The sequence below is a fragment of the Pseudomonas sp. MMS21 TM103 genome (assembly GCF_022132145.1).
Taxonomy (GTDB): domain Bacteria; phylum Pseudomonadota; class Gammaproteobacteria; order Pseudomonadales; family Pseudomonadaceae; genus Aquipseudomonas.
Window position 1 is genome coordinate 1 of record NZ_JAJISP010000001.1, and the last position, 56643, is coordinate 56643.

Consider the following 56643-nt stretch of genomic DNA (forward strand, 5'->3'; position numbering starts at 1 on the left):
CACCTACAGCGTGAATGACGAAGAAGATGCCGACGCTGCTCTGGTCGTGACCTTCACCGGCACCTCGAACAGTGCCGGTTACTACGCCCTGGTCGGTGGCCAGGTTGTGCTCACCGCCGATGGTGCCGCCTTCGTCAATGCCGGCGGCACCCTGCCGGCCGTGAACCTGACCGTCACTGACACCGGCGCCCTCACCGGCACCGGCAGCGATACCCCGGCAGTCACTACCATCAACGACGCACCGACCATCGTCGTCACCGCCAATGATTTCACCGAGAACAGCGCCGCCGAAAATGACGTCGCCGCCACCTACAGCGTGAATGACGAAGAAGATGCCGACGCTGCTCTGGTCGTGACCTTCACCGGCACCTCGAACAGTGCCGGTTACTACGCCCTGGTCGGTGGCCAGGTTGTGCTCACCGCCGATGGCGCCGCCTTCGTCAATGCCGGCGGCACCCTGCCGGCCGTGAACCTGACCGTCACTGACACCGGCGCCCTCACCGGCACCGGCAGCGACACCCCGGCTGTTACGTTGGTCAATGACGCACCGACCGGCACCGATGATGTAATCACCCTCAACGAGGACACCAGCTACAGCTTCAGCGCGGATGACTTCGGTTTTTCCGATGCCGACATCGGTGACAGCCTGCAAGCCGTACGTATCGACAGCCTGCCTAATGCAGGCTCGCTGCAACTGAACGGCACCGCAGTGATCGCTGGCCAAGTCATTAACCTGGCCGACCTTAATACACTGGCGTTCACGCCTGCCCAAGATGCCAGTGGTGACAGTTACACCAACCTCAGTTTCTCGGTGAGCGACCAGGCCGGTCAGTTTGCTGCCACACCCAATACGCTTACCTTTGATGTGACACCTGTTGCCGATGCGCCCATCGTCACCATCGACATAGGCGCGGTAAGCATAATCACCACAACCATCAGTAGTGCTAACGTCACGGCTAGCGGTCAGGGCTTCACCGTCAGCGCCTTTAAGCTCGATGGCACAGCGGGAGTGATCTCCATCAACGGTAGCCCTGTTGGCTTCGGGGTCGCGGGAGATGCTTCAGGTGCCAACAACGAACTGGGTCAATCTGGCGGTCAGTCGGAACGGCTCGTGGTGGAGTTCGATTCACCGGTGGCGAGCGCGACCGTTAGTTTCGCCTGGCTGCATACTGGTGAAAGAGCGACCTACAACCTGTTCGACAGCGCCGGCAACATGATCGGTAGCAACACGATTGCCGGGATCACCGACTCCATCGATCCGGCCATCACCCTGACCAGCAGCACCGGTGCAGCGATCAGCCGCATCGAGTTCAGCGCGCCGGGGGCTGGGGATGACTACCTGATCAACTCGATCGAGTTCGCGACTAGCACCAGCTATCCGCTTACCATTACGGCTACACCGACAGACATCGACTACTCCGAGTCGATTGCCAGCATTACGGTCGCGGTGCCATCCGGCGCCACCCTATCGGCCGGCTCAGCCAACGTTGACGGTACCTGGACGCTGCCGCTGACCAGCGCGGGTGGCTATACCGTAACGGTGGATTCGGCCACCCAAGCGGTGAGCATCAGCGGTCTGAGCATGACGCTCCCAGGCAACCCGGTTGGCAGCCTGAGCGTGACCGTGACGGCTACGGCACAGGACGGTGCAGATACCGAATCAAATGCCGCCACTATCACCATTGGCGACGCTACCGCGCCCGAAACCGGCGATGTATCGGTGGTCGCCAACGAGGACTCCGGCCCCATTACCATCACGCTGAACGCGACCGATACCGCCAGCAGCATTGCCAACTTCACCATCACCAGCCTGCCGACGGACGGCACGCTGATGTACAACAGCCAGGCGGTTCAGATTGGCCAGGCCATTCCCGCAGTCGGCAATCAGGCCAACCTGAGCTTCATACCGGGAGCCAACTGGAACGGCAGCACCGACTTCCAGTACCGCGCCAGCGATGTCGCCGGCAACGTGGATCAAACGCCTGCGACAGTTTCCATCCTGATCAACCCGGTTAACGATGCGCCGGTCAATCTGCTGCCGACCAGCTACACCACCAACGAAGACACTGCGCTCAAGCTCAGCGGCCTGTCGGTAAGCGATGTGGACGTCGCTTCCGGCCTTGTCTCAGTCACCCTGGCGGTTGCCAGCGGCACTATCAGTGCAGCCAGTGGCAGCGGGGTCACGGTAAGCGGTACGGGTACTGGCAGCGTGATGTTGAGCGGCACGCTTGACGACATCAACGCCTACCTGGCGGATCAGGCAACCCAGCCGAGCTATCTGCCGGCGGCCAATGCCAGCGGCGATGTGACCCTGACAATGACCAGCAATGATGGCGGCAATACCGGCGCGGGCGGGGTACTGATCGATACTGACATCAGCACCATCACCATCAATCCGGTAGCCGACGCGGTTCCGGGCAGCGATGTATCGGTGGTAATTGGCGCGCCGCAGGTCAATACGATCACCTTCGGCAGTAGCATCGGCGGCATCAATGGCACCTCGAGCTATACATTCGGCAACGGTATTAACATCTCCACCGGCGGCAATGGCACTTTCAACCTGTCGAATGGCAATGACCTGGGCATAAACGGGCCAGGTGACAATGGTGGGGATGCGCAGCGGATCGAAGGTAACGAAGCGATCAATTTCAGCTTCCCTTATGGCGTGCAGTACATGGCGCTGAAGCTCAAGAACGCAGGCGACGACACCGTGCTGATCAAGTCCGCCCTTGAGGTCGCCGACCTCACGAGCGGCAGCCTCTCCGGGACTATCAACTCTACGGGCGGTACCGTCTCGTCCTCCAACCTCAAGGTCAGCCTGGTTCTGGAGGTACTCAATGGCGCCACCACCAGCACTGTAACGCTGGCTGCCTCAGTGAACTCAGGCGGCACCTGGACGGTGGCCTACAACGGCGTCAGTGGAACCATCACCAAGGCAACCGTAGTCTCGACCATCGACGGCAGCCTGTTTAACCAGGGCGGCAATACCTCGGCGAACTTTACCTATTCGATCAGCTCGGACATGCAGAGCCTGTCGATAGCCCAGGACCCCCTGAACAGCTTCTCCAGCGGGAGAACCAACAACGGCTTCCAGATTGAATACATAGATGTAAATGCCAGCCCAACAGGCTTGACCAGCTACAGCTACCCGGTGGACCTCTATGCCGCCATTCAGGATACGATTGGAACGCCCGAGACGTTCACCAGCCTCAAGCTCAGTGAGCTTCCGGCAGGGGCAACCATCAGCGTGGTCCTCGCCGATGGCAGCTATCAGGAAATAACGCCCAACGCTCAGGGCGAATATGACCTGAGTGCCTACACCTCACTGCTCAACACCTCGACGACCCTATCGGGCACCGACAAGCTCTATCTGGTGACCGAATCGGAACTGCCCAGCGGTTTCGCTCCGACCCTGACATTCGAAGTCAGTGACGGCGCCTCAAGCACCGCCAAGACAATTATCGGCGGGCCCGGCGACTCGACCTTCAGCGGCGGTGTAGGCAACGACTACATCAGCGGCGGCGCCGGCAACGACACCCTCGACGGAGGCACCGGCAACGACATCCTCATCGGCGGCGCCGGTGATGACATCCTGCTCGGCGGCACTGGCGCCGACTCCTTCGTCTGGCAAGCGGGCGACACCGGCAAGGACAAGATCCTCGACTTCAATATCGGCGAAGGCGACCGCATCGACCTGCGCGACCTGCTGCAGGGCGAGACCGATGCCACCATCGACAACTACCTGCAACTGGTGACCGATGCCGGTGGCACCTCGAGCCTGCTGATCAGCTCGACCGGCCACCTGAACGATGCCGGCGGCGCGGCGGCCAATGCCGACACCAGCATCGAGCTCAGCGGCGTGAACCTGTCGAGCAGCAGTATCGGCTCGTTGATCGCCGGTGCCGACCCGACCATCAAGATCGATCACACCTGATGGGCAAAACCCCGCTACCATCGGCTAGCGGGGTTTTTCATCAGGGCAGTCGAAAGAGCAAGGAGTGATCGATGTTGTATGTGAAACGCGATACGTGGGGCAACCTGCAACAGGTTGAGGCATCACCGTTCGCCGGCATGGATGGTGAGCTTGCCGCAGATGATCAGGAAGCGCTGGCCTGGTATGCCAATCAGACTGTCGAAAGCAGTCTGCTGCAGCTCAAGCAGAGCGACCTGGACATGATCCGGGTGCTGGAAGACTTGATCACCGTACTGATCCAGAAAGGTGTTGTGCGCATCACCGACTTGCCCGAGGCGGCGCAAACCAAACTGGTGGGGCGCAGCAAGGCACGGGATGCCCTTGGCGGGTTGAATCGACTGATCAATGACGATGAATCCGGGTTGATCTGAGCAGCGGTGACTCCAAGGCTGCGCGGCTAAAGCCACTCCCACAGGTTCCATTATCAGTTAGTAGGCTGAATCGGGACGCCATCCGCTCATGAGCGCAGCGTGCAGCCCAGCACTTCCAGCAACGGCGTACTGCTTCGCGAGTGCGCCCTACCGTGTGGGCCATGCCCATGACCACGTGCTCCAGGCTAGGGTCTTGCCGAGCACTCCCTGACGCAAATCACCTCAACCCCAGCGACCCGGTTCGCCAAACAAGCGCCCCTGTACGCCCTCGATACCCATGTCGCGCAAGGCCTGCCACTCGCCATCGGTTTCGACCCGCTCGGCAATCAGGGGCAGATCGATGCTGTTGGCAGCCCGCTGCATGGCCTCGATGAACAGGCGCTTGTCGTTCTCGGCGTCGATGGCGCGGATATAGCTGCCATCCACCTTGAGGTAGCTGAGACCGAGCTTGGCCAGGTTGCCGATCATGCTGAAGCGTCCGCCGAAGTGCTGCAGCCCCAGGCTGAAGCCAAGGCTGCGCAGACGCACGGTCAACGCCTCCAGGGCCGCGGCATCGGGCAACTGGTCTTCGTCCAGTTCCAGGGTCAGGCGCGCGCCCAGATGCGCATGCTGACGCAGCCGCTCATAGAGTTGCTGTAGCGCCTGCGGATCGCGAACGGTGCTGCCGGAGAGGCTCAGCGCAACACAACTGCTGTTGCTCTGCAGCTGCGCCAAGACCCAGTCGAGCATGGCCAGATCGAGACGGGTGGCCCAGCCGAAACGCTCCAGCCAGGGCAGAAAACGCCCCGCCGGTACCGGGTTGTTCTGCTCATCGAGCAAGCGCGCCAGCACCTTGAGGTGCAACACCCGCGCCGGATCAGCCGCACTCACCACCGGCTGCACGTAAAGCTGGAAACGCCCCTGATTCAGCGCCTGATCCAGCAGTCCATGCCAACTCTGCCGTTCATCGGCGGCAGGCCGCTGGGCGTCGTGTTCGCTGCAGGCCCAGCTCTGCAGGTTCTGACTGCTGGCCTGGGCCAGCGCCGCATCCAGCGCCGCATAAATGGCCGCGAGCTGATCGCCAGGCGCAAAGGCCGTCATGCCGATATGCGCGACCGGCAAGCAGTCGCTGGCACCGGTCTGCTGCAGGCTGGCCAGGGCACCGTCCAGGCTCTCTGCCAACTGCTCCGCCTCACTGCGATCGAGGCCGGCAGCCAGCACGGCAAACTCGCCGCCACGGTTGCGCGCCAACAAGTAGCGGCCCTGGCTGATCTGCTGCAACTGCACGGCGATGGCCTTGAGCAACTGGTCGGTGCGTTGGCCGCCCAGGCGCTGGTTGAGGCCGGCCAGATCATTGACCCGCAGCAGCAGCATGTAACCGCTACCGGCATGCTCATCGACACCCACGCGCGCCTGCAGCTGCAGATCGAAGTAACGCCGATTGGCCAGCCCGGTGAGGCTGTCCTGATAGGCCTCGGCACGCAATTTCTCGCTGCGCGCGGCCTCCTCGGCAAATAGCGCCTTGAGCTTCTCGACCATCTGGTTCATGGCATTGACCACCCGCCGAAACTCGGGAGTCTTGGGCAACTCGGGCAGGCTGAGAAACTCACGCCGGGCGATGGCATTGGACTGCTCAACCATATAATCCAGCGGCCGTAACTGGCGCTTGAGCAGCAGTACGCCCAAACCGATGCAGACCACCCCACTGACTGCCAACCAGAGCAGCACACCAAGCGCGCTTTGCCAAAGCTTGCCGATGGCGAACAGCGGATGGCTGGTGACCTCGACCCGCGCCGCCTGGCGCCAGCCGTCGCTGACGATGGCATCGCCACTGGCCGGCGCCAAGTCGACCAGATCGGCGAACCACTGCGGCGCTTCGGCGCTGACCGGCACCCCCGTGCGCGCGACCATCACCTGCCCAGTCTCCGAGTCGAGCACCCTGATGCTCTCGAAGTAACCGCTGTCGAAAATCGAGCTGACCATCAGTTCGATCATCGCCATATCGTTGATATGCGTACTCAACGACAGACCCAAAGCGGTCGCCGCATCCTGGGCATGCGCCCGCAACTGGTTGACCTGCTGCTCGCGCGAACTCTCCACGCTAACCAGAAAACTGCCGGTGAAGCTCACTAGCATCAGCACGCAGATGGCAATAAACAACTGCTTGAACAGTGACATCAACCACTCCTTCGGGTCGCTCTCAAGGGAAGCCTTCGGCCCGCATTTTTTTCAACAGATCCTGCCAGCGCGAAAGGCGCTTGCTGTCTCCGACTTGTTTGCCGCCGCCAGCGCCGGGCAGCCACAGCCCCTCGGCGTTGAAGGCATAAACGGGCACCAGATCGCGACGCTGGCTGGCCGGTTCGATGGCATCGATCAGGTTATCCAGCACCAGCGGCATGGCCAGGGGACGTTCGTAATAGGTGAGCACCATGTGCGCCTGATTCAAACGCACCGCCTTGACGTAGGTGATGCGCAGCTTCTCACTCGGCACCCCCAGTTGGCGCAGGCTGAAATACTTGGCGAGGGCGTAATCCTCGCAGTCGCCGGCACCGCGAAACAGCGCCTCGACGGGAGTCGCCCAGTAATCAGCGACCTTCCAGATCTGGATGTCGTCACGAAAGCGCAAACGCAGGTTGAAGAAGCGGTTGACCGCTTGCAGCTGTTGCATTTCGCTGGCGCCGGCCTGCTCCTGCAGCAGTCTTTGCCAGTCATCGATGCGGCCACGGCCCTGCCCAAGCGGCCCGTACAACTGCTCGGCACGCTTGCTGATCAGGTTGAAATCCCAGTCGGCCGCCAGCGTACCGCAGACCAGTAAAACGGCCAGCAGCAGTGCTGCCACCCATGGCCAGCGACGATACGCGCGCGCAATTTCGATACGACCGGTCTGCAAACTGAGGATTCCACACATCAGGCCCGCGCCATGGTGCGGGCGACGTCGGCAAAACACAATTGCCAACTGCCATCATGCCGGCAAAGCACAGAACACAAGCGCTCTTAACCCGCCGCTGGCGCAGTTGGCATGCGCCAGCCAAGGGTCAGATCAAGGGTATGGAGCTAGACGAAGGGCCAGGACTGGCCCTGCCAATGGCTATCGAAACAGCAATGCGATAGCAGGGGTTGCGACTCTCACGAACGGCGTCGCGAGGAGTTGTTAGCGCCGGCGAAGTCAGCCGAGCCGGCGCCCCCTGCTCGCAGAGCGCACGCTATCGCTCTAGCGGTAGCATGCGACACGGCGGTCTCAACTAGTCGTGCTGACTTTCCCAACCGCGTCGATCACCAGTGCGCGAGCCATGGTCACGCTGTTGCTGGTTCGACGAGCGCTGTTGCTGCTTATGCTGATTGCTCCGCCGGCCGTCCCAACCCTGGCGCGATTGCGCTGCGTGCTGGTCCTGACCGCGCTGATCGCGACGCACTTCATGACGCCGATCACGGCGCCCGTCGTGGCGCTGCTCTGCACGACGGGCGTCGTTGTAGTAACGCGGCTGCGGTGCCGGCAGGTAGCGGCGCTGGTCATGTCGGCGATCATCGTAACGGCGCTGCTGGTAACGGTGGTCACCGTCATAATGCCGCGGGGCGACGTACACCGGGTAGCGCTGCACTCGGTAATCGACCCCAGAATAAGAGTGGCGGTCATAGCCAGAGTAACGGTGGCCATCGCCATACACTGCACAACCGGTTAGAAACAGCCCCATCAGGGCAACAAGCATGGCTTTATGGAGCATGGAGACCTCCGTGAGTACGATAAGAGGAAGGCCAGCGACTGCTGGCCTTCCGGGTACTCTTGAATGATTGAACAACTGGCCGGGGGAGAAAGTGCTGGACTAGCAGCGGCCTTTCTTGGCCTGCCCTGGCGGGCAATGTGGCGGGCCGCCACTGTCACCGATATCGATGCCGATACCCGGCAAGCGCAGGCTGCAGCCCTGCAAGCTGACGGCCATGATTGCGATGAGGGCCAAGCTCAAGCAGGCCCTCATTAGCAACGCCCCTGCATACGCAGGCCCGGCGGGCAGAAACCGCCACCGTGGCCGCTCTCGTAGCCATCCAGGTCGATTCGTAGCGGCTCGCCAATGCGTGCATCCACGCCCGGTGCCCTGATACTGCAACCGCCAAGCAGCAGCACTAAAGCCATAATCGTTAATACACGCATCTGCAATACTCCCTAATTTGCCGCAGGCCTGAGGCACTCCGGTTGACACAGTCTTGCTACATTTCAATTACCGCAATTAACAGATCTGACACTGTATTCAGCCAGACGTTCCCGCCCCGCAACACTGCACTCCAGCGCAATCGCGCCCCATTACGGCGCACGACAGCGCAGTTTCGATAACGAGCTGACCCGCGCAGGCCGCCTGGCAGGGCGACGGGCACAAGTGGCACGATGTTCGCTTAGGCTCAGGTGTGCAGGAATATCCCGTGGTGCATTAGGTGTTACGGGATCGCGGCACCACAATTTGCAATAGCCGACTAGGGTTCCGGCTCGCCGATCAGATGATCGACGAGTGGCTGGTCCGAGAGTTGGCGACCTCCTTCGAGGTTACACGGCGGGATAAAAGCCCGGGAGAACGCGTCCTCAGTATTGAGGCAACCGCCGCGCACTCCTGCCGCCCTACTCGAACTGGAGGTTCCCTATGCGTACGCCCCGCCTGATCGCAGTACTCGCCGCCGGCCTTGCCGCCACCATCAGCCTCACTAGCCACGCCGCGCCTAAAACCGACTTCAGCGTCTGCTGGACCATCTATGCCGGCTGGATGCCCTGGGAATACGCTGCCGCCGAAGGCATCGTCGACAAATGGGCGAAGAAGTACGACATCAGTATCGATGTGGTGCAGATCAACGACTATGTCGAGTCGATCAACCAGTACAGCGCCGGCCAGTTCGATGGCTGCAGCATGACCAACATGGACGCCCTGACCATCCCGGCGGCCGGCGGCATCGACTCCACCGCGCTGATCATCGGCGACTTCTCCAACGGCAACGACGGCATCGTACTCAAGGGTGAGAAGAAGACCCTGGGCGACCTCAAGGGCCAGCCGGTCAACCTGGTCGAACTGTCCGTCTCCCACTACCTGCTGGCTCGCGGCCTGGAAAAAGCCGGCCTCAGCGAGAAGGATCTGAGCGTGGTCAACACCTCGGACGCCGATCTGGTGGCGGCCTTCGCGACCGACGACGTCAAGGCCGTGGTCACCTGGAACCCCCTGCTGGCCGAAATCGAAGCCACCCCTGGCGTGACCACGGTGTTCGACTCCAGCCAGATCCCCGGCGAAATCATCGACCTGATGGTGGTCAACAGTGACACCCTCAACGACAACCCGGGCTTCGGCAAAGCCCTGACCGGTGCCTGGTACGAAATCATGGCGACCATGAGCGCCGACTCGCCTGCCGGTAAAGCCGCCCGCGAGCACATGGCCAAGGCCTCCGGCACCGACCTGGCCGGTTACGAAGCGCAACTGGCGGTGACCAAGATGTTCTATTCGGCCAAGGATGCCGTGGCCTTCGCCAACAGCCCGAAACTGCCGGCGACCATGAGCAAGGTGGCCAGTTTCTCCTTCAGCCACGGCCTGCTCGGCGAGGGCGCACAGAGCAGCGATGCCATCGGCATGAGCTTCGCCCGCGAAGTGGTGACCGGCGACCAGGGCAACCTCAAGCTGCGCTTCGACCCGAGCTACATGCAGATGGCGGCCGACGGCGCCTTGTAGCGGAACGCAGGCGTAGGGCGGGTGCAACCCGCGGGTTTCACCCGCCCTACATCACCGCTCCCACGCAGAGTATGGGAACCCGCGGAAACAACTAGAGGCATTCCATGCGCCTGATCAACCGCCAACCCGAACGCACCGGCCGTTTTATCCTGGTGCTGCTGCCCTTCGCCCTGCTGCTGTTCGCCTACTTCATGAGTTCGGCCCAGCGCCTGGCGGACAACCCCAACGACAAGCTGCTGCCCAGCGCCACGCAGATGGTCGCGGCGGTCGATCGCCTGGCCTTCAGCGAAGACAAGCGCAGCGGCAAGTACCTGTTCTGGGAGGACACGGCCGCCAGCCTCAAACGCCTCGGCATGGGCCTGGGCATCGCTGCCGTGGCCGGCCTGTGCCTGGGCATCGCCGCCGGTACCCTGCCGTTGCTGGGGGCGCCGCTGTCACCGCTGCTCACGGTATTGTCGATGGTGCCGCCCCTGGCCATCCTGCCGATCCTGTTTATCAGCTTCGGCCTCGGCGAGCTGTCCAAGGTGATGCTGATCGTGATCGGCATCACCCCGGTGCTGGCCCGGGACCTGGAACAGCGCGCCCGGGAGATTCCGCCAGAGCTGCTGATCAAGGCGCAAACCCTGGGGGCCAGCACCTGGACCCTGATCCTGCGCGTGGTCCTGCCGCAAATCCTGCCGCGCCTGCTGATCGCCCTGCGCCTGGTGCTCGGCTCGGCCTGGCTGTTCCTGATCGCCGCCGAAGCCATCGCCAGCACCGACGGCCTGGGTTACCGGATCTTCCTGGTGCGCCGCTACATGGCGATGGACGTGATCCTGCCCTACGTGGTCTGGGTCACCCTGCTCGCCTGGCTGATGGACCTGAGCCTGCGCCAGCTGACCCGCCTGGTCTTCCCCTGGTATGAAGGAGCCAAGGCATGAGCTTTATCCAGATCAACAACCTGTGGCAGGAGTACGGCGACCAGGTGGTGCTGGAACGCCTGAACCTGAGCATCAGCGAAGGCGAGTTCTGCACCCTGGTCGGCGCCTCCGGCTGCGGCAAATCGACCTTTCTACGCCTGCTACTGGGCCAGGAACGCGCCAGCCGCGGGCAGATCCTGCTGGCCGGCCAACCACTGGCCGCCGAACCCGATAGCAGCCGTGGCGTGGTGTTCCAGCGTTACTCGGTGTTCCCGCATTTGAGCGTGCTGGACAACGTCGCCATCGGCCTGGAGTTGCCCCGCTCGCCCCTGCTGGGCCGCCTGTTCGGCAAAGCCAAACGCGAGGCCCGCGAACAGGCGGCGCAGATGCTCAGCAAGGTTGGCCTCGGCCACGCGCTGGACAAATACCCGACCCAGCTGTCCGGCGGCATGCAGCAGCGCCTGGCCATTGCCCAGGCGCTGATCATGCAGCCACGGGTGTTGCTCCTCGACGAGCCGTTCGGCGCCCTCGACCCGGGTATTCGCAAGGACATGCATGCACTGCTGCTGGACCTCTGGCGCGAAACCCGGCTGACCGTGTTCATGGTCACCCACGACCTGAGCGAAGGCTTCAGCCTCGGCACCCGCCTGCTGGTGTTCGACAAGGTCCGCGTCGACCCGCACGCGCCGAACGCCTTCGGCGCGCGCATCACCTACGACATTCCATTGAACAGCGACCGCCGCGCCAACCGCGCGGCGGTCGAGGCGTTGCCGGCGCACATCACCGGCAACCTGCAACCTGCTGCGTAAGGAGCATCCGATGACTGCCTCACTAACCCTGCGCTCCACGCTCTATGAAGAGCGGCTCCCCGGTGGCGGCCACACCTCGTTCGTGCTCAAGCGCGGCCAACTGCTGCGCCTCACCGACCTCGAAGGCGACGCCAACGTCAGCCTGCTGCTGCTCAATGCCGCCGAGAAGAGCGAGCGCCTCAACCTGCCCGACTCACTCAAGTGCCAGCACACCGCCAAGCTCACCGCCGGCCACTGCCTGTACTCGGACATGGGCCGCGTGCTCGCTGCCATCACCGCCGACACCTGTGGCTGGCACGACAGCTTCGGCGGCGTGCTCAACGCCGAGGAAGTCGCCGAAAAGTACGGCCAGGGCAGCTATCAGCAGCTGCGCAACGGTTTCTTCCGCAACGGCGTGGACAACCTGCTGGTGGAAATGGGCAAGTGGAACCTGAACATCCAGGACCTGCTGATGTGCCTCAACCTGTTCAGCAAGGTCACGGTGGACAGTGGCGGCCGCCTGCACTTCCAGCCTGGCAAGTCCAAGGCCGGCGACTATGTGGAGCTGTATGCGCCGATGGACACCCTGGTGGTGCTCACCGCCCTGCAACACCCGCTGGACCCGAATCCCGAGTACGCGCCCAAGCCGCTGCAACTGTCCTGGCACAAGGTCGACAGCGATGGCATCAGCGTGCTGTGCCGCAACTCGCGCCCGGAAAACGCGCGCGGCTTCCACAACACCGAACGTCTGTATATCTAAGGGCGGCCACCATGACTCTTATCCATAGCGACAAGCACCCCGAAACCGCCAGCTACCGCGCCACCATCGGTGCCGGCGAGCCCTTTCTCTGCGAAGTCAAAGCCGGGCAGACCCTGCGCCTGCTCGACCTGGAAGGCAATCAGGCGGTCGATACCCTGTTCTACAGCGCCGCCAACCCGCGCGAGCGCTACGACGTGCAGCGCACCCTGCGCAAACAGCACAGCGTCTACCTGACCACCGGCACGGTGCTCTACTCCAACCTCGGCAACCCGCTGCTGAGCATCGTCGCCGACACCTGCGGCCGCCACGACACCCTCGGCGGCGCCTGCGCCCAGGAAAGCAACAGCGTCAGGTACGCGCTGGACAAACGCTACATGCACAGTTGCCGCGACAACTTCCTGCGCGCCAGCCTGCACGACGGCCGCCTGAACAAGGCCGACATCAGCGCCAACATCAACTTCTTCATGAACGTGCCGGTGACGCCCGAGGGCGGCCTGACCTTCGAGGACGGCATCTCCGCGCCCGGCAAGTACGTCGAGCTGAAGGCGCACATGGACGTGATCGTGCTGATCTCCAACTGCCCGCAACTGAACAACCCGTGCAACGGCTACAACCCGACCCCGGCCGAGGTGCTGGTGTGGGATTGAGGCCTGCGTTCGCTGGAAATCCCGCACTGCGGTGCTCCACCAAGCCGAATGCAGACCAGTAGCGCTTACACGCAGCAGGCTGTAGGCCGCGACGATTCGGCGGACTGTTCGCTCCGCTCCTGAGTCCCCCCTACGGGTTGTAGCTAACCAGATTTCAGCCGCGGACGACCGTGGCGCTGACCGAATACCGCGGGACGGCCCGCCTCCTTCGAGGACACCTCGAATGTTCGACAAACTGCTGATCGCCAATCGCGGCGCCATCGCCTGCCGCATCCTGCGTACTCTCCGTGAACTGCGCGTAGGCGGCGTGGCCGTCTACTCCGAAGCCGACGCCGCCAGCCTGCATATCCAGCAGGCGGACGAGGCCCATAGCCTGGGCGAAGGTCCGGCGGCGGGCACCTACCTGCAAGTCGAGAAGATTCTCGCCGTGGCCCAGCAATCCGGTGCCCAAGCCATCCACCCCGGCTATGGCTTTCTCTCCGAGAACGCCGCCTTCGCCGAAGCCTGCGAAGCCGCGGGCATCGCCTTCGTCGGCCCGACCCCGGAGCAACTGCGGCTATTCGGCCTCAAGCACACCGCCCGCGCCCTGGCCAAGCAGCACGGCGTGCCGCTGCTGGAAGGCACCGAGCTGCTGGACAGCCTCGACTCCGCGCTGATTGCAGGCGATGAAATCGGCTACCCGGTGATGCTGAAAAGCACCGCCGGCGGTGGCGGCATCGGCATGCGCGTCTGCCACAGCGCCGCCGAGCTGAGCGACGCCTTCGACGCGGTCAAACGCCTGGGGCAGAACAACTTCAGCGACAGCGGCGTGTTTATCGAGAAATACATCCAGCGCGCCCGCCACCTGGAAGTGCAGGTGTTCGGCGACGGCCAAGGCGAGGTAGTGGCCCTCGGCGTGCGCGACTGTTCGGTACAACGGCGCAACCAGAAGGTGCTGGAGGAAACCCCGGCACCGAACCTGCCGGCCGGCATGGCCGAGGAACTCTGCGCGGCGGCGATCCAGCTGGCCAAGGCGGTCAACTACCGCAGCGCCGGCACCGTCGAGTTCGTCTACGACAGCGAGGCGGCGCGCTTCTACTTTCTGGAGGTGAACACCCGCCTGCAGGTCGAACACGGCGTCACCGAACAGGTGTGGGGCGTCGATCTGGTGCGCTGGATGATCGAACTGGCCGCCGGCGAGCTGCCGCCCCTGGCCGAGTTGGCAAAAACCCTCGCGCCCAGCGGCCATGCGATCCAGGCGCGGCTGTATGCCGAAGACCCGGGCCGCGACTTCCAGCCGAGCCCCGGCCTGCTGACTGCCGTGCAGTTCCCGGCCGCCGACGGCAAGGCCCTGCGCATCGACACCTGGGTCGAGGCCGGCTGCGAGATCCCGCCCTACTTCGACCCGATGATCGCCAAGCTGATCGCCTGGGCACCCAGCCGCGACGCCGCCAGCGCCGCACTCGGCCAGGCCCTGGCCGACACCCTGCTCTATGGCGTGGAAAGCAACCGCGATTACCTGCGGCAGATCCTGGTCGCTGCGCCCTTCGCCAGCGGCGAGCCCTGGACCCGCTGCCTGGAAGGCTTGAGCTACCAGGCCGACACTTTCGAGGTGCTCAGCGCCGGCACCCAGACCAGCGTGCAGGACTTCCCTGGTCGTCTCGGCTACTGGGCGGTCGGTGTGCCGCCCTCCGGGCCGATGGACGACCGCGCCCTGCGCCTGGGCAACCGCCTGCTGGGCAACCAGCAAGGCGCCGCAGCGCTGGAAATCACCATGAGCGGCCCGAGCCTGCGCTTCAACACCGACGCGGTGGTGGCGGTGACCGGCGCGGAGATTCCGCTGAGCGTCGACGGGGTTGAACAACCGCTGAATACCGCCCTGCTGATCGAGGCCGGCAGCACCCTGAGCCTGGGCACCATCGCAGGCAGCGGCGCACGCAGTTACCTGTGCCTGCGCGGCGGCCTGCAGGTGCCGGATTATCTCGGCAGCAAGAGCACCTTCACCCTCGGCCAGTTCGGCGGCCACGGCGGCCGCGCCTTGCGTGCCGGCGATGTGCTGCATATCCCGGCACTGACTGAGCGGGACAGCGGCGTGCAACTGCCCGCCGAGCTGTGCAGCGCGCTACCCGCCGTGCGCGAGATCCGGGTGATCTACGGCCCCCATGGCGCCCCGGAATACTTCACCCCGGCCTATATCGACAGCTTCTTCGCCACCGCCTGGGAAGTGCACTTCAACTCCAGCCGCACCGGCGTGCGCCTGATCGGGCCCAAGCCCGAGTGGGTACGCGACAGCGGTGGCGAGGCCGGCCTGCACCCCTCCAATATCCACGACAACCCCTACGCCATCGGCGCGGTGGACTTTACCGGCGACATGCCGGTGATCCTCGGCCCCGACGGCCCCAGCCTCGGCGGCTTCGTCTGCCCGGTGACCATCATCGAGGCCGACCTGTGGCAGCTGGGGCAGCTCAAGGCCGGCGATAAGGTCAGGTTTGCGCCGGTGGATATCGCCACGGCGCGGCAGCTGGCCAGCGCCCGCAACGAGGAAAGCCACACGCTCATAGCCCGGATGCAGCCGGCCAGCCCCCGGAATGCATCCGGACTGCAGAGCCCCATCGTCCTCGATATCGGCGAGGCCGATAAACGCCTGGTCGCGCGCCTGTCCGGCGACACCCACCTGCTGCTGGAGATAGGCGCGCCTGAGCTGGATCTGGTGCTGCGCTTTCGCGGCCACGCGCTGATGCAGGCCCTGGAGGCCAAGCAACTCGATGGCGTGATCGACCTGACCCCGGGCATCCGCTCGCTGCAGGTGCATTACCAGCCGGAAACCCTGGCCCTGAGCGACTTGCTCGGCATCGTCGCCGGCGAGTGGGACGCGGTGTGCGCCGCGCAGGACCTCAAGGTGCCGTCGCGCATCGTCCACCTGCCGCTGTCCTGGGACGATCCGGCCTGCCAACTGGCCATCGACAAGTACATGACCACGGTGCGCAAGGATGCGCCCTGGTGCCCGAGCAACCTGGAGTTCATCCGCCGGATCAACGACCTGCCCAACCTCGATGAGGTCTACCGCACGGTGTTCGAGGCCAGCTATCTGGTCATGGGCCTGGGCGACGTCTACCTGGGTGCGCCGGTGGCCACGCCGCTGGACCCGCGCCATCGCCTGGTCACCACCAAGTACAACCCGGCGCGCACCTGGACCGCGGAAAACTCGGTCGGCATCGGCGGCGCCTATATGTGCGTGTATGGCATGGAAGGCCCCGGCGGCTATCAGTTCGTCGGCCGTACCCTGCAGATGTGGAACCGCTACCGCGAAGTGGCGGCCTTCGACGGCAAGCCCTGGTTGCTGCGCTTCTTCGATCAGATCCGCTTCTATCCGGTGGCGGCAGACGAACTGCTGCAGATCCGCCGTGATTTCCCCCTGGGCCGCTATGACCTGCGCATCGAGCACAGCGAACTGCACCTGGCCGACTACCAGGCCTTTCTCGCCGAGCAGGCCGAAGGCATCGCGGCCTTCCGCACCCAGCAGCGCGGCGCCTTCGACGCCGAACGCCAGCGCTGGATCGCCTCCGGCCAGGCCCATTTCGACAGCGAGGAAGTCGTGCCCGACCTGGGCGAGGACGCGCCGCTGGGCAACGGCCAGCACGGCATCGACAGCCATATCGCCGGCAACCTCTGGCAGGTGCAGGTGGCCGTCGGCGACCGGGTCAAGGCCGGCGATGTGCTGGTGATCCTCGAGTCGATGAAGATGGAAATCCCCCTGCTCGCCCCCCGCGACGGCCTGGTCAGCGAGGTGCGCGTGCAACCCGGCTCGCCGGTGCGCGCCGGCCAGCGGGTGGTGGTCCTGGAGGAAGCCTGAGCGCAAACGCCAACCCCAGGGTGGAGCGCGCTTCACCGATCCACCCACGGGTCACATGGCCGGCGGATCGCCGGCCGCCGGATCGCCGGCCGACCCAATTGCGATACCGAAACATTGATGGTGGATGGACAACGCGCCATCCACCCGACGAACTCTCACCGTAGGGTGGGTCACGCTTCATCGACCCACCAAGCGGACTCGCACTAAACGAGGAAGCCTGACATGACCCACGAATTCGACCTGCGCCTCGGCGCGCTAAAAGCCGCCTACCAGAACGGCAGCACCACCCCGCGCCAGCTGATCGCCGCCCTGCGCGAACAGGCCGCGACGCTCAACCCCGAGTTTCACCTGTTCATCCACCTGCTCACGGCGGAAGAACTGGAACCCTACCTCGCCGCCCTCGACGGCAAGACGCCCGCCGAGCTGCCGCTGTACGGCGTGCCCTTCGCCATCAAGGACAACATCGACCTGGCCGGCATCCCCACCACCGCCGCCTGCCCGGCCTTCGCCTACACGCCTGAACGCAGCGCGACCCTGGTCGAGCAACTGCTTGCCCTCGGCGCCGTGCCGCTGGGCAAGACCAACCTCGACCAGTTCGCCACCGGCCTCAACGGCACCCGCTCGCCCTACGGCGAATGCCGCAACAGCGTGCACCCGGCCTACCCCTCCGGCGGCTCCAGCGCCGGTTCCTCGCTGGCCGTGGCGTTGGGGCTGGCCAGCTTCGCCCTGGGCACCGACACCGCCGGCAGCGGCCGGGTGCCGGCGGCACTGAACAACCTGATCGGCCTCAAAGCCACCAAAGGACTGCTTTCCACCGCCGGGGTGGTGCCGGCCTGCCGCACCCTGGATTGCGTGACCTATTTCACCGCCAGCGCCGCCGAGGCCAGCCAGCTGCTGGCGCTGACCGCCAGCCTCGACCCGCGCGATGCCTACAGCCGCAGCAACCCGCAATGGAACGATGGCTCAGCCTTCGGCAGCCCACGCCCGGGTTTCCGCTTCGGGGTGCCCAACCAGCTGGAATTCCTTGGCTGCGCCGAGAGCCCGGCGCTGTTCGCCGCCACTGTCGAACAGCTCAAGGCCCTGGGCGGCGAGGCCATCGAGATCGACTTCGCCCCCTTCCTCGAAGCCGCCCGCCTGCTCTATGAAGGGCCCTGGGTCGCCGAGCGCTACAGCGTCGCCGGTGAGCTGATCGAAGCCCAACCCGATGCGGTGCTGCCTGTGATCAAGGCGGTATTGGAAAAAGCGCCCGGCACCACCGCCGTGCAACTGTTCCGCGCCCAGTACCGCCTGCAGGCACTGAAAGCCATCTGCGACCGCATCATGGGTGATCTCGACTGCGTACTGACCCCGGCCTACCCGCGCCCGGTGACCCTCGCCGAACTGCACGCCGAGCCGGTCAAGCGCAATTCCGACCTGGGCTACTACACCAACTTCATGAACATGCTCGACTATGCCGCCGTCGCGGTGCCGGCCGGGTTCATGGCCAACGGCCTGCCCTGGGGCGTAACCCTGTTCGGCCGCGCCTTTACCGACCAGTACCTGCTCAGCCTGGCCGATGGCCTGCAGCGCCAGCACCAACTGCCGCTGGCCAGCGAGCGTGCCCTGGCCCCGAACGCGCCGAGCAGCGCCGCGCGCAACGACCGCGCGCGCCTGGTGGTCTGCGGCGCCCACCTGGATGGCTTGCCGCTCAATTGGCAACTCAGGCAGCGCGGCGCCACCCTGGTCCAGGCCACCCAGAGTTCGCCGGACTACCAGCTGTACGCCCTGGCCGGCGGCCCGCCGTTTCGCCCCGGCATGCTGCGCGTGGCCGAGGGCGGCGTGGCCATCGCAGTGGAGGTCTGGGAGCTGCCGAGCAGCGAGCTGGGCTCCTTCCTCACCGGCATCCCGGCGCCCCTGGGCCTGGGCAAGGTGCAGCTGGCAGACGGCCAATGGCTGAGCGGGTTCATCTGCGAACCCTACGGCCTGCAAGGCGCCGAGGACATCAGCCACTTCGGCGGCTGGCGCGCCTATATGCAGAGCAAGCGATAACCCCGCTGCAGGAACCAACCGATGACGCCATGCCAATTGCGCGCTAGCATGGCGCCATCATTTCGCGAGCAGAACCTTGCATGCCGTCCGTCCCCTCGACTACCAGTCAACGTCCGCTGCTCCTACTTCTCCTCGTATTGCTCGGCTGCGGCTTCCTCGCCACCTCGCTGGCCAGCTACTACGCCGCGCTCGACTCGGTCCGCGACAATATCGTCAACACCGAACTGCCGCTGACCTCGGATAACGTCTACTCCGAGATCCAGAAGGACCTGATCACGCCGGTGCTGATCTCCTCGATGATGGCCCGCGACACCTTCGTCCGCGACTGGGTGATGAGCGGCGAACAGGACGTCGCCCAGATGACCCGCTACCTGCGCGAGGTGCAGGAGCATTACGGCGCCGTCACCAGCTTCTTCGTCTCCGACCAGACCCTCACCTACTACCAGGCCAAGGGCGTGCTCAAGCACGTGGCCGCACAAGAGCCGCGTGACAGTTGGTACTTCCGCGTGCGCGACTTGTTGCAGGCACCCTACGAAATCAATGTCGATGTCGACATGGCCAATGAGGATCGCCTGACCGTCTTCATCAACTACAAGGTCTTCGACTACGACAAGCGCTTTATCGGCGCCACCGGCGTCGGCCTGAACGTGGATGCGGTGGTCCAGCTGATCGATGATTACCAGGCGCGCTACGACCGCAGCGTGTACTTCGTCGACACCGACGGCCGCATCGTGTTGACCGGCGCCACGGGCGGGCCACTGGGCGCCAAGGTCGGCCAGGCGCTCAGTGAAGTGCCAGGGCTGGAAGAGCTCCAGGCGAAGCTGCCACAGCCGCAAACCGGCGACTTCGAGTACCAGGAACAGGGCCGCGCGCACTTTCTCAACGTGCGCTTCATTCCCGAGCTGGACTGGTACCTGTTCGTCGACAAGCACGAAACCGGCGCCTTGGCCGGCATTCGCCAATCGTTGTACCTCAACCTGCTGATCTGCCTGGTGGTCACCGTCATCGTCCTGACCCTGGTCAGCCTTGCCATGCGGCGCTACCAGAAACGCATCGCCGCCCTGGCTACCACCGACCAACTCACCGAGTTGCTCAATCGCCGCGGCTTCGACCTGCTGGCCAACCAGGCGATCCAGGAAGCACGGCGCAATCCCAGCCCACTCTGCGCCCTGTTGCTCGACCTGGATAACTTCAAGAGCCTCAACGATAGCCACGGCCATCTGGCCGGTGACCAGGTGCTGCGCGGATTCGCCAACAATCTGCGCGACAACCTGCGCCAGTCCGACATCATCGGCCGCTGGGGCGGTGAGGAATTCATCCTCCTGCTCAAGGACACCTCGCTCGAGCAGGCGCGCCTGCTGGCCGAGAAAGTCCGCCGGCAGACCGAGCAAAGCGGCTTCGACTACCAAGGCGCCAGCCTGCAGATCACCACCAGCATTGGCCTGGCCGAACTGCATGCCGATGACTCGCTGAACGAACTGCTCGCCCGGGCCGACCGCGCCTTGTACCGCGCCAAACAAGCCGGGCGTAACCGCACCTGCGAAGCCAGCACATGAATACCAGCCAGTGTCCGTGCTGCGGTCAGCGCAACCAGTGCGCCCAGGCCGAGTCCGCCACGCCCGTGAGCGAGTGCTGGTGTTTCGGCGCCGCTATCGACCCCGCGGTGCTCGACAGCCTGTCGCCCGAACAGCGCAACCGCGCCTGCCTGTGCCCGCGCTGCGCCCAGGGCTTGCCGCCGAGCACAACACCACCCGCCGCCGACTAGCCATGCGCCTCGACCGTTTCCTCAGCAACCTGCCGCGCTTCAACCGCCAGGAGGTACGCCAACTGCTCGCCAGTGGTCGAGTGCGCGTGGACGGCCAGGTCAGGCGCGACAGCTGCGACGAAGTGCGCGTCTTCAGCCGCGTCGAACTGGATGACGAGGTGCTGCAGGCCGGCAAAGCCGCACGCTACTTCATGCTGCACAAACCGCCTGGCGTGGTCAGCGCCACCGAACATCCCGAGCACCGTACCGTACTCGACCTGCTCGACGAGCCGGACAAGCATGAGCTGCACCTGGCCGGCCGCCTCGATCTCAACACCAGTGGCCTGCTGCTGCTCACCAACGACGGCCAATGGTCGCGCCGGGTAACCGCGCCGACCGGCAAACAACCCAAGGTCTATCTGGTCGATACCGAAGACCCGATCGACCCGGCCTGCATCGAGGTCTTTGCCCGCGGCCTGTACTTTAGCTTCGAGGATCTGCTCACCCAGCCCGCCGAATTGCAGATCCTCGCCCCGCGCCAGGCCCGCCTGACCCTCTACGAAGGTCGCTACCATCAGGTCAAGCGCATGTTCGGCCACTTCCAGAACAAGGTCGTCGCCTTGCACCGCCTGAGCGTGGGCACGATCCTGCTCGATGAACGCCTCAGCCCCGGTCAGTACCGCGCCCTGACGGCCGAAGAAATCGCCAGTTTCGCCAGCCACTGACGCCAATTTCGCCATTAGTCACACCCTTAGCAAGCTAACCGATAAACGGTAGTCCGCTAACCAAATAAAGCCTTGCCAGCATCAGGGGCCACTGCTTAAATCCCCCCATAAGGTCTTGATGTGACCAGCCAGTCACGGACAGCCATCTAAGCGTTCCATCGGTTACTTGCGCTCTGCGCGAAAGGGTTCCTGCCTGGTAACACGACATCTCTCCAGCCCCGTGCTAAGGCTGGTGCGGATGCTCTATTTCAGCCCTTACCGATTGAAAAATAATTCTTATAAAAACCTCCAGCCTGACATTCGCTTGTCATGTCCAGGCGCTTTGCTATCTGTCCTACTTGCCCGGTAATCGGCCCCGCCCCGCCGCTTGCCAAGTACATTTTTGCGCCTGGAGAAACAACATGCAGCCAACCATCGCTGTCGTCGACATACACGGAACTTACAAGGTTCACACCGAGTTTTACTCCAGCCCCAGCGCCCGCAAGACCATCATCCTGGTCAACGGGTCACTGTCGACCACTGCCGCATTCGCGCAGACGGTCAAATACCTCAACACCCAATTCAATGTGGTGCTCTACGATCAGCCCTACTCCGGCCAATCGAAGCCGCACAACATCCACAACCAGCCGCTGACCAAGGAAGATGAAGCGCACATCCTCCTGGAGCTGATCGAGCACTTCAAAGCCGACTACCTGCAGTCGTTCTCCTGGGGTGGCGTCGCCGCCATGCTGGCCCTGGCGCAACGTCCGCCGCGCATCGAAAAAGCCGTGATCGCCTCGTTCTCGCCGCTGATCAATGCGCCGATGCTCGACTACCTGCAAAAAGGCATGGCCACACTGCAGGCCGTGGATGGCGTAGGTCTTGGCCACCTGGTCAACAACACCATCGGCAAGCACCTGCCGTCGCTGTTCAAGCGCTTCAACCATCGCCACATCAGCAGCCTGGACGATCACGAATACCGCCAGATGCACGCCCATATCGACCAGGTCGTGCACCTGGAAACCCATTGCGAGATGGAATGCCTGGCCGGCATCGACATTCCCGTGCTGTTCGTCAATGGCGAGCACGACGAATACACCTCGGCACAAGACGTGCGCGTATTCGCCGAGCACCTCAATGATTGCAAATTCGCCATCATCGACAATGCCGGGCACTTCCTCGACATGGAACACAAGGCCGCCTGGCAGCAAAGCAGCGAAGTACTGCTGAGCTTCCTGCAGAGTCAACCGCAGCGCCAAACCGGCTACCGCGCGCCGCTCGACATGCAGCATGCGCTGGCCGTATGAACCACACCCAGGCCCGTCCGCATCGAGCCGCAGTAAAAATGACTCGATGCGGACTTCATTTCAGCCGCGACTTCCGGTATAAAGGCTCCCCCAAGCGGGCGTCGTATAATGGCATTACTCCAGCTTCCCAAGCTGATAACGAGGGTTCGATTCCCTTCGCCCGCTCCAGATTGTTCAAGCTAAAGCCCTGTACTGACGGGGCTTTTTCGTTTCTGCGATGTGCTGCTGGCGAAACGCGCTAACCCAACGCCTAGCCACCCGACTTCGAAGGGGCTGCATTACCCCGACTTCCCCGTTGTACCCGGCCAGTTCCCACCCGGCCCAGGGTGACTCGATGGGCCTCGCCCACCTGAACGCTTGCCCTTAGCGCCACCACCCCCATCTTTTGCACCGCTGCTACCTTTAGCCATGACTGCGTCCTTCACTTTCTGTGGTGCCACTACGCACACACTCAACCTTCTATATAGAGTCCAGGCGGAAACGGCCTTGAACTCCGACTGTCAGGACGAAATCTGGAGCCAGCCAGCGGCCCTAACCTGATCGCAGCATTCAGATGCTCGGGGGCGAGGTGCGCATAGCGCAGCGTCATACTCAGCGAGGCATGACCCAGGGAAAGGGGGCTTTTTCGTTTCTGCGATTTGCTGCTGGCGAATAAGTGTCGAAACGGGAGGTTCAAAAGCCCGCCCGACGGGAGGCTAGATGCCAGTTGAAGCATGAAGACAGAGATAAATTGTTGTAACAATGCCGGTAATCCCCCTGCTAGAGCCGCAGGGCTACATCTCGGCAATCGCCCACTTCATAATATTCCGCTCAAACGGGGACAGCGGCATCCTATCCAGACGGCTCGCCAAGTGCCGCAACTTGTTCAGTAGCTCATTCAGGTTATCAGATGGAAAAATAGAATTTTTAATCCGCATCGAGACCTGCGTGGGAATCCCATATTCGTCCAGCGCCGTCAGTAAGGGGTCGTGGAAAAGGTTCTCCATCTGCTCAGAAAAGAAACTGAAGTCTCCTGGCTCAATGTTGCGTTGGGTGAAAACATCCGCCTGGATCTTGCTGATAGCCATGAAATCGCGAGGAAGTCGGTAGCACAAAACATTACGGATAAACTTGAGCCGGAGGTTGATGGCTTCGCTCGCAGTGGTGCCCGCTCGGTTAGTGTCGATCGCGTTCTGCAGATACGCCGAGAAATTTTTCTCCATTCGGACGGAATTGATATGAAAGGCGAGCTGAGGGCCTGAGATGATTCCATAATCCATTAGCTTGGTTTGAAGGTGATCACAGACCAGGGTACACACGTATTCGAGCTGGTTTTGTTCGGGGTTTCCTTTCCAGGTGAGCATCCGCCAACTCACTGCCAGGTTTCTGATGATTGATTCGGCGATCTCTATCTGCCGGTCAACCGGGATATGCCGATTTTCGATGAGGGTGGCTGTTGACAGCAACGGTGTGGCGTACGCTCTGTCCAGCCGTTGGCGGGAGATCTCCGTGAGGTACTCCGGCTCTAGCTTCATCAAAAGCCCCATAGGCGAGTCTTCGTTCTGTAGTCCGATCGGGTAGTCCACGGTGAGATCTTTTTCTGCCGGCGGCGCCTCAAGCATATAAACCTTGCCGATAAAGTAGCGATTCATTCGACCTGCGCGGCCAGATATATTCTTGAAGGTGAAGAAATCGAACGGAGTATTACTAACCCTACGGTCATATATGATGACGGTTTCTGCCGAGGTATTGACCCCTTCTATCATCGTAGATGTGCAAATGATGTGCTTGATCGTGCCCTCGTTGAAGAGCTTCACAAAATACTGCTGCAGAGCCCTAGGTACGCCGCCATGGTGAATGGCGATTCCGAGCGATATGGCCTTGGCGACGTTCCATTGTGGGTGGTACTCCTTCGCGATCCACTCAGCAATATCTTGGGTCTGCGCGAGCGGCGAAAACCCGCCTCTCTCGATAAGTATCTGTGCGATTTTGTTCGCGCTTGCCGGCGACTGAGAATAGATGAGGGTAGGGGTAGTAATTTTTCGGCAGAGCTCTAAAAGCTTGTCCTTGCGCGCATCTCCGTTGGTTGGCAGATTGAAATGCTCAACATCAACAGCCACTGTCGAAAAATTCGAGGGGATGAAATTGTACTCGTAAGCGTCGAGACCGTGAATGTTTTGGATATGAGGGCCGAGTAAGTAGAACTGCGCCCCTTGTCTCGCCAGCTTGTGGAAAGCCAGACTCAAATCAATCGCACGGCTGCCAGCCTCCGAGTCGCTGGACAGGTCAAGCTTGTAGAATTCATCGACAACGAAAAAACCGACGTCCTGTAGATCGTCACGCTGGAGGACTCTCTCCTGGGTCAGCAGATAGACGTTCACGCGTGCGGCGTCGGCTTCCTGTGTCGGATGCGTGATGACGTTACATCTCTGTTTGAAACGCTTGACTAGACGTCGTCGCGTTTCGTCGATTAAGGCAATGGTTGGAACGATGACCACGACCTTATGAAATTTTTCCTGGGCCAGAATGGCGTCTATCACCAGGCTTTTGCCGACGCTTGTGGATGCACTCAGCACGACGTTACGTCCTTGCATTAGCAAGCTGAACACATGAGCCTGGAGTCGGTGAAAGACCATGCCTGCTTCAACTCCATCCACCCGATGCACCTCGTAGGCCAGGCGATCTGAAATCGATATTTCATCGAGGTAAGGAGTGATGTAAGGGAATAGCCCCACCGCACGGATCATGCTCAGCAGCAGGGATTGCTCAACTTCATCAAACAAGGCGAATTTATCGAGCGCACGGATGACGAGGTCTCGCCCTTCCCACTCTGGGTTCCCCCGGTTCACGGCAACGCTGATAGCTTGGAGAAGCTCGATCCTTGAACTTGAATCTTCACCGAGCTGTTCGAGTCGCTCCTTAACTACTTCATATCTCATGTCAGCCTAAACCCTGCAACGTGAGTTGAACTCTTTGATCAAGTTCTGGATGCTTTCGAGAGGCACAAGAAACACTGCGATTCGGATTTGATCCATTTTTTTTGGCAGTTGGGCTTTCAATGAACTGTAGTGATCATTGATCTCGTGCTTCAGTCGATCAACATAGTCAGAGAGGTATCCAGAGGATAAAGCATCACTGTCGTAAGCCAGTAACACAGGGAAGCACAACACCTTCAGCATCTCTTCGGCAGGCGCATTTCGTTCCAATGCTCTATTAAAATCATCCGAATTGGAGCGAAGGTGATTCGGCTCGCGCAGTGAGATGATGATATCGCGCTCGTTGGTCATTGCGGCTTTGTTAATTGTGGAATCCAACGTGCTGCAAACTTGAGCCATAGTCTGGGCCATGGTTCCGACTGTAATCATCCTCGACAACCCCAGCCAAAGTTGATCACCCTCACCCGAGCGCTGAACAATATGGGCGTTCCCAAATTCAGACAACCCTGTATTTGAGGCAAAAAACACTTTGCAGGCAATCGGCTCACTATTTTCTTTATTTCTCAGGATCACATGCAGAATCAGTTCAGCAATTAGCTTATCGCGCTCCATACCATTCTGAGTAAACGTAGCAATCGCCTTTGCCAAAATCGTCTGAGCATGGTGAACCTGAAAATTCACGATCTCGCTGGCTTGCAGACAAAACTCGGGAAGCCACTGAACCAAATGCTCAGCGAGTTCCCTATGCCTCCACTCACCAAAATCATACTGGACATCGTACCCTGTTAGGCTGCGTAGCAACCCCTCCTCTGTTGCGGTATGGAACTCGACGAGAAAAGGAGGAGGCTTGGATTTATAAGGCTTCGAGTATGCGACGTTTTTGCTATCAGCCGCCGCCAGGAGTGCATTGAGGCGATCCATGGCAGCGGCGCGCGTAATGACTTTTTGTGCAGGTTCGGAGATGACGTTTGCAGTTGCCGCATCATCTGCCCAGCCCAGAAACTCGGCATAGATTGCCTGCTGTTGTTTGTGTGTGGGCCAAGAACCTTGAAGATCAATAATTTCTGCCAGTTTGCGTAAATTCACCGACTCCAGCGCGTCCACATCGCCACAGACTTGCCACACAAAACTATCTACCCAATAACAAAAATCCCGCCCCATAGGTGAACGTGTATTCTTGAGCGTCTTAGCAAGGACAGCCCCACGGCTGGTCGCAAGGTCAGGCAGAGTTCGCTTTTCAATTTCTAGTTTGAAGCAACTCAAAGCTTTGGCGGTGTCGCGCTTGGTGACCATTCGGAACAGAGCTTTTCCAGGACGGCAGTCACACAGTAGTGACTTCTGAAGTAACGAAGTGTCAGCCCGGCCTTTGTCCAGAGCGGTTGCTTCACTCTGGTTCCACTTGCTGTCACCCTCAGTCGTTTTGACCTGAATATATTCGTTAACCGTCTCACCAGACTGGTGAGAGACCAGCACGATGTCGTCAGCAGTCTCACACTCGACCTGCTGATAACGGTTATCGCGGACCATCTTCAATATGAAGGAAACGGCAACGTGATCTTGATACTTGAAACCTTGCCTTGCCGCAGGCCCCCCTTTGTTTGATGGGGTATTGATACGCACCATGACGTCCCTGTATTGCTTGAGTCGAGCCGATTACGTCGGCCTGCTAAGCCCACTCAGGGGTAGCTGACGCACGTGTTGATGCGAAAGCTACCACTAATGGCAATTGGCCGACTATCCCTGTTCGCTATCTCATCACAGTCGTGGAGCCCAAGATAAGGCCGAGGATGCTTACCAGAGCGGGGGGTAGTCCAATGTGTCGAGAGAGTGTCGAAATCACTGATTTGGGAAGGCCACAACTGATCAGAACCAAGAAATCAGGAGCCGCCAAACAGCCAGCTTTGGACAACGTAGGTCATCGATTACCAAGGCTGCAACAGGATTCGATTCCCTTCACTCGCTCCAGTCCTCTATTTCCACATTCCCACGCATGCAGTTAAAAACCCTGAAAACCGGCCATTGAGCCGGTTTTCGTGCGTTTGAACGGCCTCTTTCAATCCCTCTCGGTCATGTATGGCTATCGGTGTGATTGCACGGCTGTGTCCCAGCCAGGTGCCTGCCTCGCTGTTGCAGCGCAGGACACCGCGTTATTGCCGTTGAACGAAAACAGACTCTTGTCGCGGCTCAGAAGGACTCGATGATGCGTCCAAGCACGGCCATCGCCTGCTCGCTCTGGGCGTTCCAGGGGTGGCCGTAGTTCAAGCGCGCGCAGTTGCCGAAACGCCGGGTGGCCGAGAAGATCGGCCCGGGGGCCAGGCTGATGCCCTGGGCCAGGGCGAGCTGGAACAGTTGCAGTGTGTCGACCTGCTTGGGGAACTCGAACCAGAGAAAATAGCCGCCGCTGGGCCGGGTCACCCGCGTGCTGGCCGGAAAATGTCGGGCGGCGGAGGCGAGCATCGAGGCCTGCTGGGTTTCCAGGGCATGGCGCAGCTTGCGCAGGTGACGGTCGTAGCCGCCGTGCTGCAGATAGTCGGCCAGCGCGGCCTGGGCCGGCACCGAGGGCGAGATGGTGGTCATCAGCTTGAGCCGGCTGATCTGCTCGGCATAGCGCCCGCCCGCCACCCAGCCGACCCGGTAGCCCGGGGCCAGGCACTTGGAGAACGAACCGCAGTGCATCACCAGGCCGTCGCGGTCGAAGCTCTTCACCGGTTTGGGCGGCTGCGTGCCGAAGTACAGCTCGGCGTAGACGTCGTCTTCGATCAGCGGCACCTGATGACGGTGCAGCAGTTCATAGAGGTCACGCTTCTTCGCCTCGTTCATGCTCGCACCGAGGGGGTTCTGCAGGCTGCTCATGAACCAGCAGGCCTTGATCGGCAGCTGTTCCAGGCTGCGGGCCAGGCTGTCCAGGTCGATGCCTTCGCGCGGGTGCACGGGGATTTCCACCGCCTTGAGCTTGAGCCGTTCCAGCACCTGCAGGGTGGCGTAGAAGGCCGGCGATTCGATGGCCACCAGGTCGCCGGGCTGGGTCACGCATTGCAGGCACAGATTCAGCGCTTCCATGGCGCCGGTGGTGATCACCAGCTCCTCCAGCGGCAGCATCACGCCGCTGACCATGTAGCGCAGGGCGATCTGCCGGCGCAGGTTGGGATTGCCTTCGGTCATGTCGGCGATCACCGCGTGGGCCGGCATGTCGCGCACGCTGTGCGCCATGGAGCGGGCCAGGCGCTGCAGGGGGAACAGGTCGGGGCTGGGAAAGGCCGAGCCGAAGGCCACGGTGTTCGGGTCCTTCAGCGAGCCGAGCACCGAGAACACCAGTTCGCTGACATCCACCTCGGTGGTGTGCGCCTGGGTCACGCCGATGTCCGGCTCGGCCAGGCTGCGCTGCGCATGTTCGCGGACGAAGTAGCCGGAGCGCGCCCGGGCGACCAGCAGGCCGCGGCTTTCCAGCAGGTAGTAGGCCTGGAATACCGTGGATGGGCTGATCCCGTAGGTGCGGCTGGCGTGGCGCACCGAGGGCACTTTCTCCCCGGGAGCCAATACGCCGCTGCGCACCAGTTCGGCAATTTCGGCGGCGAACTTCTCGTAGCGCTTCATCGTGTCGAGGCCCAGACGCTCGGTAAATGGAACCTCATACTCTACGGGCTGACGACTGTTCATGCGATTCCCTAGCGATTGAGCGGCGCGACAAACGCACTTTTGGCGGTGACCCGCTGCGTCGGCTCGGCGCTATCGGACACCGCGAAATACAGCGGCTGCGACACGCTGGCGGCGTGCTCGGCGACCAGGACGACGCTGACCGGCACATCGACGATCTCGCCGGGGGCCAGGGCCAGCTGGCGTTGGCCCTGCAGCTCGAAGCCCTCGCTGTCGGCCAGGGAGATGCTGTAGTGGCGTGCCTGCTGGGTCTTGTTGATGACCTTGAGACGGTAGATGTTCTCGATCTGTCCCTGCTGGTTTTCCCGGAACAGGCCACGGTCCTTGGTCACGTCCAGCGACACCAGGGCGCGCTGGTCCAGGGCCCAGACGAAGGCGGCGATCATCACCAGCAGCATGGCCGCGTAGCCGACCAGGCGAGGCCGCAGCAGCTGGGTCTTGCCGCCGGCCAAGGCGCGCTCGGAGGTGTAGCGGATCAGGCCCGAGGCATAACCCATCTTGTCCATGACGGTGTCGCAGGCATCGATGCAGGCCCCGCAGCTGATGCAGTCCAGTTGCAGGCCATCGCGGATGTCGATACCGGTCGGGCACACCTGCACGCAGATCGTGCAATCGATGCAGTCGCCGAGGCCTTCGAGCTGCGGCACGCTGTCCTTCTTGCGCGGCCCGCGACTCTCGCCGCGAGCCGCGTCGTAGGAAACGATCAGGGTGTTGTCGTCGAACATCACGCTCTGGAAGCGCGAGTAGGGACACATGTGCAGGCACACCTGCTCGCGCAGCCAGCCGGCATTCAGGTAGGTGGCGGCGGTGAAGAACAACAGCCAGAAGGCCGTGGTGGCACCCAGGTTGAAGGTGAACAGGTCCGCCACCAGTTCGCGCACCGGGGTGAAGTAGCCGACGAAGGCCAGCGCCGTGACCAGGCTGGCTGCCAGCCACAGGCCGTGCTTGGCGCTCCGACGCAGCAGCTTGTCCACCGACCAGGGCGCGGCGTCGAGCTTGATGCGCTGGTTGCGCTCGCCCTCGGTCACCTTTTCCACCCACATGAAGACCCAGGTCCACACGCTTTGCGGACAGGTGTAGCCGCACCAGACCCGGCCGGCGAACACGGTGATAAAGAACAGGCCGAAGGCGGCAATGATCAGCAGCGCCGAGAGCAGGACGAAATCCTGCGGCCAGAAGGTCGCGCCGAAGATATGGAACTGGCTGTTGCCCAGGTCCCAGAGCACGGCCTGGCGCCCGCCCCAGTCCAGCCAGGCGGTGCCGAAGAACAGCAGGAACAGCGCGCCGGCGCCATACAGGCGCAGCGAGCGGAACAGACCGGTGAAGCTGCGGGTATGGATAGGGCCGCCGGCTTTGGCCGGCGTCAACTGGATGGGGCGGCGTGGGTCGATCGTGTCGATGACCGTGGCGGGGATACGTTCGCTCATGGGCTGAGCCTCGTCTGGCTGCAATCAGGTGCGACGCATCATCGGCCCAGGCATGTATCGATAACAGACTCAGATTTTCCAATAAAAAGCGGATCAGCTGGACAGGTTGTCGCAGCTGCAAACCCTTTTCTGTCAGCAGCAGATCAGCCTGCAGCCAATGCGGCGACAGATTTACGGCCTATCTGATCCGGTTTTTTCAGGTTTACCTGAGGCTGTTTTGTCGAGCGCCTGCCCGCCATAGTTGCAGGCACACGGTCAGCCCGCTGCAGGCAGCGTGCGGCCGGCGATCAGTTCTGACGAGGTGGCCCATGTACCAATACGACGACTACGACCGCGCCCTGGTGCGCGAGCGCGTGGCGCAGTTTCGCGACCAGATCGCGCGGCGCATCAGCGGCGAGTTGAGCGAGGAAGAGTTTCTGCCGCTGCGCCTGCAGAACGGCCTGTATATGCAAAAGCATGCCTACATGCTGCGCGTGGCGATTCCCTACGGCACCCTGTCGGCGCGACAACTGCGCACCCTGGCGGGCATCGCCAAGGACTACGACCGCGATTACGGGCACTTCACCACCCGGCAGAATATCCAGTTCAACTGGATCGAACTGGAACAGGTTGGCGACATCCTCGAACGGCTGGCCGAGGTCGAGATGCACGCCATCCAGACCTCCGGTAACTGCGTGCGCAACATCACCACCGAGGCCTTTGCCGGGGTCGCCGCGGACGAGCTGCTCGACCCCCGGCCGTTGGCGGAAATCCTCCGCCAGTGGTCGACGGTCAACCCGGAATTTCTCTACCTGCCGCGCAAGTTCAAGATCGCCCTGTGCGCGGCGCAGGAAGACCGCGCGGCCGTGATGATGCACGACATCGGCCTGTACCTGTACCGCGACGCGGCCGGCGAACTGCTGCTGCGGGTGATGGTCGGCGGCGGCCTGGGCCGCACCCCGATCCTCAGCCAGCAGATCCGCGAGGGCTTGCCGTGGCAGCACCTGCTGTCCTATGTCGAGGCGGTGTTGCGGGTCTACAACCGTCACGGCCGACGCGACAACAAGTACAAGGCGCGGATCAAGATACTGGTCAAGGCCCTGGGTATCGAAGCCTTCGCCAAGGAGGTCGAGGCCGAGTGGCAGCACATCAAGGACGGCCCGGCGGAGTTGACCGAAGCGGAGTATCAGCGGGTCGCGGCGGCCTTCGACGCCCCGGCCTACGCCAGCCTGAATGACGCCGATCTCGACTACGGCAGCGCCCTGGCGCGCGACGCCGCCTTTGCCCGCTGGGCGTCGCGCAACGTGCGACCGCACAAGGTGGCGGGCTATGCCTCGGTGGTGCTGTCGAGCAAACCCGGGCCCAGTTCGCCGCCCGGGGACGTGACCTCGACGCAGATGCACGCGATCGCCGACCTGGCCGACGACTACGGCTTCAGCGAAATCCGCATCGCCCACGAACAGAACGTGGTGCTGCCGGATGTGCGCAAAGCCGATCTGCATGCCCTCTACCGGCGCGCCCTGAGCCATGGCCTGGGCACCGCCAATATCGGCCTGCTGACCGACATCATCGCCTGCCCCGGCGGCGACTACTGCTCCCTGGCCAACGCCAAGTCGATCCCGATTGCCCAGTCGATCCAGCAGCGCTTCGCCGACCTCGACGCCCTGCACGACCTGGGTGAGCTGAGCCTGAACATTTCCGGCTGCATGAATGCCTGCGGCCACCACCATATCGGCAATATCGGCATCCTCGGCGTGGATAAGAACGGCAGCGAGTGGTACCAGGTGACCATCGGCGGCTCCCAGGGCAAGGCCAGCGCCCTGGGCAAGGTGATTGGCCCCGCGTTCAGCGCGGCGCAAATCCCCGAGGTCATCGACGGCCTGGTCAAGACCTACCGCGACTACCGCGAGGCCGACGAGCGCTTCGTCGATACCGTGCAGCGCATCGGCCTCGAACCGTTCAAGCAGCAGGTGTATCGCCAGGCGCAGGTGCCGGCATGAACAACCTGATTCGTCTGTACGCTGGCCAGGCCCGACTGGTTGCGGATGATCCCTGGCAATGGGTGCGCGAGCCGACCCAGCCCCGGCCCATCGGCCCATTGATCCTGCCGTTGGCGGCCTGGCTGGCGCGGCAGGATGAGGCCACGCTCAAGGGCGAGCGCTTTAGCCTGGACGGCATCTGCCTGAGCCCGGACGACGAGGTCGAAAGCATTGCTGCTTATCTGCCGGTGCTGCCGCTGATCGCCATCGAATTCCCCAGTTTTCGCGATGGCCGTGGTTACAGCCAGGCCTACCTGCTGCGCACGCGGCTGGGCTGGACCGGCGAGCTACGCGCGCTCGGCGATGTGCTGCGCGACCAGCTCAGCCATATGCGCCAGTGCGGTTTCGATGCCTTTGCGGTGCGTGCGGACAGATCCGCCGAGGACGCGCTCAAGGGCCTGGCGGGGATGAGCGTGCTCTACGGCCGCTCGGCCATCGAGCCACGGCCGTTGTTCCGTCGCCGCAGTGCGGGTGAGGCCCCTTGATGCTTAAAGGGCTGACCTGGCTGCTGGCGCTGCAACTGGTGGGCAACCTGCTGAGCGCCTTGTGGCTGCCCATGCTGCCGGGCGCCGTGATCGGCATGCTGCTGTTGTTCGGTTACTTGCTCATGCGCGGCAAGGTGGATGAGCCGCTGAACCAGGCGGCCAGTGGCCTGCTCAACTACCTGCCACTGCTGCTGGTGGTTCCGGCCGCCGGCATCATGCTGGCGGGCGATGCCCTGCGCGAAGACGGCCTGGCAATCGCTGCGGCCCTGGTGCTGTCGTTGCTGGTGACCATCCCCTTCTGCGGCTGGCTGATGCAGCACCTGACCCGGCGCATTGAGCGTAAGGCGGCGGAACCTTGATCAATCTTCTGGAACTGCAGACGGTATGCCGCGCCCTGGTCAGCCATCCGTTGTTTGCCTTGGGTTTGACCCTGGTGGCCTTCCAGTTGGCGCTCTGGCTGTATCGGCGCAGCGGCTGGTTGCTGCTGCAACCGGTAATGGTCGCCATGTTGCTGGTGGTGGCGGGGTTGTTCGCCAGCGGCCTGGATTACACCACCTATCGCCAGGGCGCCGCGCCCATCGCCTTGCTGCTCGGCCCTGCGACTGTGGCCTTGGCGGTGCCGCTGTACCACAACCTGAAACGCATTCGCCTGCTGGTATTGCCGATCCTGCTGACGGTCCTGATCGGCGGGGCGCTAACGGTACTGCTGACCGTGCTGATCGCCCATGGTCTTGGTGCTCGAGTGCCGGTGCTGATGACCCTGTCGACCAAGTCGGTGACCATGCCCATCGCCATGCTGGTAACCGAACAGCTGGACGGCATCGTGCCCCTGGCCGCGGTATTTGTGATGCTCACGGGTGTCATAGGGACGGCTCTTGGTCCGCTGCTGTTGCGCTGGGCCGGGGTCGACCATCCGGCGGCCCGCGGGCTGAGCTATGGGATCAACGCTCACGCCATTGGCACGGCTCGGGCATTGGAGGAAGGCGAGGAATCCGGTGCTTTTGCGGCGCTGGCGATGAGCCTGCTCGGTGTGCTCACGGCAGTCCTGCTGCCATTGGCCATGAGCTGGCTCTGAATGCACCGTCCGGTCACGTGCGCGTAGTAGTCGCTCAGCGCTCTAAATCCGAATGGTCACAATGGCCACCTAATGCAAATAACCGCGCGGCAGGCTCGTTTGAGCGCAGGGCCCGGGTCGATTCGAGCGGCGCGCAGCCAAGCCGGCTCAACCATGCGCTGCTCGCCCCTGCCAGGACGGCCAGCACCCTCGGCCGGCCCGCTGGCATCCGCCTCAGTCCACGGCAAAGCAGTACAACAGCCCCGCCCCGCCGGTACTCCTCAGGCCTTCATCGCTGCAGCCCCGCGTGGGGTGCGAGGAATTCCAGGAGCGCGACGGCGCGTCGTCGCGCAAGCCCATGCGGTCATGGTGGCCGACCTGGGCAGAGCCCTCACCGCTGCTGGTCCAGTTGCCGCAGGTGAGGTCTTCGCCCGCGGCGAACGCCGTGCCGTCGGCCTGGGAGCCGGTGAGGATGTCGTGCATGTTCGGCGTGTCACCACGGCCCTTGATCGGCGCGCCGTGTTCGTCCAGGGCAGTGTCCTTGGCCAGATGGTTGTCGCCATGCAGTTGCGCGACATCCTTGGCGATGACCACCCCCTTGGCGTTTTGCCAGGGCCCCTTGCCGATGCGATCACGGGCGTTGACCGCCGCCGCGCCATCGCTGGCGCTAGTGCTGAGGTAGGCGTGCCAGGTGTGCTGGCCGGCCCCGACGGCACCGGCCAGCTTCAGGCAGTGCGCGTCGGCGCCCGCCAGGCCACCGAAATTGGCGCCCTGACCCGATCCCTCGCTGGTGACGAAGAAGGTCATGTCGGCTTGCTCGGCCTGACTGGCGAAACTGCAGGCCAAGGCCAGCAGGGCCGCCGGCAGGACGAGTGTGCGAGTCATCGTGTGCATGTGCGTGTCTCCTGCGAAATCGGCTCCCCCGAACCAGCGTGTGATGGACAGGCTGAAGCCTAGATGAGTGGCATCGACGGTGCGCATCCAGCACGCCACCATCCGTCGCGCCATGCTGGCTGTCATGGCTACTGCTGAGGCGCTACCGCACGGGAACACAGACCCGGCAACAACGCCGACCGGCGGCTGCTGTACCCTGTCCCGGGCGCGGAGTTCGCGCCGAATCTGCCCAGGAAGTGTCAGCGCGCTCATGTCTGCCCCTACGCCGTTTCCCCGCCACCTGGCCGTACTGCTACTGGCCTTACTCGCCTGTTCCTTCGCCGGCAACCATATCGCTGCACGCATCGCCTTCGATAACGAAGCCGGCGTACTGCTGGCGATTCTCTGCCGTTCCGGGGTGACCCTGCTGGTGCTCAGCGCCCTCGTCGCCTGGCAACGACAACCGCTGCGCCTGCCACCCGGAGCCTGGCGCTGGCAACTGCTGATGGGCCTGTTGATCGCCATCCAGAGCCTGTGCCTGTATTCGGCGGTGGCGCGGATTCCGGTGGCCCTGGCCCTGCTCGCGGCCAATACCTTTCCAATCATCCTGGCCCTGCTCAACTGGGCGCTCGGCGGTCCGCCACCGACCCGTCGCACGGCCTGGCTGATGGGCATGATCCTGTTCGGCCTGCTGTTCGCCCTCGACGTGCCGGCACGCCTGAGTGCCAGTGAAGAGGTCAGCGCCGAGTGGCTGCTGGGCATCGGCCTGGCATTCTGTGGCGCCTGCGCCTTCGCCAGTGCGCTGTGGCTCACCGAGCATAAGCTGTCGACCCTGCGCGGCTCGCTGCGCAGCATGCTGACCATGCTGATCGTCTTCAGCAGTGCGCTAGTGGCCGGTACCAGCGACCTGCTGCCGGGCGCTGTGACGCTGCCGGCGGCGCAGACCGGCTGGATCGCCCTGGGCGTGCTGGCGCTGCTCTACGGCGTGGGCTTTACCCTGCTATTCGTCTGCATGCCGCGGCTGGACATGATGCGTAACGCCCCGGTGATGAATGTCGAGCCGGTGGCGACCCTGCTGCTGGGCTGGGTGATCCTGGGACAAGTGCTGAGCCATACCCAGATGGTTGGCGGAGTGATAGTCATCAGCGGTATCGTGCTGCTGACCTATCGCAAACATCCATAAGCCGCACTGATCCCAGTGCAGAGGAGCACACGCCCCCTATCGGCGTCGGATCAACAGCAATCAATTCAGTGCGCCGCCAGGCGCCCGACCCAAGGACCACACCATGTATCGCATACAACTTCCCTGCACCCTGGCCCTGCTCGTAGTACTGGCCGGTTGCAGCTCAGTAGACAGCGCCAAGACACCGGGACAACCGGCCAGCCCCAGCGGCACCTGCAACGCCGAGGCGGTGCAAGGCATGCTGGGCAAGACCGCGACCGCCGAACAGGTTAAACAGGCGCGCCAGCAGGCCGGTGCGCACAGCGTTCGCGTACTCGCCCCCGGCGATGCGGTGACCCTGGACTACAACTCGCGGCGCCTGAATATCGATATCGACGAGGCCGAAGTGATCGAGCGGATCAGCTGCGGCTGAACCGTTAACCCTCGCCCGCACCATGCTGATAGAGGAAGAGTTGACCCTGAAGAAGCTGGAAATCTTTCTGGGCTTTATGCGTAGCGGCAACCTGGCGCGGGCGGCGGCCGATCTGGAGACCAGTTCGGTCAGCGTGCATCGCGCCATGCATTCGCTGGAAAGCGCCCTGCGCTGCCCGCGGTTCAAGCACGAGGGGCGCAACCTGCTCCCGTTGAAAAGTGCCTATGTGCTGGAGGAGCGGGCGCTGAAGCTGGTCCAGGAGGTGCTCGACAGCGTGCGCGAGAGAAAGTCCGCCTGCTTCTGGTTGTTGCCTTCGAGCACCACCCAATCGCCGGGAGCGATCAAGGCTTCGAGCGCCGCGACTATCTTGTCGCTGGGCAGGACCACGCCATCGGCGAGGCTGCGCACCTGATCGAGACGTCGGGCTTTTTCAGCGCGACGACGCGACCATTGCGGCGGTGGGGATATTGTTGTTGTCATGCTGACTCCACGAGTTCCGCTGTCGTGGGAGCACCTTAGGAGCGCGACTGACTGCCATCAATCAAGCACACGGCGGCATTCTTACGCTCAGGTTAACGATTGCTCTAGCACCGCGCCTAGCGGCCATGTGTGAGCGTGAAAACCGGCGCTCGGTTAACTAAGCCATCCAGACCGGGCATACTGTTGCCCTTGTAATGGAGCCGGTTCCACGCCCGTATGCGCATCCACGTCAGCTTTATCGACCGCGTTGGTATCACCCAGGAAGTCCTGGCCCTGCTTGGTGGGCGCAATCTCAACCTGGATGCGGTGGAGATGGTGCCGCCGAACGTCTATATCGACGCGCCAACCCTGAGTGCCGCGGTGCTCGACGAGCTGCGCGAAGCGCTGTTCAAGGTGCGCGGCGTGCAGGCGGTGACCATCGTCGACATCCTGCCCGGCCAGCGCCGGCATCTGCAGCTCGACGCACTGCTCGCGGCGATGACCGACCCGGTGCTGGCAGTGGATAGCGCAGGCCGCGTGCTGCTGGCCAACCCGGCGCTGATCGCCCTCTGCGGGCGTGACGTGGAAGGCCTGTCGCTGGGTGAACTGTTCACCGATCCGGCCTTGCTGAATGCCCTGCTGGAGCAACAGTTCCGCCTGCCGCTACGCGAAGTCACCCTCAACGGCCAGGCCCTGCTGCTGGACGCCACGCCGATCAGTGAAGCGGTCGATAGCGGGCAGCGCCGGCTCGCTGGCGCCTTGCTCACCCTGTATGAGCCAAGTCGCATCGGTGCGCGGCTGGCGGCCCTGCACCACGACCATGTCGAAGGCTTCGATTCGCTGCTCGGCGAGTCGCTGCCGATCCGCACCTTGAAGACCCGCGCCCTGCGCGTCGCCAGCCTCGATGCGCCGCTGTTGATCCAGGGCGAAACCGGCACCGGCAAGGAGCTGGTGGCGCGTGGCTGCCACGCCATCAGCGCGCGCAACAGCGCCCCCTTCCTGGCGCTGAACTGCGCGGCCTTGCCGGAAAATCTCGCCGAAAGCGAGCTGTTCGGCTATGCCCCCGGGGCCTTTACCGGGGCACAGCGCGGCGGCAAGCCGGGGCTGCTGGAACTGGCCAACCAGGGCACGGTGTTTCTCGATGAAATCGGCGAGATGTCACCCTATCTGCAGGCCAAGCTGCTGCGCTTCCTCAGTGACGGCACCTTCCGCCGGGTCGGTGGCGAGCGTGAGGTCAAGGTCAATGTGCGCATCCTCAGCGCGACCCACCGCGACCTGGAACAGATGGTCGGCGAAGGCGCCTTCCGCGAAGACCTGTTCTACCGCCTCAACGTGCTCAACCTGGAAGTGCCACCCCTGCGCGAACGCGGCCAGGACATCCTGCTGCTGGCCCGCCACTTCATGCAGCATGCCTGCAAGCAGATTCAACGCCTGCCCTGCCGCCTGGCGCCGGACACCTACCCGGCCCTGCTCGGCAACCGCTGGCCGGGCAACGTGCGTCAGCTGCAGAACGTGATCTTCCGCGCCGCCGCCATCTGCGAAAGCAATCTGGTGCAGATCGATGACCTGGACATCGCCAGCACCGCCGTAGCCCCCCAACTGTCCGAAGGCGAGATCGTCAGCCTGGAAGCCGCCGTGGCCGGTTTCGAGAAGGCCCTGCTGGAAAAGCTCTACCTCAGCCACCCCTCCAGCCGGCAACTGGCCGCGCGCCTGCATACCTCGCACAGCGCCATCGCCATGCGCCTGCGCAAGTACGGAATTTCCGGCAAGGGTTGAGGGCTGAGTAAGCCCTCCGCGGCTAAAGCGCAGCGCCGCCCGGCCGCTCCCGCGGGTACGAGCATCAGAACGCGCCGTGACGCCCCTGCCCCGCCTTGAAACGCTGCGCGCCGGCCTGGGCTTCGCCACTTTCGAGCACCGCCAGGCCGCCGCTGAATTCGTTGGCGATGGCTGCAGCGAAGGGCAGGTTCCACTGCGCATAGGCGCTGGCGCGGTCGGCCAGCAGGCAGTGCTGCGGAAAGTCGGCGAGCTGCCGGGCCAGCTGCTGAGCGGCGGCCAATGCCGTACCGGCCGCCACGACACGGTTGACCAGGCCGATGGCCAGCGCTTCCTCGGCCAATACCGCACGGCCGGTGAGGATCAGGTCCAGCGCGCGGCCCTGGCCGATGATCCGTGGCAGGCGCACGGTGCCGCCGTCGATCAGCGGCACGCCGAAACGGCGGCAGAACACCCCGAGCACGGCGTCCGCGGCCATCACCCGCAGGTCGGCGAGCAGCGCCAGTTCCAGGCCGCCGGCCACCGCATGGCCTTCGATGGCGGCGATCAGCGGTTTGCTCAGTTGCATGCGGCTCGGGCCCATGGGGCCGTCGCCCTCAGGCTCCAGGCGATTGGCGCGCCCGCCGCCTGCGGCCACTGCGCCCAGATCGGCACCGGCGCAGAAGGTCCCTGCGGCGCCGGCGAGCACGGCGACCCGCGCCTGCGGGTCCGCCTCGAACGCGCGCAAGGCGGCGGCCAGGGCCTCGGCGGTCGGCCGGTCGACGGCGTTGCGCACCTCGGCGCGGTCGATGATCAGGGTGGTGACCGGGCCGTCGTGCTCGACGATAACGCTCATGAGCAAATCTCCGTGTTCAAGGAAAACCACAGGCGCGGGGCGACGCCCGCGCCGCCGAGAGCCTTATTGCTGCCGCGTCCTGAAACGACAAAGGCCGGCATTTAGCCGGCCTTCACCTTAAAACTCTGCGCCGGGAAAATCAGCCTCTTGGCCGAATCCCCCGCCAGACTGGCGCGATCAGGAGGTGTATTGCTGCAGGTGCTTCATCATCTCCTGCAAGGCCTCGATATTGTCGGCCGGGTGCACCGCGCCGTCGAAGTCGCAGATCTGCTGCCAATGATCGGCCACGTCTTCCGGGCTGAAGCCGGCACGCGGGTCGAAACCGGCGCCCAGGCTGCGCTCCCAGCGGGTCTTGCCGATCCAGCCGCCACCGACCTCGAACAGGCCGGAGGTTTCTTCACAGGCCTGGCTGGCCAGGTAAACCACCAGCGGGCTGACCAGCTCGGGCTTGAGCTGCTCGAATATCTGCGGCGGGATCAGCCCTTCGGTCATGCGCGTACCGCCCGTGGGGGCGATGGCGTTGACCAGGATGTTGTTCTTGCGCCCTTCGATGGCCAGGGTGCGGGTCAGACCATAGAGGCCGAGCTTGGCCATGCCGTAGTTGGACTGGCCGAAGTTGCCGTAGATGCCGGACGTGGAGGCGGTGAAGATGATGCGGCCATAGCCCTGCTCGCGCATATGCGGCCAGGCGGCGCGGGTCACCTTGTAGGCTCCTTCGACGTGGACCTTGTAGACCAGATCCCAATCGGTGTCGTCCATCTTGTGGAAGGTCTTGTCACGCAGGATGCCGGCGTTGTTGACCACCACATCGATACGGCCGAAGGCGTCCAGGGCGTGCTGGACAATCTTCTCGCCGTCGGTCACCGAGTCATGATTGGCTACCGCGGTGCCGCCGGCGGCGCGGATTTCCTCGACCACCTTGGCAGCGGCCGAGGCGTTGGCGCCTTCGCCATGGGTGCTACCGCCGAGATCGTTGACCACTACCTTGGCGCCATGTTTGGCGAACAGCAGGGCATGGGCGCGACCCAGGCCACCACCGGCACCGGTGACGATCACGACTTGGTCTTGGAAACTAATGGCTTCGCTCATGCGGTGAGCTCCTTGGCAGGTTGGCAATGGCTCAAGTGTCCAGCAGCTGCACGCCGGTCACAATGAAGACGCCCAGCGCTGAATGGTGCTCGATAAGGCTGCGGGATGATCAAGCCAGGCGGATCAGGCTCAGGTGATTGTACAGATGCAGCACATGGGCCTGGACATAGTCGGCATGGCTCAGAGCGCCATAGGCGAAGTGTGGCTGCAACTCGCCCTGATGGCTGGCGAAGTCGGCGAATGCCTGCTGCAGCCGCTCTAGCGCCAGCGCCTGGGTGGTCGGCGCGCTCAGCGGTGCCGCGCCAGGAATGGCCTCATCCAGTGGGTGACGCATGGCCCCACGGGCGGCGAACGCACTGAACGCCAGCGGTCCGACGCTATGGCGGAACCAGGCGGGCTTGAGCGCCGGGTATCCGCTGATGGAATACTCGATGCTTTGTGCGCAGTGGTTGAACACCTCGGCCGGGCTCCAGCCCTTGAGGCTGACCAAGCGCTTATCCAACAGACCGTTCAATACCTGCTGCGCACCCTGCAGGCTGAGGGCCCCTGGTGCTTCGCCGGCCGGCAAGGCCCAGTAGCCTGCCCCGATGCCCACCACACCACTCAAGGCCGCGAATTTAACCAGCTGTCGTCTGTTCATCAGGGCAATCCAAAGCCTGGCGAAAGGCCAGATAATGCTGCAAGACCAAGGCTGGCGCCTCGGTTTGCGGGTAGTGGCCGATGCCCTCGAGCAACACAGTGTCGGGCGCTGGGATCAGTTCGCGGTAACGCGCCAGCATATGCGCCCCGGAGATCGGGTCGACCGCGCCATCGATCAGCCGCAACGGCACCCCGCCCTGCTGCATCGCCGCCAACCAGCGCTCCCGCTGCACCCGGCGTTCGGGCATGTAGCGGATCAGCCGGTGCATCACCCCTGGCCCATCGTTGTGGCTGATCAGGCTCCAGAAGTCATCCAGCTCCTCGGCACTCGGCTGGGTCTGCGGACCGAACACCTGGGCAAAATTGGCCGCCAGCTTCTGCCGACTGAACAAGCGGCCAATCAGCGGGCCGATTGGGCTGAGCAAGAGCTTCTGCACCAGCACCGGGTGATGGGTCTCGGGGAACAGGCCGCCATTGAGGAACACGCAGCTGGCCAGCTGCAGGTGGCCCTCATGGTGCCTGGCGAGCAATTCCTGGGCGACGCTGTCGCCATAGTCATGCGCCAGCACATGTACCGGATCCTGAATACCCAAGTGCGCCAGCAGCGCCTGCTGCAGGTCGGCCTGCTCCAGCAGGCTGTATGCATGCCCGCGAGGTTTGGCCGAATCACCGAAGCCGAGCATGTCGCAGGCGATCAGCCGGTAATGCTGGCTCAGCGGCGTCCACAGGTAATGCCAATCCCAACTGGCGGTGGGAAAGCCATGGATCAGCAGCAGGGGCGCGGCAGTTGCCGCGCCCGCCGTCCAGTAGCGCATGGCATGGCCGCGAAATGTGAAGTCCCGGCCCTGGCCGCGCCAGTCCGCCAGGGCAATGCCTGCCAGCCCCGTCACTCGGCGTAACCCGGCATCTGCTGGTCGAGCTTGCGCAGCAGTGCCGGCCACGGCAGCGCGCCGCCCATGCCCGTGGGGCTCTTCATCACCCCGGCGACCATCGCCCTGGCACCGTCGAGAATCTGCTGCGGGATCTGGATCAGTTCGGCGCCGCCACTCTGCGCCATCACCTGAATCTCGCAGGCGCGCTGCAGGATGAACATCATCAGGAAGGCATCGGCGATACTGCCGCCGGCGGTGAGCAGGCCGTGATTGGGCAGGATCATGAAGTTCTTGTCGCCCAGATCGGCCTGCAGCCGGGCCTTCTCGTCATGGTTCAGCGCCACCCCCTCGTAGCCGTGATAGGCCAGACTGGCGAGGACGAACAACGACTGCTGCGACAGCGGCAGCAGGCCTTGCTTCTGCGCGGAGACGCCGATCCCGGCGGCCGTGTGGATGTGCAGCACGCAGGCCACGTCGTGGCGCACCTCGTGCACGGCGCTATGGATGGTGTAGCCGGCCGGATTGATATCGAAGGGGCTGTCCATCAGCTTGTTGCCAGCCAGGTCGATCTTCACCAGGCTGGAGGCGGTGATCTCGTGAAACATCAGGCCGTAGGGGTTGATCAGGAACTCTTCGCTGCCAGGCACCTTGGCCGAGATGTGGGTGAAGATCAGGTCATCCCAGCCATACAGGGCGATCAGCCGGTAGCAGGCCGCCAGATCGACGCGGGTCTGCCATTCGGCGGCAGACACCTGGCCCTTGAGGGTGGGAGTCGGCAGAACTTGATCGGCGGTCATGGCATACACCTCGGCACTTGTTGTTATCAATGCCAAGGAGTCTAGCGAGGGATGCGGCAGACGTGAGTTGCCCTGGCAGCCAGCTTAGTGACCGAGCGGGCCTTGTTGGCGCCAGGGCGATCCGGGTGAGGCGCAGCGATCAGCACATGCCCACGTGTTTCCGTCAGCCCTGCAGCGCCGCCATGAACTCGGCCAGCCAGGGCTCGGCATCGCTTTCCGGCGTGACGCTCTCGCTGCTGTCCAGACGCAACATCGGCAGCACCTCGCGAATACCCAGTTCAGAGTACAACTCGCGCACCAGTTCGCCACCACCGCAGAAGGTGTCGCCGTAGCTGGAGTCACCCAGGGCGATCACCCCGCCGGGCAGGCCACTCCACGCCGGCAGATGATCGCGGATGGCGAAATACAGAGGCTGCAGGTTATCCGGCAGCTCGCCCATGCCGGTGGTCGAGGTCACCACCAGAAAGGCGTCGGGGGCAAACGCCTGGACATCGGCCAGGCCGGCGCGCGGGTTGTGCCAGGCGTCGAAACCGGCATTTTTCAACAGCTGCTCGGCATGCCGGGCGACTTCCTCGGCGGTGCCATAGACCGAACCGGAAAGGATGGCGATTTTCATAAATAACTCCGAAACATGCAGAACACAGTCTGAAACGGCGGGCATTATGCCGCAAGTAGACAGCGCGTCCGGATGTTTTAGAATGCAGCAGACAGAGCCTAGGAATCGCCTCATGATCAACGCCAAACTGCTGCAACTGGTGATCGACGCTTCGAACGACGGCATTGTGGTTGCCGAGCAAGAGGGCGATGACAACATCCTCATCTATGCCAACCCTGCCTTTGAACGGCTCACCGGTTATGCCAGCGATGAAATCCTCTATCAGGATTGCCGCTTCCTGCAGGCCAACGACCGCGACCAGCCTGGTCTGGCCGCCATTCGCGAGGCAGTGAACGCCCACCGCCCCTGCCGGCAGATCATCCGCAACTACCGCAAGGACGGCAGCGCATTCTGGAACGAATTGTCGATCACCCCGGTCTTCAACGAAGCTGATCAGCTGACCTACTACATCGGCATCCAGAAGAATGTCACCGAGCAGATGCAAGCCCTGGAACGGGTCAAGGAACTGGAAGCCGAACTGGAGACCCTGCGTGCGGAACTGGCTCAGTTGAAAAACTAACCACCAGCATCAACCAATGGCGAACTATATTGTCTTAACGGAGGCAATATACTAAGGCAGGGTTCGACCATGCATGACCAGCCGTTACTCACCCAGGAGGAGCTGGACTTTATCCAGCACCTACATAACAAGCCTGGGTCAAGAACTCGCAAACCCGCACCTAACTTGCTGGTCGATGCCGGTACTCAGCTCAAAGAGTTGCTCGCTTACTGTGCCGCCAACGAACAACTGACCATTGAGGCGCACATCGCCAATCAGCGCCTGACGTTTACCGCGCACCTGGTCGAGGACGCGCAACAGGTTCAGCATCTTGAGCTTGGCACTCCGCAGATTTTCGAAGACGGTCCTGCCAACCGCGCCTGGCGCCTGCCGCTGGACCCGCCGGTTGCGTTACGCCAGCTCAATGCCAAACCCAGCGGCCTGTGGGTACACGAACTGTCGCTCAACGGGCTACTGATCGAACTCCGCACCAAACGTGCCACGCCCGAGCACTTCAAACTGATTCTGCCGCTCGCCGGGCAGAGGCCGATTACCGTTGAAGGCAACCTGGTTCGGAAAACCTCTGACGGGCTCCTCGCCTATCAACTCGACCCGCTCGACAAACGCGGCAGCGAGCGCTTGCAGCAGTTTATTTTCCAGCAGCACCGCGCCCTCCACCCCGAGGTCAACTAGGGCTAGCGCCCCTCCCCTTGTCCAGCGTGCAGAGGACTTCGCCTGCGAGTCAGCCGTTTGTGCTGACGCATAGCCGCACGACTAAAGCGTGTATGGGTCGGGCCGCGTGGGTCGAGCCGCGCAGGTCGGGACGCGTAGGTCGGGCCGCGTAGGTCGGGCCGCGCAGACTGAGCACCTACGCGATGTTCGGCCGCACTGTTGCGGCCGGCACAGCCCCAGGCAGCCTATGCAGGAATACGCGGCGAGAAGTGGTTGTCAGGTATCCAGATGCCCGGCGAGGAACTGCTGCAAGCGGCGCTGCATCAAGCGGCCCTCGTTGCCCAGGCAGGCTATCGGCGAGCCACTCAGACTGTCTTCGGCGAGTTCGGCGCCATCTCCCGCCAGCACCAGCGGACAGTCCAGCGCCAGCGCCAGGCGCGCCAGCACGCGTGGCAAGTCATCACTGGGCGGCAGGTTGGTAAACAGCACCAACGCCTGTGGCTGCATGCGTTCGCAGACCAGGGCCAGCTCTTCCAGCGGCTGCCCCACGCCCAGCACGCTGACCGAAACCTCCGAACTGCTCAACAGCAGGCCGGTGACCAGCAATTCCAACTCACGACAGTGACCCGGCAAGGCCGCCAGCAAGACCCGCTCTTCGACCTGGGTGCGGAACATCTGCAGGCGCTGCAGGGTGCGCGCGCGCAGAAAGGTATCGAGGAACAACCACTCGCTGACCTGACCAAACTCGTCCTGACGCAGCAGCAATTCCTGCCAGAGCGGCATCAGAATGTCCTGGAACACCACCGGCAGCGGGTAGCTGGAAAAAACCTGGCCGTACAAGCGATCAAGCCTGACGTCATCAAAGGCACTGATCGCGCGGCGCAGTTGAGCTTGCCATTCCGCCCACTCGCCGGAGGTGACCTCTTCATACACTGGCGTGCTGGCCGACCGGGTCGAAATGTTTTTCGCCAGAATCTTGCCGACCTTGCTGACCGACACCCCGCGCTCGATCCAGGCCAGGATGCTGCGCACGGACTCGATGTCCGCCTGCGAGTAGAGACGATGACCGCTGTCGGTACGCGTCGGCTGGATCAATCCGTAACGTCGCTCCCATGCCCGCAAGGTCACCGGATTGACCCCGGTCAATCGCGACACCTCACGGATAGGAAACAGCTCTTCCTGCTTGAGGGCACTCGAATCGAGGGACAAGGCACCAACGAGATCGGACATGGGAGAGGCATCACCACAAAAATGTTGCCGGCATTGTAACTCAGCTGACATCCACCTACATTGTACAGAGTCTATACACTGAATAAGATTATGTACAATAACCCGCACTGGCCGCTGACCCTTTACTACGATGGTGACTGCCCGCTGTGCGCGCGGGAAATCCAGTTGCTGAGCCGGCATGCCGATGAGCATCGCTTGCTGCTGATCGATATCAGCAGCGCAGACTTCGCGGCAGGCAGCGTCGGGCTTGATAGCACCACGCTGACCAGCAGGCTGCACGCCCGCTTCGCCGATGGCCAATGGGTGACCGGCCTCGATGCCACGCTCTGGAGCTGGCGCGCGGCCGGACTTGGCCGCTGGGCGACACCCCTGACCTGGCGGGCGCTTCGCCCCTTGTTCGAACTGGGTTACTGGCTGTTCTGCCGGTTACGCCCACACCTGGCCTGGCTGCCCCATCCAGCGGCGGGCAAGCGCTGCCAGCAAGGGCAATGCAACGTCGACCAGCGCCCGGACCCCAAGTCCGACGCACGCCTATAGCGGCATGAGCAAGCCGGTATCGGCTACTTGCAGAGTAGGACGGCCGATGATCTCGTCATGACTGTGCCGCTGCACCAGCACCATCCGCCGCACACCACAGCAGCGCAAACGCACCTTGAGCGCAGGCAACGAAGGCCAGAGGCGCCCTCCTGCGACCGGTAATAAAGCCTGCACGCCGCCGTCCGCCGCAATCACCTGCACGGCATAACCGCTGCAACGCACGGCCAACACCTCGACCCGCTCGACCTGGCGCCACAGCAGCGCAATACGCAATCGCCACAGGCTCATAACCACCTCAAATAGCTGTACATTAAAACCCACTTTGTACAGTATAAAACCAAGATTTCCGAACCTTTGAAATTTGCACCGGCGCAATACAGCCCAGCAGAACAGGTATAAAGCGATCAAGTCGGCAGTAACCATACAGGCCGCATGGTTGTACAAATCTGATAGCTGGTATAACTTTGCCACTGCTTCAGTCGGCGAAGCACCTTACTCAGTGGTCAGGTGCCCCGAGGTAACGCCGCTGCACCCACTACCCCATCAGCTGAGCCCATCATGAGCGCTAGCGCATCACCCATTCTGATCACTGGCGCCAGTCAACGAATCGGCCTGTACTGTGCCGAGCGCCTGCTTGACGATGGTCATCGACTGATTGCCACCTACCGCAGCGAGCGCGAGGGCATCCAGCACCTGCGCGCGCGCGGGGCGCTGGCCATCCAGGCAGACTTTGCCAGTGAAGCCGGGATCCTCGCCTTTATCGCCGAGTTGAAAACCCACACCGACAGTCTGCGCGCCATCGTCCACAATGCCTCCGACTGGCTGGTCGAAACACCCGGCGCCGAGGCCACGGTATTCCAGCAGTTGTTCAACGTGCATATGCTGGCACCCTATCTGATCAACCTGCATTGTGCGGATCTGCTGCGGCGCTCCTCCCCGGCTGACATCATCCATATCAGCGACGATGTCGCGCGCAAAGGCAGCGCCAAGCGCCCCGCCTACTGCGCCAGCAAAGCCGGTCTGGACAGCCTCACGCTCTCGTTCGCGGCGAAACTCGCGCCCCAGATCAAGGTCAACGGCATCGCCCCGGCACTGATCATGTTCAACCCCGAGGATGATGCGCTTTACCGGGCAAAAACCCTGGAGAAATCGGCATTGGGCATCGAGCCCGGCCCCCAGGTGATCTACCAAAGTTTGCGCTACCTGCTGGACAACCCTTACGTCACCGGCACCACCCTTACCGTAAACGGCGGCCGCCATCTCCAATGAAGCGCGCCTCGAGGATTGCACCCATGAACCAACAACTGCCTGATCACTACCGCGAAATCCTCCTTGGCGTAGGCGAAGACCCTGAACGCGAAGGCCTGCTGGACACCCCGAAACGCGCGGCCAAAGCCATGCAGTATCTGTGTAACGGCTACCAGAAAAGCCTGGAAGAGGTGGTCAACGGCGCGCTGTTCGCCTCCGACAATGACGAAATGGTGATCGTCAAGGACGTCGAGCTGTATTCCCTGTGCGAGCACCACCTGCTGCCCTTTATCGGCAAGGCGCATGTTGCCTATATTCCCACCGGCAAGGTGCTGGGGCTGTCGAAAGTCGCGCGGATCGTCGACATGTATGCGCGGCGCCTGCAAATCCAGGAGAACCTGACCCGACAGATCGCCGAAGCCGTACAACAGGTCACCAACGCCGCCGGGGTCGCCGTGGTGATCGAAGCCAAGCACATGTGCATGATGATGCGTGGCGTCGAGAAGCAGAACTCGGTCATGAGCACCTCGGTGATGCTCGGCGCCTTTCGCGAGTCATACAACACTCGCCATGAATTCCTGCAACTGATTGGACGGAGCAATTAGTAATGCCACGACTGGAGCCTGGAATGGCGCGAATTCGGGTCAAGGACCTGCGCCTGAGAACCTTCATCGGGATCAAGGAGGAGGAAATCAACAACAAGCAGGATGTGCTGATCAACCTGACCATCCTCTACCCGGCAAACGAGGCGGTGCGCGACAACGATATCGATCACGCGCTGAACTACCGCACCATCACCAAGGCGATCATCCAGCACGTCGAAGGCCACCGCTTCGCCCTGCTCGAACGCCTGACCCAGGAAATCCTCGACCTGGTGATGCAGCAGACCGCCGTGCGCTACGCCGAAGTGGAAGTGGACAAACCCCACGCCCTGCGCTTTGCCGAGTCGGTATCGATCACCCTGGCCAGTCATCGCTGAACGGCGGATAAGCCAGCAAGAGCTCGACCAACCAGCCGCCCAGGCATTGCCGCCAGACGGCAGGGCTTTTATTATCCTCGCACCGTAGCCTGCCAGTCTGTCGGACGCCCACTGCGTCCGACAGAGGCCCTGCCCGCCTCTGAGAACATCACCATGACCGATCAAGAACGCCTGGAACTCGAAGCAGCCGCCTTCCGCAGCCTGCTGCAACACCTGCGCAGCCGCCCCGATGTGCAGAACATCGACATGATGAACCTCACCGGTTTTTGCCGTAATTGCCTGTCCAAATGGTACAAGGCCGCGGCCGACGACATCGGCGTTGCGGTAACCCCGGATCAGGCCCGCACAGAAATCTACGGCATGCCGTACAGCGAGTGGAAAAACAAATACCAGGAAGAGGCCAGCGCCGAGCAGCAGGCTGCGTTCAGAAAGTCCAGCGATAAAGGCCACAATGCATGAGCGCCCTGCACGACTTCCGCGCCCAGTTGCATGGCGATGAGTTCGCCTTTGCCGAGACCCTGGCCTTCATCGCCGAACACTACGACTACCAGCCGAGCGCCTTCAGCAATGGCGCGGTGGAAAACCCCGCCGGACAGAATGAGGGCTCCTGCAAGACCCTCGGCCTGGCCCTGCTCGAAGGCCTGAGCCTGGAAGAAACCCTGCGCTGCTTCGGCGAACACTACCGCAGCGTGCTGGCCAGCCCGGATGGCAACGACCACGGTAACATCCGCGCCCTGATGACCACCGGCCTCGCCGGCGTGCGCTTCGACCAGCAGCCGCTCAAGCGCAAGGCCTGAGCACAACGGCTCCTGCAGCACAGCGGTTCTTTGTCAGCCCTGTGCCCGGCGATGCGGGGCGCAGGGCCGCCGAGCCGGCAAAAACCAAAAGCATCGCGCCGGGGCGGCCCTCCTGAAGTTAGTGCAGGGCCGCACCGATCTACGGGTGAGCCCGACGCTTACTGACCGTCGAGGAAACGCTCCACATCCAGAGCCGCCATGCAGCCGGCGCCGGCCGAGGTGATTGCCTGGCGGTAGACATGGTCGGCGACGTCACCGGCGGCGAATACGCCCGGCACACTGGTGGCGGTGGCATTGCCGTCACGACCGCCGCTGACCACCAGATAGCCATCCTTCAGCGCCAACTGACCGTCGAACAGCGAGGTGTTGGGCGTGTGACCGATGGCGACGAACAGACCATCGACCTTCAACTCGTCGCTGCTGCCGTCGTTGTTCTTCAGGCGCACGCCGGTCACGCCCATGGCGTCGCCCAGCACTTCGTCGACCTCGGCGTTGAGCTTGAGCACGATCTTGCCTTCGGCGATCCGCGCCTGCAGTTTGTCCTGCAGGATCTTCTCGGCACGGAAGGTCTCGCGACGGTGCACCAGGGTCACCTTGCTGGCGATATTGGCCAGGTACAGCGCCTCTTCCACCGCGGTATTGCCGCCGCCGACCACCGCGACGTCACGGTTGCGGTAGAAGAACCCATCGCAAGTGGCGCAGGCTGAAACGCCCTTGCCCATGAACGCCTCCTCGCTCGGCAGACCGAGGTAGCGGGCGCTGGCGCCGGTGGCGATGATCAGCGCATCGCAGCTGTAGGTGGCACTGTCGCCGACCAGGGTAAACGACTTGCCAGCCAGATCCACCGCATTGATGTGGTCGTAGACGATCTCAGTCTCGAAGCGTTCGGCGTGCTCCTGCATGCGCTGCATCAAAGCCGGGCCGGTCAGGCCATGTACGTCGCCCGGCCAGTTGTCGACTTCGGTGGTGGTGGTCAACTGGCCGCCGGCCTGCATGCCGGTGATCAGCAGCGGCTTGAGGTTGGCCCGTGCGGCATAGACGGCGGCGCTGTAACCGGCAGGACCGGATCCCAGGATGATCACTCGAGCATGGCGTGTTGCAGACATAGAAAACTCCTGCCGGGCACTGGGCCGGACACATAAAAAAGGGGCTCGCCAAGCACTTCAACAGTACCGTGGGGAGCGAGCCCCGAAAGCTAACCGATTGTTGCACTGGCCGGCAGGCTACCCAGGTGCGGGCAATCGAGGAAATACCCTTTGCCAATTCCATGCATAGCGAATCCCTATGACGTCTCGGCCGACAGCGGCGGACTTTCCCCTGCCGGACAAAGTCGGTAAGGTCGGCGCGACTTTTACCTCACGGAGAACCCCATGCCTGCTCCTGTACTGTCCGGCCCGCAATACCTCAGAGAAGGCCTGAAACTGGTGCTGAGCCCGGGGCTACGGCTGTTCGTGCTGCTGCCATTGGCGATCAACCTGATTCTCTTCGTCGGCCTGGTCGGCTTTGCCGTGCAGCAGTTCAGCGGCTGGGTCGATGCCTTCATGCCGAGCCTGCCAAGCTGGCTGAGCTTCCTCGAATACATTCTCTGGCCGCTGTTCGTGGTGCTGGTGCTGCTGATGGTGTTCTTCACCTTCACCATGCTGGCCAATATCATCGCCGCCCCCTTCAACGGCTTTCTCGCCGAGAAGGTCGAAGTGGTGGTGCGCGGTGAAGACACCCTGCCGGCCTTCAGCTGGGCCGAACTGCTGGCCATGGTGCCGCGCACCCTGGGCCGCGAAATGCGCAAGCTGGGGTACTTTCTGCCGCGCGCCATCGGCCTGCTGATCCTCAGTTTCATCCCGGTGGTCAACCTGATCGCTGCGCCGCTGTGGCTGCTGTTCGGCGTGTGGATGATGGCCATCCAGTACATCGACTACCCGGCGGACAACAACAAGATGAGCTGGCCGGACATGCTCGCCTGGCTGCGCGAGAAGCGCTGGCAATCGCTGGGTTTCGGCGGTATCACCTACGCGGTGCTGTTGATCCCCTTCGTCAACATCCTGATGATGCCGGCGGCGGTGGCCGGCGCCACCCTGTTCTGGGTGCGCGAAGGTGGCGATCGGACATTGTCACCCGTCAACTGAACACTCATCAACTTGCGGGCAAGAGGCGCTCGACCACGTCGCGCAACGCCTGCAAGGAGCGTTCAGACTCCTGCTCGATGCGCCGGCGTAGCAGTAAGCGATTGACCAACTGCATCCCGAGGCCTCGAAAGCCGTACTCCAGGGTACGCACGAAGCGGGTACCACGGCGCTCCGCCTGGCACTCGTAGGTCACCACCAGCTCCAAACCCCGGTCGCCCCAGGCCCTGGCCTGCCAGCGCCGGCCGGCCTGATGGTCGAGTACTTTCCAGCGCAGATGACCGAAGCGGCGGCCTGCATGGATGTCTTCCTCGAAACCGTCACCGGCCACCAGCACGCCATCACGCCCCTCAATACGCAGGGACGACGGGTGCCATTCGGGCCAGTACGTAGGCGTGGCGGCATAAGCCAGCACCGTATTGGCTGGCCGTTCAATGTAGACGGCATGCTGCATTCGCACCTGCTCGCAGACAGGCAGAGGCTCCCAGTGCAAGGTCCCGTACAACCAGTCCATCAGCGGATGGACGATGCCAAAATTGTGGCTATGCATCAGGTCGCGCCGGTGATGCAGTGCGTGCAACCGGCGCATCTGGGAAATTCCAGGCAGGTGCGAGAGCGGATGCTCGGCGGGCAGGTGTTCGCACGCATGCATCACCTCATAAGCCAGGTAGCCGGACAGCATGCTACCAACGACCAGCGCGGCCAGGTTGCCATCAACTTGAGCCAGCAACCACCAGGCGGAGAATAGCGGCAGGCTGAAGAGCACTATCAGCCAGGCAGGAAACAGGATTACCCGCCAGTCGCGCGGCGTCTCGTAGCGCATCTGGCCCTCGACGAAGAAGCTGTGATGGTCGCCGGTATGGCGCTTGTAGAAGAGCTTTGCGAAGCGAGTTTTGTGATGCCCAAGGTGCTTGTGCACCATGTATTCGCCCCAACTGAAGAACACCAGAGTCAGCGGCACCAGCAGCCATTGCCAGACGGCCACCTGATCCAGGGAGCGCCACAAGAAGGACAAGCAGGCGGCACCGTAGACGAAGACGAAGCCGGCATGCAGCCAGGGGTTGTACAGCGGATGAATATCGGTCCGGTAGCGAATGCGAAACGCCTGGGCATTGTTGTTGTGGCTCATGGCAGTAACTCCGGCGGTGGTTGACAGGAGTCTATGCGGCGCCTAATTATTTTTATAATGGATATTATAAAAGAGCATTATTCTTGATTACGAATTTACGTCAGATTGACCTCAACCTGCTGCTGGTCTTCGACGCGTTGATGCAGGAGCAGAACCTGACCCGCGCCGCACAGCGCCTGCACCTGAGTCAGTCGACGGTGAGCAACGCCTTGTCGCGTCTACGCCAGCAGCTCGGCGAGGAGCTGTTCCAGCGCACTGCGCGAGGCATGACGCCTACCGCCCGCGCCCAAGTGCTGTACGTGCCAGTACGCCAGGCTCTACGCCTGCTGCAAAGTGGTTTGGGGCCCCAGGAGCGTTTCGACCCGCAGAGCAAGCACAGTTTTAGCCTGTCGCTAAACGACTATGCCCAGGCCGCCCTGCTACCGCTGCTGCTCGAACGCCTGGCCAGGCTGGCGCCGCGCGTGGAAATTCATGTACAACCTGATGATGCGGACACGCTGATACAGCGCCTGGAAAGCGGCACGCTGGACATGGCCATCGACTACCTGCACTTCGATACCTCCGATCTGAACTACACCCCCCTCCAGGAAGAGCAGTTGGTGGTAATCGGCCGCGCCGGCCATCCCGCCTTCGCCGGCGGACTGAGCCAGGATGACTACCAGAGCGCCCGACACGTGTCGGTGCTACCACGTGCCGGGCGCGGCTCGCCCCTGGAAATCGTGCTCGGCTCAGCCAGGGTGCGCCGCCAGACGGTGCTGCATCTGCCCAACTACCTGCCAATCCCGGCGGTCATTGCCCGCACAGACCTGCTCGGCACGGTGCCGAAGCGACTGGCCGAGGCGTTCACGCCTGTCCATGCGCTTCAGGTGGCGCCCCTGCCCTTCGACATGCCGCCCGTACAGATCAGCCTGATCTGGCACCGGCAACAGGAACTCGACCCGGCACAGTGCTGGCTACGCCAGCAGTTGAGTGACCTGCTCAGCTAGCAACTGACCCGTGAAACCCTTGTGCACCTGTGTCTTGCCCAGCACCAGCGCAAGGCAATACACCGACTGATCACGTCACAATCGCCCACATGATCGCGACGGAAACGCCATCACAAAAAAGCAATCGAATTGTCACGGGCACTACATGGCGGCAGCCGACACTGCGGCCATGCACACACCCACCTTCTCTATCGCACTGATCACTGAAACCTTCCCGCCGGAAATCAACGGCGTGGCCACGACCCTCGGCCGCCTGGTCGATGGCCTGCGCGCCCGGGGCCATCGCCTGCAACTGGTGCGCCCACGGCAGAGCAGCGATGACGGCCGCAAAAGCGACGACCAGTTGCTGCTGACCCGCGGTTGGTCGCTGCCTGGCTACCCCGGTTTGCAGTGGGGCCAGTCGTCACTGCACAAGCTGCTGCGACGCTGGAAAAGGCAACGCCCGGATGTGCTGTACATCGCCACCGAAGGCCCGCTCGGGCTGTCCGCCCTGCGCGCCGCACGGCGCCTGCAGATCCCGGTGGTCAGCGGTTTTCACACCAACTTCCAGCAGTACACCGGGCATTACGGCATCGCCCTGCTGACCCGCGCCCTGACCAACTACCTGCGCTGGTTTCACAACCGCTCGCAGATGACCCTGGTGCCCAGCACCAGCCAGCTGATCGAGCTGCAACGCCGCGGTTTCGAGCGCCTGGAGTTGCTCGCCCGCGGCGTCGATGGTCAGCTGTTCCACCCCGCCAAACGGTGTAATGAGCTGCGCCTGAGCTGGGGCCTGGCCGAGAGCGATATCGCCATCCTGCATGTCGGCCGCCTGGCCGCAGAGAAGAACCTGGCGCTATTGGTAAAAAGCTATCGCATCCTGCAACAGGCGCACCCGCAGCAACGCCTGAAGCTGATTCTGGTCGGCGACGGACCGCAGCGCGCCAGCCTGCAACAGCAGCTGCCAGAGGCAGTTTTCTGCGGCCTGCAGCGCGGCGAAGCACTGGCGACGCACTACGCCTCGGGCGACCTTTTCGTCTTTCCCAGCCTTTCGGAAACCTTCGGCAATGTGGTGCTTGAAGCCCTCGCCTCGGGCCTCGGCGTGGTCGCCTTCGACCGGGCCGCGGCGGCGCAACATATCCGTCACGGCCATAACGGTGTTCTGGCCGCGACCGAAGACCAACAGGGCTTTATCGAAGCCGCCAGCTGGCTGCTGGAAGAGCCGGAAAACCTTCGCCGGGTGCGCCTGAACGCCCGGCAGCATGGCGCGCGACAGGGCTGGCCGGCGATCGTCGAACTGTTCGAGCAGCACCTGCGGAACGCCCTGACACCCACACTCGATGGACTCAGGGGCCAGGGAACAGCCAGGTAGGCCGCCCCGACTCCCCACGCCCACGCCCCTTCTGCCGAACCATTCTCAGGCCTGCCCTTTGGCGCAGCGGTGAATAGAAGACGTTTACTGAACCTAACGATACGCATTATCATTTGATAACTGATCACATCTCGGCTATCTCCATGCTGCACATCTCGCCCATTTTCACCCGCCTGCATCGCGACGAAGAGGTCTACGGCTTACTCAACTCCGTACCCGCGCCTCTGCTCGGCGAAATGATCGACTACGCCGGTGATCACTTCGTGATCCTGGACCCGGATCACCTGCTGCGTGGCGGCGATGAGCCGATGCATGGCCCGCGCGCCTGTCAACCGGCCGGCGTCTCGCCCTGGGTACGGGTGCCGGAGGTCGACGCGAAATTGATCGTCCAGCGTCTCGACGCTGGCGCCGAGACCATAGTGCTGCCGCGGATCGAAAGCGCCGCCGAGATCAAAGCACTGCCGGGTGCGGCCTGCTGCACAACGCCCTGAAAATGCGCCTGGATGACCTGAAATCCCACCCCTAAACCTCGATGAAGTTCTCTATGAATAACAATGCCCGTTTGTTTTCTCTGCCGCTCAGCCTCCTGGCGCTGTCCATCGGCCAAGCAGCCTGTGCCGAACCAGTCAGCCCACAGAAAGTCCTCGCCCCCATGGTGATCAAGGGTGACGTGCTGGGCAGCGCCAGCGATAAAGAAGTGCGCAGCTATGCCGGCAGCCGCAGCGTGGTCGACCGCGAAGACCTGAGCAAAGCCAGCGTGCGCGGCCTCGACGATGCCTTGCAGCGCGTCCCCGGGATCAAGGTGTTCGATGAGACCGGCACCGGCGCCCTGCCGCAGATTTCCGTGCGCGGCCTCTACGAGAGCCGCAGCGGCCGCGCCCAGGTGCTCTCCGACGGCATCCCGCTGTCACTCGCGCCTTATGGCCAGACCAGCCTGTCGCTGTTTCCGCAGACCCTGGCCACCGTCGAGCGCATCGATATCGTCCGCGGCGGCGCGGCGGTGCAATACGGCCCGAACAACGTCGGCGGGGTGATCAATCTGATCAGCAAGCCGATCTCTCGCGCATGGGAGACCACCCTGCAGGAAAAGGCCACCTTCGCCCCCGGCGGCCGCAGCCTGTGGGACAGCTACATCGGCACCGGCGGCTACCTGACCGATAACTTCGGCCTGCAACTGGACCTCAACACCGTCAGTGGCGAGTATGGCCGCGAACATTCCGACAGCGA

Annotated in this window: 53 protein-coding genes, 1 tRNA gene, 2 pseudogenes and 1 riboswitch (1 of these 57 only partly in view); of the genes and pseudogenes, 35 read left to right on the top strand and 21 right to left on the bottom strand. The window is 62.9% G+C overall.

Annotated features, from left to right (window positions below; all coding sequences use genetic code 11):
• Together LJY18_RS00005 and LJY18_RS00010 are read left to right on the top strand one after the other, a co-directional pair.
• A partial coding sequence (locus LJY18_RS00005) for a beta strand repeat-containing protein (protein ID WP_238039675.1) occupies positions 1-3934 on the top strand: 3934 nt, incomplete at its 5' end.
• A 71-nt stretch (positions 3935-4005) separates the two neighbouring features.
• Positions 4006-4344 carry a tryptophan synthase subunit beta gene (locus tag LJY18_RS00010; protein ID WP_238039676.1) on the top strand — a complete coding sequence of 113 codons (339 nt, stop codon included), beginning with the start codon at positions 4006-4008 and terminating at the stop codon, positions 4342-4344.
• 222 nt (positions 4345-4566) lie between these two features.
• Here the strand turns inward: LJY18_RS00010 and lapD are convergent, their stop codons facing one another.
• The 5 genes from lapD to LJY18_RS00035 form a co-directional block, all read right to left on the bottom strand.
• Positions 4567-6501, bottom strand: a complete 1935-nt coding sequence (gene lapD / locus LJY18_RS00015; RefSeq protein WP_238039677.1) for a cyclic di-GMP receptor LapD — start codon at positions 6499-6501, stop codon at positions 4567-4569.
• Between the two features lie 22 nt (positions 6502-6523).
• The gene (gene lapG, locus LJY18_RS00020) at positions 6524-7231 is read right to left on the bottom strand and encodes a cysteine protease LapG (RefSeq protein ID WP_372866181.1); all 708 of its coding nucleotides are present in this window, start codon (positions 7229-7231) and stop codon (positions 6524-6526) included.
• A gap of 334 nt (positions 7232-7565) precedes the next feature.
• Entirely contained in the window at positions 7566-8045 is a 480-nt protein-coding gene (locus tag LJY18_RS00025; protein ID WP_238039678.1) for a hypothetical protein, read from the bottom strand.
• Between the two features lie 99 nt (positions 8046-8144).
• On the bottom strand, positions 8145-8261 hold the full coding sequence (locus tag LJY18_RS00030) for a hypothetical protein (RefSeq protein ID WP_238041078.1): 117 nt from the start codon (positions 8259-8261) through the stop codon (positions 8145-8147).
• Between the two features lie 35 nt (positions 8262-8296).
• Entirely contained in the window at positions 8297-8470 is a 174-nt protein-coding gene (locus tag LJY18_RS00035) for a hypothetical protein (protein ID WP_238039679.1), read from the bottom strand.
• A gap of 306 nt (positions 8471-8776) precedes the next feature.
• Positions 8777-8886: riboswitch (guanidine-I (ykkC/yxkD leader) on the top strand.
• A 65-nt stretch (positions 8887-8951) separates the two neighbouring features.
• On the opposite strand from LJY18_RS00035, the gene LJY18_RS00040 reads away from it, so the two are divergent.
• From LJY18_RS00040 to LJY18_RS00095, 12 genes are all read left to right on the top strand, one after another.
• Positions 8952-10019: a putative urea ABC transporter substrate-binding protein gene (locus LJY18_RS00040; protein ID WP_238039680.1), complete on the top strand. Its 1068-nt coding sequence runs from the start codon at positions 8952-8954 to the stop codon at positions 10017-10019.
• Positions 10020-10123: 104 nt separating this feature from the next.
• Complete coding sequence (locus tag LJY18_RS00045) at positions 10124-10939, top strand: ABC transporter permease (RefSeq protein WP_238039681.1); 816 nt, start codon at positions 10124-10126, stop codon at positions 10937-10939.
• Positions 10936-11727: an ABC transporter ATP-binding protein gene (locus LJY18_RS00050; protein ID WP_238039682.1), complete on the top strand. Its 792-nt coding sequence runs from the start codon at positions 10936-10938 to the stop codon at positions 11725-11727. Before LJY18_RS00045 ends, LJY18_RS00050 begins: the two co-directional genes overlap by 4 nt.
• A 10-nt stretch (positions 11728-11737) precedes the next feature.
• Entirely contained in the window at positions 11738-12466 is a 729-nt protein-coding gene (locus LJY18_RS00055) for an urea amidolyase associated protein UAAP1 (RefSeq protein WP_238039683.1), read from the top strand.
• Between the two features lie 11 nt (positions 12467-12477).
• The gene (locus tag LJY18_RS00060; RefSeq protein WP_238039684.1) at positions 12478-13113 is read left to right on the top strand and encodes an urea amidolyase associated protein UAAP2; all 636 of its coding nucleotides are present in this window, start codon (positions 12478-12480) and stop codon (positions 13111-13113) included.
• Positions 13114-13336: 223 nt separating this feature from the next.
• Entirely contained in the window at positions 13337-16945 is a 3609-nt protein-coding gene (uca, locus tag LJY18_RS00065) for an urea carboxylase (protein WP_238039685.1), read from the top strand.
• A 222-nt stretch (positions 16946-17167) separates the two neighbouring features.
• The gene (gene atzF / locus LJY18_RS00070; RefSeq protein ID WP_238039686.1) at positions 17168-18973 is read left to right on the top strand and encodes an allophanate hydrolase; all 1806 of its coding nucleotides are present in this window, start codon (positions 17168-17170) and stop codon (positions 18971-18973) included.
• Positions 18974-19053: 80 nt separating this feature from the next.
• On the top strand, positions 19054-20529 hold the full coding sequence (locus tag LJY18_RS00075; RefSeq protein ID WP_238039687.1) for a sensor domain-containing diguanylate cyclase: 1476 nt from the start codon (positions 19054-19056) through the stop codon (positions 20527-20529).
• Entirely contained in the window at positions 20526-20738 is a 213-nt protein-coding gene (locus LJY18_RS00080) for a cysteine-rich CWC family protein (RefSeq protein ID WP_238039688.1), read from the top strand. The genes LJY18_RS00075 and LJY18_RS00080 overlap by 4 nt, the downstream gene beginning before the upstream one ends.
• Positions 20739-20740: 2 nt before the next feature.
• Complete coding sequence (locus LJY18_RS00085) at positions 20741-21442, top strand: pseudouridine synthase (protein ID WP_238039689.1); 702 nt, start codon at positions 20741-20743, stop codon at positions 21440-21442.
• Between the two features lie 401 nt (positions 21443-21843).
• Complete coding sequence (locus LJY18_RS00090; protein ID WP_238039690.1) at positions 21844-22728, top strand: alpha/beta fold hydrolase; 885 nt, start codon at positions 21844-21846, stop codon at positions 22726-22728.
• Between the two features lie 94 nt (positions 22729-22822).
• Positions 22823-22896 (top strand) — tRNA-Gly (locus LJY18_RS00095).
• Between the two features lie 605 nt (positions 22897-23501).
• Here the strand turns inward: LJY18_RS00095 and LJY18_RS00105 are convergent.
• From LJY18_RS00105 to ccoG, 4 genes are all read right to left on the bottom strand, one after another.
• Complete coding sequence (locus LJY18_RS00105) at positions 23502-25646, bottom strand: DEAD/DEAH box helicase (protein WP_238039691.1); 2145 nt, start codon at positions 25644-25646, stop codon at positions 23502-23504.
• A gap of 6 nt (positions 25647-25652) precedes the next feature.
• Complete coding sequence (locus tag LJY18_RS00110) at positions 25653-27266, bottom strand: HamA C-terminal domain-containing protein (protein ID WP_238039692.1); 1614 nt, start codon at positions 27264-27266, stop codon at positions 25653-25655.
• A 561-nt stretch (positions 27267-27827) separates the two neighbouring features.
• Entirely contained in the window at positions 27828-29237 is a 1410-nt protein-coding gene (mapR, locus tag LJY18_RS00115; RefSeq protein ID WP_238041079.1) for a GntR family transcriptional regulator MpaR, read from the bottom strand.
• Between the two features lie 71 nt (positions 29238-29308).
• Entirely contained in the window at positions 29309-30724 is a 1416-nt protein-coding gene (gene ccoG / locus LJY18_RS00120; RefSeq protein ID WP_238039693.1) for a cytochrome c oxidase accessory protein CcoG, read from the bottom strand.
• Positions 30725-31032: 308 nt separating this feature from the next.
• Here ccoG and LJY18_RS00125 point away from each other — a divergent pair, with 308 nt between their 5' ends.
• From LJY18_RS00125 to LJY18_RS00140, 4 genes are read left to right on the top strand one after another with little or no spacing between them, the layout of a single operon-like run.
• The gene (locus tag LJY18_RS00125) at positions 31033-32703 is read left to right on the top strand and encodes a nitrite/sulfite reductase (protein WP_238039694.1); all 1671 of its coding nucleotides are present in this window, start codon (positions 31033-31035) and stop codon (positions 32701-32703) included.
• Positions 32700-33227 carry a DUF934 domain-containing protein gene (locus LJY18_RS00130; protein WP_238039695.1) on the top strand — a complete coding sequence of 176 codons (528 nt, stop codon included), beginning with the start codon at positions 32700-32702 and terminating at the stop codon, positions 33225-33227. Before LJY18_RS00125 ends, LJY18_RS00130 begins: the two co-directional genes overlap by 4 nt.
• The gene (locus LJY18_RS00135) at positions 33224-33586 is read left to right on the top strand and encodes a CidA/LrgA family protein (RefSeq protein WP_238039696.1); all 363 of its coding nucleotides are present in this window, start codon (positions 33224-33226) and stop codon (positions 33584-33586) included. The genes LJY18_RS00130 and LJY18_RS00135 overlap by 4 nt, the downstream gene beginning before the upstream one ends.
• Positions 33586-34302, top strand: coding sequence for an LrgB family protein (locus tag LJY18_RS00140; RefSeq protein WP_238041080.1), 717 nt, complete (start codon positions 33586-33588; stop codon positions 34300-34302). The genes LJY18_RS00135 and LJY18_RS00140 overlap by 1 nt, the downstream gene beginning before the upstream one ends.
• 213 nt (positions 34303-34515) lie before the next feature.
• Here LJY18_RS00140 and LJY18_RS00145 read toward each other — a convergent pair whose 3' ends face one another.
• The gene (locus tag LJY18_RS00145) at positions 34516-35175 is read right to left on the bottom strand and encodes a hypothetical protein (RefSeq protein WP_238039697.1); all 660 of its coding nucleotides are present in this window, start codon (positions 35173-35175) and stop codon (positions 34516-34518) included.
• Between the two features lie 250 nt (positions 35176-35425).
• Here LJY18_RS00145 and LJY18_RS00150 point away from each other — a divergent pair, with 250 nt between their 5' ends.
• The 3 genes and pseudogenes from LJY18_RS00150 to LJY18_RS00160 form a co-directional block, all read left to right on the top strand.
• Complete coding sequence (locus LJY18_RS00150) at positions 35426-36337, top strand: EamA family transporter (RefSeq protein WP_238039698.1); 912 nt, start codon at positions 35426-35428, stop codon at positions 36335-36337.
• A gap of 103 nt (positions 36338-36440) precedes the next feature.
• On the top strand, positions 36441-36749 hold the full coding sequence (locus LJY18_RS00155) for an I78 family peptidase inhibitor (RefSeq protein ID WP_238039699.1): 309 nt from the start codon (positions 36441-36443) through the stop codon (positions 36747-36749).
• 22 nt (positions 36750-36771) lie between these two features.
• Positions 36772-37044: pseudogene (locus LJY18_RS00160) on the top strand (helix-turn-helix domain-containing protein); the annotation flags it as partial.
• Here the strand turns inward: LJY18_RS00160 and LJY18_RS00165 are convergent.
• Positions 37017-37229, bottom strand: a pseudogene (locus LJY18_RS00165) (malonate decarboxylase subunit alpha); the annotation flags it as partial. The pseudogenes LJY18_RS00160 and LJY18_RS00165 sit on opposite strands and share 28 nt — an antisense overlap.
• A 216-nt stretch (positions 37230-37445) precedes the next feature.
• On the opposite strand from LJY18_RS00165, the gene LJY18_RS00170 reads away from it, so the two are divergent.
• Positions 37446-38984, top strand: coding sequence for a sigma-54-dependent transcriptional regulator (locus LJY18_RS00170; protein ID WP_238039700.1), 1539 nt, complete (start codon positions 37446-37448; stop codon positions 38982-38984).
• Positions 38985-39048: 64 nt separating this feature from the next.
• Here LJY18_RS00170 and LJY18_RS00175 read toward each other — a convergent pair whose 3' ends face one another.
• From LJY18_RS00175 to LJY18_RS00200, 6 genes are all read right to left on the bottom strand, one after another.
• Positions 39049-39816 (bottom strand): crotonase/enoyl-CoA hydratase family protein, encoded by a 768-nt coding sequence (locus LJY18_RS00175; protein WP_238039701.1) that lies wholly within the window; start codon positions 39814-39816, stop codon positions 39049-39051.
• A gap of 177 nt (positions 39817-39993) precedes the next feature.
• Positions 39994-40905: an SDR family oxidoreductase gene (locus LJY18_RS00180; RefSeq protein ID WP_238039702.1), complete on the bottom strand. Its 912-nt coding sequence runs from the start codon at positions 40903-40905 to the stop codon at positions 39994-39996.
• A 109-nt stretch (positions 40906-41014) separates the two neighbouring features.
• Positions 41015-41545 (bottom strand): DUF1569 domain-containing protein, encoded by a 531-nt coding sequence (locus LJY18_RS00185; protein ID WP_238039703.1) that lies wholly within the window; start codon positions 41543-41545, stop codon positions 41015-41017.
• Complete coding sequence (locus LJY18_RS00190; RefSeq protein WP_238039704.1) at positions 41523-42434, bottom strand: alpha/beta fold hydrolase; 912 nt, start codon at positions 42432-42434, stop codon at positions 41523-41525. The genes LJY18_RS00185 and LJY18_RS00190 overlap by 23 nt, the downstream gene beginning before the upstream one ends.
• The gene (locus LJY18_RS00195) at positions 42431-43213 is read right to left on the bottom strand and encodes a class II aldolase/adducin family protein (RefSeq protein ID WP_238039705.1); all 783 of its coding nucleotides are present in this window, start codon (positions 43211-43213) and stop codon (positions 42431-42433) included. The genes LJY18_RS00190 and LJY18_RS00195 overlap by 4 nt, the downstream gene beginning before the upstream one ends.
• A 163-nt stretch (positions 43214-43376) precedes the next feature.
• On the bottom strand, positions 43377-43829 hold the full coding sequence (locus LJY18_RS00200) for a flavodoxin (protein ID WP_238039706.1): 453 nt from the start codon (positions 43827-43829) through the stop codon (positions 43377-43379).
• 112 nt (positions 43830-43941) lie between these two features.
• Between LJY18_RS00200 and LJY18_RS00205 the strand changes: the two genes are divergently transcribed.
• Positions 43942-44388, top strand: coding sequence for a PAS domain-containing protein (locus LJY18_RS00205; RefSeq protein WP_238039707.1), 447 nt, complete (start codon positions 43942-43944; stop codon positions 44386-44388).
• A 69-nt stretch (positions 44389-44457) separates the two neighbouring features.
• Positions 44458-45060, top strand: coding sequence for a PilZ domain-containing protein (locus LJY18_RS00210; RefSeq protein ID WP_238039708.1), 603 nt, complete (start codon positions 44458-44460; stop codon positions 45058-45060).
• A 255-nt stretch (positions 45061-45315) separates the two neighbouring features.
• Here LJY18_RS00210 and LJY18_RS00215 read toward each other — a convergent pair whose 3' ends face one another.
• On the bottom strand, positions 45316-46269 hold the full coding sequence (locus LJY18_RS00215) for a MerR family transcriptional regulator (RefSeq protein ID WP_238039709.1): 954 nt from the start codon (positions 46267-46269) through the stop codon (positions 45316-45318).
• Positions 46270-46359: 90 nt separating this feature from the next.
• On the opposite strand from LJY18_RS00215, the gene LJY18_RS00220 reads away from it, so the two are divergent.
• Positions 46360-46806 (top strand): thiol-disulfide oxidoreductase DCC family protein, encoded by a 447-nt coding sequence (locus LJY18_RS00220; protein WP_238039710.1) that lies wholly within the window; start codon positions 46360-46362, stop codon positions 46804-46806.
• On the opposite strand, the gene LJY18_RS00225 is transcribed toward LJY18_RS00220, so the two are convergent.
• Positions 46801-47094 carry a DUF6482 family protein gene (locus tag LJY18_RS00225; protein WP_238039711.1) on the bottom strand — a complete coding sequence of 98 codons (294 nt, stop codon included), beginning with the start codon at positions 47092-47094 and terminating at the stop codon, positions 46801-46803. The two genes, LJY18_RS00220 and LJY18_RS00225, sit on opposite strands and share 6 nt — an antisense overlap.
• A 270-nt stretch (positions 47095-47364) precedes the next feature.
• Here LJY18_RS00225 and folM point away from each other — a divergent pair, with 270 nt between their 5' ends.
• The 5 genes from folM (at position 47365) to LJY18_RS00250 (ending at position 49830) form a co-directional block, all read left to right on the top strand.
• Entirely contained in the window at positions 47365-48075 is a 711-nt protein-coding gene (folM, locus tag LJY18_RS00230; protein ID WP_238039712.1) for a dihydromonapterin reductase, read from the top strand.
• A 23-nt stretch (positions 48076-48098) separates the two neighbouring features.
• Positions 48099-48659, top strand: a complete 561-nt coding sequence (folE, locus tag LJY18_RS00235; protein ID WP_238039713.1) for a GTP cyclohydrolase I FolE — start codon at positions 48099-48101, stop codon at positions 48657-48659.
• A gap of 2 nt (positions 48660-48661) precedes the next feature.
• Positions 48662-49033, top strand: coding sequence for a dihydroneopterin triphosphate 2'-epimerase (gene folX, locus LJY18_RS00240; protein ID WP_238039714.1), 372 nt, complete (start codon positions 48662-48664; stop codon positions 49031-49033).
• A 153-nt stretch (positions 49034-49186) separates the two neighbouring features.
• The gene (locus tag LJY18_RS00245) at positions 49187-49492 is read left to right on the top strand and encodes a DUF1244 domain-containing protein (RefSeq protein WP_238039715.1); all 306 of its coding nucleotides are present in this window, start codon (positions 49187-49189) and stop codon (positions 49490-49492) included.
• The gene (locus tag LJY18_RS00250; protein WP_238039716.1) at positions 49489-49830 is read left to right on the top strand and encodes a HopJ type III effector protein; all 342 of its coding nucleotides are present in this window, start codon (positions 49489-49491) and stop codon (positions 49828-49830) included. Before LJY18_RS00245 ends, LJY18_RS00250 begins: the two co-directional genes overlap by 4 nt.
• Positions 49831-49988: 158 nt before the next feature.
• On the opposite strand, the gene trxB is transcribed toward LJY18_RS00250, so the two are convergent.
• Positions 49989-50936: a thioredoxin-disulfide reductase gene (gene trxB, locus LJY18_RS00255; protein ID WP_238039717.1), complete on the bottom strand. Its 948-nt coding sequence runs from the start codon at positions 50934-50936 to the stop codon at positions 49989-49991.
• A 264-nt stretch (positions 50937-51200) separates the two neighbouring features.
• Here trxB and cysZ point away from each other — a divergent pair, with 264 nt between their 5' ends.
• Complete coding sequence (cysZ, locus tag LJY18_RS00260; protein WP_238039718.1) at positions 51201-51953, top strand: sulfate transporter CysZ; 753 nt, start codon at positions 51201-51203, stop codon at positions 51951-51953.
• A 7-nt stretch (positions 51954-51960) separates the two neighbouring features.
• On the opposite strand, the gene LJY18_RS00265 is transcribed toward cysZ, so the two are convergent.
• On the bottom strand, positions 51961-53079 hold the full coding sequence (locus LJY18_RS00265) for a sterol desaturase/SRPBCC family protein (RefSeq protein WP_238039719.1): 1119 nt from the start codon (positions 53077-53079) through the stop codon (positions 51961-51963).
• Between the two features lie 83 nt (positions 53080-53162).
• On the opposite strand from LJY18_RS00265, the gene bsrA reads away from it, so the two are divergent.
• The 4 genes from bsrA to LJY18_RS00285 form a co-directional block, all read left to right on the top strand.
• Positions 53163-54065 (top strand): LysR family transcriptional regulator BsrA, encoded by a 903-nt coding sequence (bsrA, locus tag LJY18_RS00270; RefSeq protein WP_238039720.1) that lies wholly within the window; start codon positions 53163-53165, stop codon positions 54063-54065.
• Positions 54066-54210: 145 nt separating this feature from the next.
• Positions 54211-55416, top strand: coding sequence for a glycosyltransferase family 4 protein (locus LJY18_RS00275; RefSeq protein WP_238039721.1), 1206 nt, complete (start codon positions 54211-54213; stop codon positions 55414-55416).
• A 143-nt stretch (positions 55417-55559) separates the two neighbouring features.
• Positions 55560-55907: an aldolase/citrate lyase family protein gene (locus LJY18_RS00280; RefSeq protein WP_238039722.1), complete on the top strand. Its 348-nt coding sequence runs from the start codon at positions 55560-55562 to the stop codon at positions 55905-55907.
• A gap of 53 nt (positions 55908-55960) precedes the next feature.
• Positions 55961-56643: the 5' end (the start) of a TonB-dependent receptor family protein gene (locus LJY18_RS00285; protein ID WP_238039723.1), read on the top strand. 1402 nt of this gene lie beyond the right edge of the window; the window shows 683 of its 2085 coding nt (coding positions 1-683); it begins with the start codon at positions 55961-55963; its stop codon lies off the right edge, out of view.

Excerpts from the sequence above, each read along its gene's own strand:
- LJY18_RS00010 (WP_238039676.1), top strand. The coding sequence starts at position 4,006 with ATGTTGTATGTGAAACGCGATACGTGGGGCAACCTGCAACAGGTTGAG.
- lapD (WP_238039677.1), bottom strand. The coding sequence starts at position 6,501 with ATGTCACTGTTCAAGCAGTTGTTTATTGCCATCTGCGTGCTGATGCTA.
- lapG (WP_372866181.1), bottom strand. The coding sequence starts at position 7,231 with ATGTGTGGAATCCTCAGTTTGCAGACCGGTCGTATCGAAATTGCGCGC.
- LJY18_RS00025 (WP_238039678.1), bottom strand. The coding sequence starts at position 8,045 with ATGCTCCATAAAGCCATGCTTGTTGCCCTGATGGGGCTGTTTCTAACC.
- LJY18_RS00030 (WP_238041078.1), bottom strand. The coding sequence starts at position 8,261 with ATGGCCGTCAGCTTGCAGGGCTGCAGCCTGCGCTTGCCGGGTATCGGC.
- LJY18_RS00035 (WP_238039679.1), bottom strand. The coding sequence starts at position 8,470 with ATGCGTGTATTAACGATTATGGCTTTAGTGCTGCTGCTTGGCGGTTGC.
- LJY18_RS00040 (WP_238039680.1), top strand. The coding sequence starts at position 8,952 with ATGCGTACGCCCCGCCTGATCGCAGTACTCGCCGCCGGCCTTGCCGCC.
- LJY18_RS00045 (WP_238039681.1), top strand. The coding sequence starts at position 10,124 with ATGCGCCTGATCAACCGCCAACCCGAACGCACCGGCCGTTTTATCCTG.
- LJY18_RS00050 (WP_238039682.1), top strand. The coding sequence starts at position 10,936 with ATGAGCTTTATCCAGATCAACAACCTGTGGCAGGAGTACGGCGACCAG.
- LJY18_RS00055 (WP_238039683.1), top strand. The coding sequence starts at position 11,738 with ATGACTGCCTCACTAACCCTGCGCTCCACGCTCTATGAAGAGCGGCTC.
- LJY18_RS00060 (WP_238039684.1), top strand. The coding sequence starts at position 12,478 with ATGACTCTTATCCATAGCGACAAGCACCCCGAAACCGCCAGCTACCGC.
- uca (WP_238039685.1), top strand. The coding sequence starts at position 13,337 with ATGTTCGACAAACTGCTGATCGCCAATCGCGGCGCCATCGCCTGCCGC.
- atzF (WP_238039686.1), top strand. The coding sequence starts at position 17,168 with ATGACCCACGAATTCGACCTGCGCCTCGGCGCGCTAAAAGCCGCCTAC.
- LJY18_RS00075 (WP_238039687.1), top strand. The coding sequence starts at position 19,054 with ATGCCGTCCGTCCCCTCGACTACCAGTCAACGTCCGCTGCTCCTACTT.
- LJY18_RS00080 (WP_238039688.1), top strand. The coding sequence starts at position 20,526 with ATGAATACCAGCCAGTGTCCGTGCTGCGGTCAGCGCAACCAGTGCGCC.
- LJY18_RS00085 (WP_238039689.1), top strand. The coding sequence starts at position 20,741 with ATGCGCCTCGACCGTTTCCTCAGCAACCTGCCGCGCTTCAACCGCCAG.
- LJY18_RS00090 (WP_238039690.1), top strand. The coding sequence starts at position 21,844 with ATGCAGCCAACCATCGCTGTCGTCGACATACACGGAACTTACAAGGTT.
- LJY18_RS00105 (WP_238039691.1), bottom strand. The coding sequence starts at position 25,646 with ATGAGATATGAAGTAGTTAAGGAGCGACTCGAACAGCTCGGTGAAGAT.
- LJY18_RS00110 (WP_238039692.1), bottom strand. The coding sequence starts at position 27,266 with ATGGTGCGTATCAATACCCCATCAAACAAAGGGGGGCCTGCGGCAAGG.
- mapR (WP_238041079.1), bottom strand. The coding sequence starts at position 29,237 with ATGAAGCGCTACGAGAAGTTCGCCGCCGAAATTGCCGAACTGGTGCGC.
- ccoG (WP_238039693.1), bottom strand. The coding sequence starts at position 30,724 with ATGAGCGAACGTATCCCCGCCACGGTCATCGACACGATCGACCCACGC.
- LJY18_RS00125 (WP_238039694.1), top strand. The coding sequence starts at position 31,033 with ATGTACCAATACGACGACTACGACCGCGCCCTGGTGCGCGAGCGCGTG.
- LJY18_RS00130 (WP_238039695.1), top strand. The coding sequence starts at position 32,700 with ATGAACAACCTGATTCGTCTGTACGCTGGCCAGGCCCGACTGGTTGCG.
- LJY18_RS00145 (WP_238039697.1), bottom strand. The coding sequence starts at position 35,175 with ATGCACACGATGACTCGCACACTCGTCCTGCCGGCGGCCCTGCTGGCC.
- LJY18_RS00150 (WP_238039698.1), top strand. The coding sequence starts at position 35,426 with ATGTCTGCCCCTACGCCGTTTCCCCGCCACCTGGCCGTACTGCTACTG.
- LJY18_RS00155 (WP_238039699.1), top strand. The coding sequence starts at position 36,441 with ATGTATCGCATACAACTTCCCTGCACCCTGGCCCTGCTCGTAGTACTG.
- LJY18_RS00170 (WP_238039700.1), top strand. The coding sequence starts at position 37,446 with ATGCGCATCCACGTCAGCTTTATCGACCGCGTTGGTATCACCCAGGAA.
- LJY18_RS00175 (WP_238039701.1), bottom strand. The coding sequence starts at position 39,816 with ATGAGCGTTATCGTCGAGCACGACGGCCCGGTCACCACCCTGATCATC.
- LJY18_RS00180 (WP_238039702.1), bottom strand. The coding sequence starts at position 40,905 with ATGAGCGAAGCCATTAGTTTCCAAGACCAAGTCGTGATCGTCACCGGT.
- LJY18_RS00185 (WP_238039703.1), bottom strand. The coding sequence starts at position 41,545 with ATGAACAGACGACAGCTGGTTAAATTCGCGGCCTTGAGTGGTGTGGTG.
- LJY18_RS00195 (WP_238039705.1), bottom strand. The coding sequence starts at position 43,213 with ATGACCGCCGATCAAGTTCTGCCGACTCCCACCCTCAAGGGCCAGGTG.
- LJY18_RS00200 (WP_238039706.1), bottom strand. The coding sequence starts at position 43,829 with ATGAAAATCGCCATCCTTTCCGGTTCGGTCTATGGCACCGCCGAGGAA.
- LJY18_RS00205 (WP_238039707.1), top strand. The coding sequence starts at position 43,942 with ATGATCAACGCCAAACTGCTGCAACTGGTGATCGACGCTTCGAACGAC.
- LJY18_RS00210 (WP_238039708.1), top strand. The coding sequence starts at position 44,458 with ATGCATGACCAGCCGTTACTCACCCAGGAGGAGCTGGACTTTATCCAG.
- LJY18_RS00215 (WP_238039709.1), bottom strand. The coding sequence starts at position 46,269 with ATGTCCGATCTCGTTGGTGCCTTGTCCCTCGATTCGAGTGCCCTCAAG.
- LJY18_RS00220 (WP_238039710.1), top strand. The coding sequence starts at position 46,360 with ATGTACAATAACCCGCACTGGCCGCTGACCCTTTACTACGATGGTGAC.
- LJY18_RS00225 (WP_238039711.1), bottom strand. The coding sequence starts at position 47,094 with ATGAGCCTGTGGCGATTGCGTATTGCGCTGCTGTGGCGCCAGGTCGAG.
- folM (WP_238039712.1), top strand. The coding sequence starts at position 47,365 with ATGAGCGCTAGCGCATCACCCATTCTGATCACTGGCGCCAGTCAACGA.
- folE (WP_238039713.1), top strand. The coding sequence starts at position 48,099 with ATGAACCAACAACTGCCTGATCACTACCGCGAAATCCTCCTTGGCGTA.
- folX (WP_238039714.1), top strand. The coding sequence starts at position 48,662 with ATGCCACGACTGGAGCCTGGAATGGCGCGAATTCGGGTCAAGGACCTG.
- LJY18_RS00245 (WP_238039715.1), top strand. The coding sequence starts at position 49,187 with ATGACCGATCAAGAACGCCTGGAACTCGAAGCAGCCGCCTTCCGCAGC.
- LJY18_RS00250 (WP_238039716.1), top strand. The coding sequence starts at position 49,489 with ATGAGCGCCCTGCACGACTTCCGCGCCCAGTTGCATGGCGATGAGTTC.
- trxB (WP_238039717.1), bottom strand. The coding sequence starts at position 50,936 with ATGTCTGCAACACGCCATGCTCGAGTGATCATCCTGGGATCCGGTCCT.
- cysZ (WP_238039718.1), top strand. The coding sequence starts at position 51,201 with ATGCCTGCTCCTGTACTGTCCGGCCCGCAATACCTCAGAGAAGGCCTG.
- LJY18_RS00265 (WP_238039719.1), bottom strand. The coding sequence starts at position 53,079 with ATGAGCCACAACAACAATGCCCAGGCGTTTCGCATTCGCTACCGGACC.
- LJY18_RS00275 (WP_238039721.1), top strand. The coding sequence starts at position 54,211 with ATGGCGGCAGCCGACACTGCGGCCATGCACACACCCACCTTCTCTATC.
- LJY18_RS00280 (WP_238039722.1), top strand. The coding sequence starts at position 55,560 with ATGCTGCACATCTCGCCCATTTTCACCCGCCTGCATCGCGACGAAGAG.